We start from the raw sequence: 57671 nt of genomic DNA, 5'->3' as shown, positions 1-57671 counted from the left end.
CCGCGGCATTTTCAATGTTCCAGTCTATCAAGCGGACCTTTCTGTGGAGTTCGATTTTCCCACCGATCAAATCGCGGATATGGCTGTGAACGATGAAGTTATCTTGTGGGATGAAACCGCGATGATTGTGGATCTGTCCAACAACGCGGCCTTGCGTGGCGTTGCAGTTTTGACCCTTGATGGAGCAGAGTTTCCACTTGAACCTATCGCTTCAGCGGCAAACGGTGCAGGTATTACCGCTGCAATTGGTGACCCACGTTCTTTCAACACCTATGATTTGCATCTTGGCTTAAACGGTGCTCAATCCTTGATGATCGCGCCAGTCGGGCGTCAAACGTCTGTTTCTGTGACATCGGATTGGGCGAACCCCAGCTTTGGTGGGGCATTTCTACCTGACGGGTCTGACGTGTCGGAAAGTGGATTTTCGGCCAATTGGACGATCCCGCACTTGGCGCGGACTTTGCCGCAATTGTCGCGGGAAAACTATGCGCAGACACTGCGCCGTGATATGGCATTCGGGGTCGACTTTATCGAGCCGAATGACTTTTATCAAAAATCATATCGCGCGGCCAAATACGCTATCCTGTTTATAGCGCTAACGTTTTTGACCGTTCTGTTGATTGAGAAAGGCACCAAGCGCCCTGCGCATCCTGTTCAATATCTGCTGATTGGCTTGGCGCAATCTATTTTTGTGCTGTTGATGGTGGCCTATTCTGAACAGTTTGGGTTTGCTATTGCCTATGGCATCTCAGCGGGGGCGACGATCATACTGCTTACATTCTTTGGGCATTTTGGATTGAATCTTGGCAAGCGGACTGCAGTCTTGGCGTTGATGCTTTTGGTTCTCTACGGCGTGCTGTACTTGATTTTGCAATCCGAAGACTACGCACTGCTTGCTGGTGCAACGCTGGCCTTTGTCGCGCTTGCTGCAACTATGTATTTCACCCGCAATGAAGACTGGTATGGCCCAGAAGGAACTGGGCTCTTTAGCAAGAAACCCAAAGAGCCAGCGCCCGACAGTATTGAAGCCAAGGCGGCGCGCACTGCAGCGCTCAAGGCCAGTCAAGCCAAGGGATAACATAGCAAGGAACCACCAAGAGCCGCCTCATGTTAGGGCGGCTCTTTTACATTGCGAGCTTAGCAGTACCGTTCTACGCCAACCACTTGGGTATCTGCATAGCGCGCGCCATGGGCCCAGCCGACTGGCATGATTTGTTCGATTAACATTAGGTCGTTCGCAGATAGATCAAGCGAAGCCGCGGCCAACCAATCTTGCATGTGTTCTGCCGTGCGTGTGCCTGGAATGGGGATCACTGTGTCATTTGCTTTCATCGACCATGCCAGCGCGAGCGCCGTCACAGTGATGCCCTTGCCTTGTGCGAAATCTCGCAAGGCATGTACGTGGCTGAGATTGGTCGAGAAATTTGGTTCAACAAACCGCGGATTCACACGACGAAAGTCATGGGGCTCAAAGGTGTTGGGCGTCAAATCATTTGCCGTGATCATACCGCGCGCAAGCGGTGAAAACGGCACAAACGCAATACCCAAAGTAGCACAGGTTTGGATCACACCCAGTTCAGGTTCCCGCGACCATAGTGAATATTCACTTTGCACAGCGCGCAAGGGCGTGACTGCATGGGCACGTTTGATTGTGGTGGGGGCGACTTCGGATAGGCCCCAACCGCCGATCAAGCCCTCTTCGATCAGCTTGCCCATGGTTTCTGCCACATCTTCAATTGGGCGATCTTGTTCGCGGCGATGAATGTAATATAGCTCAACGTGGTCACGGTTTAACCGCGTTAACGACGCTTCGAGTTCGCGGCGAATGTATCCTGCTTCGTTGTTTATTGTACGGGGCGGGCCTGGCACAATACCGACTTTCGTGGCCAAGGTAATCGGCCGTGATGTCCCGATCTCTTTAAAGTATCGGCCGATGACGCTTTCAGATCGGCCCATTCCATAAATATTTGCTGTATCCCAAAAGTCGATGCCTGCGGCTTCGGCTGCGGCCAAAGTTTTTAAGCTTGTCTCATCATCAGCGGGACCAAAAAAACCAGCAAAGCTCATTGCGCCAAAGCCGATTGCACCGACCATCGGCCCGCCTGCGCCAAGTTGACGTGTTGGTAAAGTCAAATGGGGACTCCTTTCGTCATCAAAAAAGGCCGCCCTAAGGCGACCTCGATAGTGTAACTTGTCTCGGTCGATCACCCCAAGGGGCGTTTATGCAAAGGCGGCTTGCAGGGCGATTTCAACCATATCGCCAAACGAGCTTTCACGCTCTGAAGATGGCAGCGCCTCATGGGTGATCAAGTGATCGGAAACCGTCAAGACAGCCAAGGCGCGGCATCCATGGCGTGCAGCTAAATTGTACAATTCAGCCGCTTCCATTTCGACGCCTAAGATCCCATGACGGATCATGATTTCGTTTAAGTCTGGGCGCTCGTCGTAAAAGACATCCGCGGAATAAATATTGCCCACATGAGTTGGCGTTCCTTTCGCGCGTGCGGCAGTCACCGCTTTTTCCAACAAGCCATAGTCGGCGCAGGGCGCAAAGTTGATTTCTTTGAAAATACCTCGGGAGGGCGTCGATAATGTTGTAGCGCTCATGCCGATGATCACATCGCGCACATTGATGCTTTTCTGCATGGCTCCGCATGAGCCGATACGGATAAGTGTTTTAGCACCGTATTCTGTAATCAATTCATTGGCGTAGATCGACAATGAGGGCATGCCCATGCCTGATCCGTGGATGGTGACAGGGTTGCCTTTATAAGTGCCAGTGTAGCCAAGCATACCCCGCACTTCGTTGACCAATCTTGGGTTATCCAAGAATGTCTCAGCAGCCCATTTGGCACGATATGGATCGCCTGGTAGCAAAACGGTTTCGGCGATGTCACCTTGAGCGGCGGAAATATGAGGGGTTGGCATCTTGGCACCTTTCGACTGAAGTTCAGGTCACTATAGCCGTGTTTTTGGATCAAGCCAGAGGTGACGTCACGACTTCAAATTGTGTGGCTTAACCCCTTTTCTAAGGTGCTGCACGGGGGGCAGCATGAGCGGTTATTTCATAATCAGTTGTTCGGTTTGGCCTGTGGCGATTATGCAACTCAAGGTTGCTTGCGGTGATTCTTGTTTTAGCGCCTTGATTATGGGGTAACTCTGACTGAGCTCATCGCATTTTTTCTTTTGTTTTTGATAGTTATAGAAATCATGACGTTAAAAATCATGACCTCACTATTTCTGGGGAGGGTGAATCCGTGAATGTTTCTGCTGAATTTTACAGGCTAAGGTTGAGACAACTTTAAAAACTTGAATGGATGAGGCTTTACATGCGGAACGATTGGATACTTGATGTGTTGACAGACCTTCGGACCTTTGCCGAATTAAACGGAATGCCTGCGACTGCGGATCACTTGTCTGATGCCTGTCTCGTGGTGGCTGTTGAACTTGCGAACAAAGATCCCGAGGCGCAAGTAGATCGGGCATGTCAACATGAAATCGCAAATAGAGAGCTTTCTCGAATCCGTCCAGCAAGTTGAGACTCTTGAGGAATTTCAATCCGCTACAGAAGATCTCTGTGATATTTTGAACCTTGAACATGTGGTTTATCACTGGGTGAATAGTGTCGGGGAGCGCTTTGGTGCGGGCACTTATTCATCGGAATGGGTCGATCGCTACCTTGAAAAAGACTACCTGCGCATGGACCCAGTGATTTTTGGGTGCTTTCAACGCTTCACTCCCGTAAATTGGAAGCAGCTTGATTGGTCCTCAAAAGCCGCCAAAGCCTTTTTTCTGGAAGCCATCGAATATGGTGTTGGCAATCAAGGATACACTATTCCGATCCGAGGGCCTAAAGGGCAGTTTGCTCTGTTTACGGTTAATAATACCTCATCAGATGCCGATTGGGATCAGTTTGTAGATACGTTTGGACGCGATTTGATAATCGTGGCCCATGAATTCAACAAAAAAGCACTCGAATTTGAAGCAAGCGATAAGGTAGCGTCGACGCCTGCTTTATCGCCGCGCGAAGCAATGGCGATTTCGTATCTTGCGAAAGGCCTATCGCGCGCGCAAGCGGCGCAAGAAATGGGCATTTCCGAACATACCCTGCGGGTTTACATCGAAGCCGCTCGTCACAAGTTGGGCGCATTAAATACAACACATGCAGTGGCGCGCGCTTTGTCTACGGGCGTGATTATCGTTTGATCTCAAAAAGCTCTTGCAACTTCACTGCCGCTAAAGTGTTGCATATTTTATCGCCCAGCGTACGGCGGTAAAAGGACCTGAAAATTCGACCGTACGCAGTGCTTAGCCCTTGGTTATCCATGATGTCTAGCTTCCAGAACATCAGACGGATTCAGGAGCAACCACATGTTACGGTATATTTACGGCGATTCTCTTCATAACTTTCCCCTATTGCGCGATACGATGTTTAGAGATCGTGCAGATCAATTTAAAAACCGTTTGGGCTGGGCCGTTCAGGTCGATGATGCGGGCTTTGAGCGTGATGAATATGATGACTGCAATCCCCTTTATGTGGTTTGGGAAAATGCGGATGGCACCCATGGTGGGTCCATGCGTTTCTTGCCAACCGTTGGCCAGACGATGGTGAATGATCATTTCGGGCATCTGACAGATGGCGTGCGAATTGAAAGCCCTCTCATTTGGGAATGCACACGGTTTTGCCTAGCACCAGGCGCAGATCGCAAAGTGACAGCTGCTTTAACTTTAGGGGCAGGTGAAGTGATGGATGAATTCAAACTTGACCATTTTGTCGGCGTTTTTGATCCACGGATGGAACGTATTTATCGTCTCATGGGGTTGTGCCCAGATGTGATTGGTCGTGCAGGTCAAGGACGTGAGGAAATTGGTGTAGGACTTTGGCAGATGTGCAAAGATGCCTTTGCGCCGACCTTGGCCAAAGTTGGCATTGATCGTAGCACGTCGAAAGCATGGCTGCGTGAAGCCTTTTCGCCAGTCGCAAAAATGCCGCTTCAAGCATCTGTTTGAATGCTGCAAAACGCCGAACGGCACTAGCACCTTTTGCGCGGTCCCTATAGGGTCTGCGCATGTCAAAAAACCTTGTTACATATTCCGATGATCAGGCCGAAGCCTTTGATGCTATTAGCGCTGTTCTTAAGCGTGTTGGTGTTGATTTGGAGGACGGTATCATCACCGGAATGCCCGAAGATCAAGCACATGTGCGCGCTGTGATTGGCAAAGCGGGATCAGGTAAAACCTTGTTGCTATCAGAACTTTACACCGCCTTGGATGAAGCAGGTGTTGATATTGTTTCTGGGGATTACGAGGGAAAAAAACGCGTTGACAGGCGCACTCTTGCCATTCTTGCACCGACCAATAAGGCGGCTTCAGTGCTGCGCAATCGCGGCGTGCCCGCGACCACAATTCACCGTATCCTTTACACGCCAGTCTATGACCCCGATTATGAAAAGATTGCGGAATGGCTGGCGGGTGAAGCAGACCGACCCGAAATGGAAGATCTCGCGCCTGAGGCATTAGATCGCGCCTTTGCATTTTACCAGCTTAACAAATCCATTCCCGGAGCATTGGCGGCTGCGGGACTGCGTGGGTCTGATTTTATCACGGGTTGGAAACGCCGCGAAGACCCGTTGGATATCGGCTTTATTGATGAATCATCGATGCTGGACAAAAAGCAGTTTGAAGATCTACAAGACATCTTTCCCACCCTAGTGTTGTTCGGCGATCCCGCACAGCTGGCCCCTGTCAATCAGGCGGGCTCAATGGTCTTTGAGCAATTGCCAGACCCCGCGATTCATGTGCTCAACCGCATTCACCGCCAAGAAGCTGACAGTCCTATCTTGGATCTGGCTCATGCCTTGGCCGATCCCGCTTTGGGATATGATGATTTTGAACGCATGGTTGAAGAGGCATCGAAACAGGATGATCGTGTGGTTTATGCGCAGCGGGTTGAAAGCGACCTTATGGCGCGATCGCCCGCGCTGGTTTGGCGTAACGCGACCCGCATTCGCTTGATCCAAGCCTTTCGCAATGTCTACGGCGCGCCGAAAGATGAGCTTTTGGCGGGGGAGCCTTTGATTTGTGATGGTATCGAACTGCCAGCAAAACATCGTAAAAAGCGGCTGGATCTAGAAGCGCGTGGCCTGATTAAAGGCGCGCAAGTCGTGTATTTGGGGCCAGGGCGCAAGCCTGGTTTCTCACGTTTACACGTCATGGGCGCGCAAGATCCCAATATCTCTGCGGCCTCTATTGTTAAGATCGAATTCCCAGATGAAGAAGAACCTTTTATCCCTTTTGCCGCGCGCATGGGGGCTACATTTTTGCATGGCGCAGCTGTGACTATTCATAAAGCGCAGGGGTCACAGTGGGAAAATGTGCAAGTCTTTGCCCCTGACATCTTTGCTGCTGCAAGGGCAGGGCGTATGGAGGCGGGTATTCCTTTGTGGAAACGCTTGACCTATGTGGCGATCACGCGGGCTGAAAAACGACTGTTTTGGGTCACGCGTGCACGCCTTGCAAAGCCAGAAAACCAGCTGAGCGTTCAGGATTTGAAAGCCATCGAAGCGGCACCCCTATCGTTGCAAATGCAAGATGAAGCCAGCTTACTTTAGCGGCGCAATATTCTAAATATTTCCGATGCGCCCCATCCCGCAATTGCTGCCAAAAACAATGACAACAGGCCGTATAAGATCGCATTGTCATGGGCCAGATTGTAAAGCCAGCGTTCGATGCCGACCTTTTGCACCTCAATTTCTGTACGGTAATCATCAAGCACAGTGCCATTACGCGCCAATAAAATGCGCGTTATATATGTGCCTTCCACCAAGTTTGCAGGCAGGGCAATCGATGTGTTGAACAAGGTATCTTGGTTGAGTGTTACGCCGTCATTCGCACGCCTGTATAGCCCAGAGTCACGGCGAATACGCAAAAGTGCTTCGCGGGCAGGCAATCCACGGCGTTCACTTAAGATTTGTTCTTCTGCTGTGATTTTCCACAGCGCATCCGAAAGTGGGTTGAGTATGTCTTCGACAGGGCGGGTGGCGGCAACGCTGTAAAAACTTGGAGCAAGGCCCAGTTTTTCACTTTCGACGTTGATCCAAATGCCAAGCCTGCGATCCTTGCGCAAAATCGTTTCAATCTTTTCTGGACCCATCACCGTGACAATGACATCCAAGTCGCTGTCATCAGGGGCTGCAATGTCACGTTTAATAGCGCCGAAAATCAGAATTTCGGAGCCGTCAAAATTCGCTGTAATTGAAACGCGGTTTTGAGATAGGTCCGCCACGACTTCTTCGGCGGCAAGTTCAACGGCGAACAGAGCGAATAAAAATGACGTAAGTAAGACGCGCATCATAACACTCCGATTGAAAAGAGTTCACTTGGACGAATAAGCAGATCAAATCCAAGCTTGAGACAAACGGAAAGAACCAAAAGCGCCAACATGATACGCAATTGTTCGGCTTTTAAGCGCAGGCCGATTTGTGTGCCGATCTGTGCGCCGATCACGCCGCCAACCAGCAAAATCATTGCAAGCATCAAATCAACCGTTTGGTTGGTATAGGCGTGCAGCATTGTGTTGAATGACGTTGTAAAGATGATCTGAAACAGTGAGGTGCCGATCACAACTTTTGTCGGCATGCCAAGGATATAGATCATCGCGGGCACCATAATAAAGCCGCCACCGACCCCCATGATAGCCCCTAGCATCCCCACAACCAATCCTACGATAATTGGGGGTATGACCGAAATATACAGCCCCGAGGCGCGGAACTTCATCTTGAACGGAAGGTTGTGAACCCAAGTGTGTTTTGTGCGTTCGCGGGCCTTACCTGGACGGCCTTTTGACCGGCGTAAAGCACGTAAAGATTCGACCAGCATAAGCGCGCCAATGATGCCCAAGAATACCACGTAGCACAGCGTTACAAGTAAATCGACTTGGCCGAGCGCTTTCAGAACGTTGAAGATCTGCATCCCGATAGCGGAGCCAATAAGGCCCCCCGCAAGCAAAACCCAACCCATGCGCAAATCTACGGTTTTGCGTTTAAAATGCGCTAAAACGCCCGACACTGATGAGGCGACGATCTGATTGGCTGATGTTGCGACTGCGACAGCAGGCGGAATGCCGACAAAAAACAACAAGGGTGTGATGAGAAACCCGCCGCCCACACCAAACATGCCCGATAATATTCCCACAATACCGCCCAGTCCCAACAGGACAAATGCGTTTACGGAAACTTCGGCAATAGGTAGGAAAATCTGCATTCTTGGCTCTCATAGCTTGGTAACTATGGATGCAACGGTTTCAACCTTAGGTCAAACCCTGTTTCGTGATACGATGTATAACACGCACCCACGTGAACAGTTTTAACCCATTGTGATCATATGGTTAACGTTCCTTCACATAGGGTGTGCCGCTTGCGCGCGGCGGGATAGCCTTGCCAATGAAGCCCGCTAATATAACGACGGTCAAAATATAAGGCAGCGCTTGCATGAATTGCACCGGCAAAGCGAAGCCAAACAGAGGCAGATCCATCGCACGGATTGCAGTTGTCGCAACCAATACTGCCCCCACGCTCAAGCACGCGATGAAAGGCTTTGCCAAGTCACGCACTGAAATGGTGCTCAGAGCTACACGAATGATTTGCACTGCCAAGACAACGGCCAAAGCTGCAAAGCCTAATAGTGAAAACAGTTCGACGAAATCAAGAAACTGGATGTTTTGATAGCGGTTGCCAACAGCTTCCAACAAGCCAAACAACAAGGTCGCTGAGAGTGCATACCAAGGGCGCCACTTGGCGAAAATCAAAGCAGCAAGGGCGATATAGCCACGCCCTGCTGACATATCTTTGACAAACCCTGCCGCCAACGAGGCCAAATATGTACCCGCAAGGCCACAAAGTGCCCCTGCAATAATCAGGGCAATGTAACGCAAGCGCACCACAGAAATACCTGCCGTATCCACAGCACTTGGGTTTTCACCCACAGCGCGCAGGCGCAGGCCAAACCGCGTGCGGTAGAGCACCCACCAAGAGATCGGCACAGCCAAAAGGGCGATATAGGTCAAGGCTGTATGCCCTGAGATCAATTCGTCATAGGCTGGGCCAAAGGCAGGAATTTTCGACATGGCGTCAGAAAATGGCAGGTTCCATTCGCCGAAACGAGCGTCAGTCGGCAGTGACGGAGTGCGCCCCCCAAGCCGGAACCAACTTTGACCTATCACCACAGTCAGACCCGCGGCTAAAAAGTTTAGGGCAACGCCTGAAATCAATTGGTCGCCTTGAAACGTGATTGAAGCAAGCCCGTGCAGCATGGAAAACAGCATGGATGCCGCGACGCCTGCAAGCAGGCCAAGCCAGATTGAACCCGTTGTATAGGCGACAGCACCAGATAGAAAGGCCGCGGCTAAAAGTTTACCTTCGAGGCCGATGTCAACGATGCCCGCACGTTCTGAAAATAGCCCTGCCAAACAGGTCAGCAATAAAGGCGTTGCAAGACGCAGAGTACTGTCGAGGATTTGTAGGATGGTCAGGAAATCCATGATCAAGCCTCCTTAGCTTTGCGCAGGGCAAGGAATAGTTTTTCAAGCGGGCGGCGGACCATATTGTCTAGCGCACCTGTGAACAAGATAACCAAACCTTGGATCACCATGACCAATTCGCGCGGAATAGATTCCCATAAATTCAGTTCCGCGCCACCTTGCACCAAAAACCCAAACAACAAGGCAGCTAAAACGATACCAATCGGGTGATTGCGACCCATCAAGGCCACTGCGATGCCGATAAAGCCCGCGCCTTCTGGTGCATTGTCAATCAGGCGCTCTGCTTCGCCCATGACATTGTTGATCGCCATCAGGCCACACAGGGCACCTGAAATCAACATCGCAATGATGGTGATACGCACAGGGTTGATGCCAGCGTATTTTGCAGCAGTTTCAGAGGCGCCAAAGGACCGAATTTCAAATCCCAAGCGGGTCTTCCATATCAAAACCCAAAATCCAACTGCAGCCAGCAGGGCGATCAAAAATGCAATATTTGCAGGTGAATTCGCGCTGAATTCAATGCCAAAAGGGGCCAACATATCGTGGAAATTCGGCAGGTGAGCCCCGTCTGGAAACCCCGCGCTTTCGGTCGACATTGAACCTGGAACTTTTAGAAAGTTGATCAGCAGGTAGCCGACGAAAGCCGATGCAATAAAGTTGAACATCATCGTGGTGATCACGATATGTGACCCCCGCTTGGCTTGCAGATAGGCAGGAATAAAGGCCCAAGCTGCGCCAAATACAGCACCACCTATCATGGCGGCAGGCAGGGCAATGGCCCAATGCGGCCAATCAATTGCAAGGCAAACCAAAGCAACGCCCACGCCGCCGAGCATCACTTGCCCTTCGCCGCCGATGTTGAACAACCGCGCTTGATAGGCGACCGCGATGGCAAGGCCGGTAAAGATAAAGTTGGTGGTGTAATACAGCGTGTAGCCCAAGCCATTGGTAGACCCAAAAGCCCCTTGAACCATCGTTTGCACTGCCACGACAGGATCTTTGCCAATGGCCATAATCATCAAGCCAGACAGGATGAAAGCCAACAAAAGTGAGATAAATGGAATTAGAATGGCATCTGCCCATTTCGGCATTGCTTGCATGTTATGCGTCCCCAGACTGTGCGGCGTCTGCGCCGTTATTGATACCCGCCATCAACATGCCAAGCTCACGTTCGTCTGTTTCTGCTGGCAGGCGTTCGCCCATGATCTTGCCGTCAAACATGACCGCAATTCGATCAGAAAGACTTAGGATTTCGTCTAGCTCGACCGAGACCAGCAAAATGGCTTTGCCTTGATCACGTAGAGCGACGATTTGCTGATGAATGAATTCGATAGCGCCAATATCGACGCCACGCGTGGGTTGACCGATCAAAAGCAAATCTGGATTGCGTTCGATTTCACGGGCCAGAACGATCTTTTGCTGATTGCCACCTGAGAAACTTTTCGCGGGCAGTTTTTCATTCAACGGGCGCGTGTCAAATCGTTCCATCTTGTCATAGGCGATTTGCTTGATCTTGGCAGTGTCCATGATCAGCCCGTTTTTCTGGTATTCAGGATCATGATGGTAACCAAACATGATGTTTTCCCAAGCGGAAAACTCAAGAATCAGGCCTTCGTCGTGACGATCTTCGGGCACATGGCCAATGCCTTTTTCGCGCCGCGATTGTCCATCTGACGCGTTGCCTGTTAGATCCAGTTCTTCGCCGTTCATGCGGATCACACCTGTGCCCACTTGATAGCCGCCAAGGACTTCTAAAAGTTCAGTCTGGCCATTGCCGGCGACACCAGCAATTCCCAAGATCTCCCCTGCGCGCACCTGTAAATCAATGCCCTTCACGCGGATCACACCTTGGGCGTCGACGACTGTCAGGTTCTCAACTTCTAAGATTGGTGTGCCTGGCGCTGCGGGTGTTTTTTCAACTTCCAACAAAACCTTACGCCCGACCATCAGTTCGGCCAAAGCTTCGGGAGATGTTTCAGAGGTTTTCACGGTATCCGTCATTTCGCCGCGCCGCATCACAGAAACTGAGTCAGTGACATCCATGATTTCGCGCAGTTTGTGGGTGATCAAAATGATGGTCTTGCCTTGTTCTTTGAGCCCCTGCAAAATGCGAAACAGGTGGTCTGCTTCTGCTGGCGTTAAAACGCCTGTGGGTTCATCAAGGATCAAGATATCGGCTTGGCGATACAACGCCTTGAGAATCTCGACCCGTTGTTGGTGACCAACAGAGAGATTTTCAACCAAAGCATCTGGATCGACAGAAAGTTCGTATTCGTCAGAGAGCTGTTGTAACAGCTTGCGCGCCTTGCCCAAAGACGGTTTCAACAGCGCGCCTTCTTCGGCGCCCAAAATTACATTTTCCAAGACTGTAAAGTTTTCAACCAGCTTGAAGTGTTGGAACACCATGCCGATGCCTGCGTTGATCGCGGCTTGGCTGCTCGTGATTTGCACCTCTTGGCCATTGATCAAAACGGTGCCACTGTCAGCTTTGTAAAAACCGTACAAGATCGACATAAGCGTGGATTTACCCGCGCCATTCTCACCGATTATGCCATGTATTGTCCCTTTGCGCACCGATATCGAAATATCTTTGTTCGCTTGCACGGGACCAAAAGCTTTGGAAATTCCACGCAGCTCAATCGCGAGTGGATCGGACATAGACGCAGTTTGGGGTGAAGATGGGGCGGCAGATGTCTGCCGCCCCTGTGAGGTTGTCACAACCATTTCAAACCAGCCTTAGTAAGAAGGACAAGTTTCATCGGACATGTAATCGTGCACAACGATTTCACCCGAAATAATCTTAGCTTCTGCATCAGCCAAAGCTGCTGTCATTTCGTCAGTCATCAAAGATGCATTGTTGTCATCCATAGCGACACCAACGCCGCCGTTTGAAAGACCCATAACACTAAAGCCAGTTTCAAGCGCATCACCTTGCATGAAGGCATCGTAAACGGCGTTATCAACGCGCTTGACCATTGATGTCAAAACAGTGCCTGGCTGAAGGTAGTTTTGGTTGCTGTCCACGCCGATGGCCAAGATGCCTTCGTCTTTGGCGGTTTGAAGCACGCCAAGACCGGTGCCGCCTGCCGCAGCAAAGACAACTTCAGAGCCTGCAGCTTTTTGTGCACGTGTCAGTTCGCCACCTTTAATAGGGTCGTTCCAAGCCGCTGGCGTTGTGCCTGTCATGTTGACGATCACTGTGCCATCAGGTTTCACAGATTTGAAACCCTGAGCATAGCCACATGCGAATTTGGAAATCAACGGCATGTCCATGCCGCCAATGAATGACACTGTGTCGCCCTCAGCCGCGTAAGCTGCTGCAACACCAACCAAGTAAGACCCTTCATGTTCAGAGAAGACAACGGATTTCACGTTTGGCGCGTCGACAACCATGTCGATGATTGCGAATTTTGTATCAGGGAAATCGGCCGCAACTGTTTCAAGTGCTGTGGCAAAGTTGAAGCCGGCCATAACAACTGGGTTGTAACCACTTTCGGCAAAACGGCGTAGAGCTTGCTCGCGCTGTGCATCGGATGTGAGTTCAACATCGCGATATGTGCCGCCAGTTTCTGCAGCCCAACGTTCAGCGCCATTATATGCAGATTCGTTGAATGATTTGTCGAACTTACCGCCTAGATCAAAGATCAAAGCAGGGTCAGCCAAAGCTGCGCCCGAAGTCAAAGCTAAAGTCGCCGCCGCGCCAAGGAAGGATTTCATCAGGGTCATAGTCGTCTCCCGTAGAGTTTATATTGGGACCTGCATTTCTGCTGTGTCCAGAAATTGGTTAAGATATGCCTTTTCGGTATACCCCCAAAACCACGTTGGATGGTTTCAGTCACCGTTGGATTAGGACGTGTTGCAGCGAGGGGGTCAATAAGAATTTTACCATTTGGTCGCAAGTGACGCTAAGTTTCGAAAAACATGCCTCACTTGCTGCAAACTTATACCTTTACGAGAGGCTTTGACAGCACAAGTGCATCGACTTTAGCGCCGTCTGCATCTGTGTAATAGCCACGGCGTGTGCCAGATTCGCTGTAGCCGTGAGACATATAGAGTTTGATTGCTGTATGGTTATTCGCTGCGACTTCCAAAAATGAAACCTCGGCGCCGCGCGCGGCTGCTGCGTCTTCGTAAGATTGCAAAGCTGTGCGCCCCAATCCTTGTCCTTGAGCGCGAGGATCAACCGCAAGGGTCAACAGTTCGGCTTCACCTACGACAACGCGCCCCATGGCAAAGGATGGCCCTGCGCCGTAGAAACAAAACACATCTGACAATGCCAAAAGCCCCGCGAACTCGGTCTCAGACCAAGGGCGGGGCATTGAAAAGCAGGCTTGATGAAGCGCCGCAAGATCTGCATGTGTCAGGTCATGCGCCATTGGTTAGGCAGCGACAGGACGCACTTCGAGCACTTCTGGAATGTAATGGCGCAGCAAGTTTTCGATGCCCATTTTCAAGGTCAGAGTCGAAGAAGGGCACCCTGCGCATGCACCTTGCATGTGCAAGTAAACAACGCCCTTTTCGAAGCCATGAAATGTGATGTCACCACCGTCTTGTGCAACGGCTGGGCGCACGCGGGTGTCCAGAAGTTCTTTGATTTGGTCAACTATGTCACTGTCAGGGCCATCATGCGCGGCGTGTCCCGCAGGGGAGCCGCTTTCACCTTCCATCACAGGGTCGCCAGATTGGAAATGTTCCATGATCGCGCCGAGCAAAGCGGGCTTGATGTGATCCCAATCCGTTTCGTCATTTTTTGTGACGGTCACAAAATCAGTGCCGAAGAAAACGCCAGCGACATTGCCGACTGCGAAGATGCGCTTTGCCAAAGGAGATGCGGCTGCGGCTTCAACAGTTGTGAAATCAGCGGTGCCTGCGTCCAAAACGTTTTGGCCGGGCAAGAATTTCAGCGTCGCGGGGTTTGGCGTGGATTCGGTTTGAATAAACATGATCGGCTTTCCTTACTGGTCTTGTCGGATATGGGGCCTTAACGGACAAAAGTCAATATTTAGAACGTTTCTAAAGTGTGACTTTAGGTGATCGCCTCAAGCCGTTCTTTAGACATTTCTCCCGGGACCAAGGTCATAGGAATTGGCAAAAACCCCGCCTGTTTTGTCAGGGCTGAAATCAACGGACCTGGCCCTTGTTTTTCAGTACCCGCGCCCAAAACGAGCACACCCACGTCAGTGTCATCCTTTACTTGCGCTAAGATTTCAGACACTGGTTCGCCCTCGCGGATCACCAATTCAGGATCGATTCCTTGTTTGTCACGCATCCATTTGGCAAAGACTTCGAAGTGCACGACAATACGTTCGCGCGCTTCTTCGCGCATAATATCGGCAACCCCGATCCAATGGTTGAATTCATCAGGCGGAATCACAGACAGAATTTGCACCCCGCCGCCCGTGTTTTTTGCGCGCATCGCAGCAAAGCGCATCGCATTGAGGCATTCGCGACTGTCATCCAAGACCACTAGAAACTTCCGCATGCTCACAGGCTTTCACTCCCTTAACCTTCTAAGTCGACCAGCTTTAACGCGATGATGGCGAAGTGCATGAGGTTGCGCAAGTGAATCCGTATAAAAGAACACCCCCAGCCTGTTCAGCTGAGGGTGCAAATAAACAACGCCAGCGACATCGTTGGGGACAATTCGATGAGATAGATGCGCCTGCCGCAATGGGGGCTTGGCATGGCGATGCATCTGCGCCGTGACGTATGCCCCCTATGTTAGCCAAGTTTGGATTCAGTTTTATGACGCCATCTGAATACGGGCAGTGTCGATTTGCGGCCCCCACATGCGAAAGGGCGCCCTGATCGGCGCCCTCTATTGTATTTTCCGTCATCTGGGGTTGGCGCGGTGCTTAACGCACAAAGCCCATGATATCGAAAGTCTTGTCCAAGATCGGGCCAGAAATTGCCTTGGCCTTAGCAGCCCCTTTGGCCATGATGCGGTCAATTTCAGCGGGGTCATCCATGAAGCGCTGCATTTCAGTGGAAATCGGTGCAAGCTTTTCAACCGCCAAATCCGCCAAGGCAGGTTTGAATTTACCCCAGCCTGCGCCCGCATATTCGGCCACAACTTGTTCATTGGTCATATCGCTTAGAGCTGCATAGATGTTCACAAGATTGCGCGCCTCAGGGCGACCCTCCAAGCCTTCCAAAGTTTCAGGAATGCCATCTGGATCTGTTTTGGCCTTTTTGAATTTTTTCGCGATCTTATCGGCGTCATCGGTCATGTTGATGCGCTCCATATCGGACTCGCCAGATTTGGACATCTTTTTCGTGCCATCGCGCAGGTTCATCACCCGCATTGCAGGACCTTCGATCACAGGAGTGGTTTCAGGGAAGAAATCCACTTTGTAGTCGTGATTGAATTTGTTGGCGATATCGCGTGTCAGCTCAACGTGCTGCTTTTGATCCTCGCCCACAGGCACATGTGTCGCGTGATAGGCCAAAATATCAGCCGCCATCAAAGCAGGGTAGGCATACAGACCCAAAGACACGCCCTCGGCATTTTCACCAGCTTTGTCTTTGAACTGAGTCATGCGGTTCATCCAACCAACGCGCGCGACACAGTTGAACAGCCAGCCGAGTTCAGCATGGGCCGACACGCGGGACTGGTTGAACAAGATCGATGTGTCAGGATCAATGCCTGATGCAAGGTAGCCCGCTGCAACTTCACGGGTTGCATGTTGCAGGTCCTTTGGATCTTGCCAAACAGTCACGGCGTGCATGTCGACCACGCAATAAATGGTTTCAAACTCACCGCCTTGCATATCTACGAAACGCTTGATCGCGCCCAAGTAGTTGCCAAGGGTGAGGCCGCCCGAAGGTTTGATTCCCGAAAAAACGCGGGGGGTAAAGGCTGGCTTGTCCATTTGGAACTCCGTCACTGGATTATTGAGTGCTCATGGCTTACCTATGCCAAGCAATAGCGTCAAGGAAGCCAAACAAAATGTCCGATCAGTCCCCGTTTAATCAAACTGAAATGCCCTTTAACGCACTGCCGCCTGCGGTCATTGCCTTGGCGCTTTTAATTGGAGGCATCGAACTTCTATTCCAGATCGGATCTTACGGCATCATTGGCGGCCCTGAGGCGATAGGTTGGCGCGTCGCCGCAATGGAAGATTTTGGTTTTTTCAATTCCGTTTTTGAAGCAATGCGTGATCAAAACACTTGGCCGTTGGAACATGTGATCCGCTTTCTCAGCTACAGCGTGATCCACGTGTCATTTGTGCAGGTTCTCATGGCCATTGTATTCATTCTTGCGCTGGGCAAAATGGTGGGGGACGTGTTTGGCAATCTGGCCTTTATCGCGGTTTTCGCGGTGGCGACGATTGTGGGCGCTTTGGCTTTCGGGCTTTTCCTAAACTCTAGCGTCCCGTTGCTGGGCGCATACCCTGGAGCATATGGATTGATCGGGGCCTATACGTTTATCTTGTGGATCGGCCTTGGAGCGATGCATGAAAACCAGATGCGCGCTTTTTCTTTGATCGGCTTTTTACTGGCGATCCAGCTGATTTGGGCGCTGTTTTTTGGCAGTGATCCAACTTGGGTGGCTGAAATCGCGGGATTTGTTGTGGGGTTTGTCGTGTCACCTCTTTTGGTTCCAGGCGCATTTCCTCGGATTCTAGCAAAGCTGCGCAAACGTTAGAGCCAAGGGGGCGCTTAGCGGCCGCGCTTCATAGACGATTTTATGTCTCGCAAGTTGAGCGCTCCGATCGCTTGCCCGATGCCGAAATACGATACAATGCCCAAGGCAATCAGGATAAGTGTTGCCAGCAGGCGCGAGAAATCAAACACAGGGGCCAATAAAATTTGAGTGCCGTACAAAAGCGCGCCCATAGCCAAAGCCGCAAGTAGGATGCGCGGTGCACGTTTGCGTAATTGTGCATCTGATGTGACATCTTCGCCCATGGATGCTTTTCCGATGAAAAGTAAAATCACCATGCTCCATGCGGCCAAAGATGTGGCGACTGCAGCCGCGAGATAGCCGATCCAAAACGACAAACCGATGGCAAGCGCTGCGTTGACCACCATAGAATATACTGCAAAACGAAACGGCGTTTTGGTGTCTTCTCGGGCAAAATAAAGTGGCTGTAAAACTTTTTGGATCACAAAGGCAGGCAAGCCCAACCCGTAAATCGCCACAGCCAGAGCAGTGGCTTGCGCGTGTTCGGGCGTAAAAGCGCCGCGTTGGAATAAGACTCCAATCAAAGCTTCGGGCATAACGATGAGCGCGACAGCCGCAGGGATGGTGAGCAATAATGCAAATTCAAAAGCGCGGTTATAAGCACTGCGTGCGCCTGCGCGGTCTCCAGCTTGCAAGCGGCGCGATAGATCGGGCAAAAGCACCACACCGATGGCAATCGCGACGACCCCCAAGGGCAGTTGATACAGGCGATCCGCAAGATTGAGATACTGTAATGCGCCCGCTTCAGAAAATGACGCAACCTGTCGCCCGACCAACAAGTTGATTTGCACAACGCCCCCCGCAAGGGCGGCTGGACCAGCCAAGATGAGTAGTTTTTTCAATTCTGGCGTCATGCGCGGCAAGCGTGGTCGGATCGAAAATCCAGCTTTACTGGCGGCCACCCAAACGATCAAAAGCTGAGCTGCCCCTGCGACTGGCACAGCCCACACCAAGGCCGTGCCCACATCAAAGCCTGCAAAATGCGCAACAACCATCGCAAGCGATAAAATGATGTTCAACATAACGGGGGCGGCGGCCGCTGCGGCGAAGCGCCCCGTGGCGTTCAAAATTCCCGAAAACAATGCGCCCAGTGAAATGAACAAGACGTAAGGAAAGGTGATGCGCCCGTAATGCACAGCCAAATCAAAGCGGCTGTCGCCGATAAAACCAGCGGCCATCGCAGATACCAGCAATGGCATAAATATCATTGCCGCTATCGTCAAAACCAACAGCAGCCCTGCTAAAGCTGATAGGGTGTCTTCGGCAAAACCACGTGGGTTGTCTTGGGCTTCGACCTTTTTTGAAAACAATGGGACGAATGCCACATTTAAAGTGCCTTCCGCAAAAAATCGGCGGAACATGTTGGGCAAAGAAAACGCGACGACAAATGCTTCGGCAGCGGGGCCAGCCCCCAGATAGGCAGCGATCAGCGCGTCACGAACAAAGCCCAAAACGCGGCTCATCAAGGTCCAGCCGCCAACGGTTAAAAAACCGCGCATCAATCTGATCGGTTTCATGCGTCACTGGCGCGGCGCGCCCCTTTATCCATCGCTTCGCGCAATTTTTTGGCCAGCGCTTCTTGCTTGGCAATCGCGTGGATTTTCATCCCGAACATATCCTTTACATAAAACACATCGACGACCTGCGCCCCGTAGGTGGCGATTTGCGCACTGGCAATCGAGATATGATTTGACGCCATAGATTTTGTGAGATCGTGCAGCAACCCCGCGCGATCACGCGTGTCGACTTCGATGATCGTGAAAATTTCAGAACCTTCATTGTCAAAGGTGATCGATGTGGGAACGCGGAATTTGCTTTCGCGTTTTTTGATTTTGTCACGCGACACAAGTGCTTCGCTTGCAACAACTTCGCCCATCAGCGTTTTCTTGATCATCTGTTTCAAGCGCGGCAAACGGGATTTTTCATAGGGATGCCCATCAGCATCTTGAACCCAAAACGCAGCCGTCGCGTAGCCATCTTTGGTCGTATAAGTGCGCGCATCTACGACATTCGCCCCCACCAAAGCCAAAGCGCCAGCGAGGCGCGAAAAAATACCAGGATGGTCGACAATGGCAAAACAGGCGCGGGTCGCATCACGATCGTGGTCTGGTTTCAGATCGATCTTGATTTCGTCGTCTTTGATGTCTTTGAGCAAGTTGGCCATCACCAAATGTGCAGCAGTCGGCAGACCTTGCCAATAGGGGCCATAGTGGCGCCCGACCTCGGCACGAATGCTCTTAACGGGCCAGCCCGCAAGCATTTCGCGCAGCGCTTTTTTGGCTTCGCTTTCGCGCGTTTGCCTGTTGATGGCCTCAAGCCCGTGTTCAAGCGCTTCCATCGTCTGGGCATAAAGGTTACGCAACAACACGGCTTTCCAGTTATTCCAAACATCAGGGCCAACACCGCGGATATCGCAGACCGTGAGCACGGTCAAAAGGTCAAGTCGCTCTCGGGATTTTACGGCTTTGGCAAAATCACGAACAGTACGCGGATCAGACAGATCACGCTTTTGCGCGATATCTGACATAAGCAAATGATACCGCACCAGCCATTCAACGGTTTCGCATTCGGCGGGCTTTAGTCCCAGCCTTGGGGCAACTTTGCGCGCGATCTGCGCGCCGATGATCGAATGATCTTCTTTGCGTCCCTTGCCGATGTCATGCAGCAAGGCCGCAACATAAAGAACTTTGCGGTTGATGCCACGCTCTAGGATACTTGAGGCGACAGGCAGTTCTTCGACCAATTCGCCACGCTCGATCTGCGCGAGAACGGAGACCACTTGGATCGTGTGCTCATCCACAGTGTAGCTATGGTACATGTTGAATTGCATCATTGCCACAATGTGCTGGAACTCTGGAATAAATGCCCCGAGCACGCCCATTTCATTCATGCGGCGCAACCCGCGTTCGGGGTTGCCGTGGTTGAGCAAGATGTCCAAAAAGATCTTTTTCGCATCACTGCGCGCGCGAAAATCATCATCGAATAAATCAAGATTGGCGGACAAAAGACGCAACACGTCAGGATGGATGAGGTGCCCAGTTCGCAGCGCTTCGCCGAATATCCGTAGCAGGTTGATCTTGTCATCCAAGAAGGCCTGCGGATCTTCGATATTGAGCCGCCCGCGTTGTACGATATAGCCTGCGGTGGTTTTACGCTTGCGTTTGAAAAGTCGTTGCAACGCGGGCTCTGATTTGACGTGCAGTTCCTCAAGTGAGGTCATGAAAACACGGGTCAATTCGCCCACACGCGTGGCATGGACAAAGTAGAATTGCATAAAGTGTTCAACAGCGCGCCGACCAGAATGGTCAATGAACCCAAGGCGTTCTGCCACATCGACTTGCATGTCAAAGGTCAGTTGCTCCATTGGGCGCTTGGCCAATAGGTGCAGCTGATTGCGGGTGGCGTGTAAAAAGGTTTCTGCCTCGTCGAACTCGCGATACTCGTCTGCGGTGAACACACCCGCCTGCACAAGGTCAGCAGGGTCACGCACGCCGTGCACATATTTGGCAATCCAGAACAAAGACTGCAAATCGCGCAAACCGCCTTTGCCTTCTTTAATATTCGGCTCAACCATATAACGCTGGCCGCCTTGTTTTTTGTGGCGGTCATCGCGTTCAGCGAGCTTGGCTTCGATAAATTCAGGGGCTGTGTTTTTAAACAAATCGTCGCGCAGCTTTATGCGCAATTCTGTTGTCAGTGCCTCGTCGCCAGCCAAGTGACGCAACTCAAGCATGGCTGTGCGAATAGTGAAATCTTCTCTACCCAGCCGCATACATTCGCGCACTGTGCGCGATGCATGTCCCACCTTCAGGTGCATATCCCAAAACATGTACAACATGCTTTCGATGACCCGTTCCAACCAGCCTGTGATTTTATGCGGCGCGAGGAACAACAGATCCACATCGGAATAAGGCGACATTTCTGCGCGCCCATACCCGCCCACAGCCAAAACTGCGATTTGTTCGTGTTCATCTGTGTCGGGGTGCAAGCGGTGCTGCGCCACATATAAAACCGATGTGACCAAGCAATCCGTCAGCCACGCATAGGCATGGGTTGCAGGGCGCGCATTTCGCGGCGCTTGCATCACGGCGCTTTCAATGGCCGCACGCCCCTGTTCGTTGGCTTGCGTCAAAACCTGTACAGTCGCAGCGCGTAGATCGCTTTCACTCGAGGCATGCGCAAAGGCAGCCTCAAGTGCAGCGTCGACCGCAGCTATGTCAAATATCGCCGAAGGGGCGCAGATTATGCTCTCCGGTGCGGGCGGGACAAAAGAAGCGAGTGTTGGTTTAGAAGCCAGCGCCGCCAAAGGTTCTTGGTGCGGGGTCAATCTCGATCACCTGATTATTTTGAATGGTTGCGACCGATAGGCCACGTTCGTTTGTACCGTCGGCTTTGAGGCGGAAGATACCGTTAACACCGACAAATCCAGAGCCACGGGTGAGCGCTTGTTTGGTCAAAGCTTGCGAGTCGCCAGATTTTGCCAAAGCACCAATCGCCGCGATGCCGTCATAAGCCAGACCCGCTAATGAATGTGGCGCTTGTCCGTAAGCTGCTGTGTAGCGGTTGGAAAAGTTTTGAACCAAGCGTTGATCAGGAATTGCGAACCAGCTGTCTTGAAGACCTGGCAAGGAAACTGATGAGGCAGGGAAATTCCAGCGTTGCAAGCCGATGTACTGTGTGCCGGGAGATTTTATGCCGTTTTCAGGTAGCATCTGCGCCAACAGTGGCATTGCGCCGTCATTGCCTGAGGTGAAAAACACTGCATCCGCGCCGGAAGACCGTACAGCACTTGCGATTGGGCTGATGGCTTGCACCACACCTTGTTGGCTCAACTCAAAGCTTTTCTCGCCAGCAAATGTTGCGCCATTACGGGCGATTGCAGTTTTGATTGCTGTCGCACCCGCCATTTCAGCAGGGCTTTGAGCATTCACAACCAAAATACGTTTTTTGCCGTTCTGAGACGCATATTTCACCAGACGGTTTGCTGTATTGTCAAAGGTGGACCCAAGAATAAATACATTGCCGCCGGCGACTGTCGGGTTGTTTGAAAAGGCCAAAACATTCACGCCAGCGTTTGCGGCAGGGATGCCAGCCAATTTTGCCGATCCGCCATAAACTGGCCCCAGAATGATTTTAGCGCCATCTGTCACAGCGCGTGTCGCAGCCGCAGATGCCCGCTCTGCTTGGCCTCCTGTTGCATAGACTCGCAGGTCGATGTTCACGCCATCCAAATCTGCCATCGCCAACCGTGCTGCGTTTTCGATAGATTTCGCCATGCTGTTATCGGCAGATTGCGCGGATTCGTATGGCACCAGAAGTGCGACAGGAATCGGTTTATCTGTGTTGATGCTTGGCCCATTTGACGAGGGCGCTGGAAACATGCTTGGATCACAGGCCGCTAAGGTCAAAAAAGACACAACGGCAGTAACTTTAACGAGCGACTTGCGGGCGGTGCTCAGAACAGCGAACATAGGGGAACCTCACTCCTGTCGGTGACAGCTTAAATGGCAAACATTTCATTGGTTGTAAGACTATGCGACCGTGCCACAAGAGTAAACGCCGCAAAGACTTGGAAATCCCTTGGACTTCGAGATAAAGCACCTTCCCGCTGGTTTGCACTTCGTTGCAACTCCCATTGGCAATGCCCGTGATATTACACTGCGCGCCCTTGATACATTGGCGTCTGCTGATGTTTTGGCCGCAGAAGACACGCGGACCCTGCGCCGCCTCATGGATATGCATGGTGTGCCTTTGGGGACACGCAAGATGATCGCCTATCATGATCAAAATGGTGCGAAAGCGCGTCCCAAACTTTTGGCACTCATGGCAGAAGGCAAATCAGTCGCTTATGCATCTGAGGCTGGCACACCTTTGGTGGCTGATCCGGGATTCGTTTTATCGCGTGAAGCTTTGGCTTTAGGGTATTTTGTCACTTCGGCTCCGGGGCCTTCTGCGATGATCGCTGCTTTGACAATCGCTGGATTGCCCTCAGATCGGTTTTTGTTTGCCGGATTTCCGCCCTCTACAGGTGGCGCGCGCAAGACCTTTTTTAAAGAATTCGGCCCTGTTCAGGCGACTTTGGGATTTTATGAAAGCCCAAACCGTATTTACAAAACGCTAACTGAATTGTGCGAACTTTATGGGGCGCAGCGCAAAGTTGCGATTTGTCGCGAGATTACGAAACGGTTCGAAGAGGTGATCAGCGGCACTTTGGGCGAGCTATGCGAAAGCTTGAAAGACCGCAACTTTAAGGGCGAAATCGTTTTGCTGGTTGCGCGTGCTGAAGCAGTTGAAGCCAGCGAAGAAGATTTAGAAGCCGCTTTGGATGCCGCGCTGGCCGAAATGTCAGTGAAAGATGCCGCAGCAACCGTCGCCCAAGCTTTGGGGATGCCCAAGCGGCAAGTGTATCAAACAGCCTTGGAACGATCGAAGGCACTTAAAGACGAATAGCTATGACTATGACCAGCGACAGGCCTTGGCACCCATCCATCACCGGAGATGACCGCAAGGCGCGGGGGAGTTTGGCCTATCTGTCAGGTCTGGCAGGCGAAAATGCGGTTTGCGCCCAATATGAGGCACGCGGGTACAGGCTTTGTGAAACGCGCTGGCGAGGTCGCGCAGGAGAAATTGATCTGATTTTTGAAAAATCAGACATGTTTATCTTTGTCGAAGTAAAAACATCGCAAAGTTTGGCACGTGCTGCGGACAGTCTATCTGCGCGTCAGTTGGGGCGTATTTGCACCAGCGCACAGGATTACATCGCACAAACACCTCAAGGTACGCTGGCAGACATGCGCATAGATGTCGCCTTGGTTGACGCAAAAGGTGCAATCGAAATTATCGAAAACGCATCAATCTTGTGATTTTAAACCGAAACATAGCCATTGATCGCGGCCAACCATTGAATGAAAGCCCGTGGTGGTCCATCTAAGAACAAAGTTCCTTGGGGAGACAGAGCCTTGTCCTTAAAAGTTGCCATTCAAATGGATCCAATCGGTCCAATCGATATCAAAGCTGACAGCACATTTCGCATCATGGTCGAAGCGCAAGCGCGCGGTCACGAGCTGTTCTATTACACGCCTGATAAGCTTGCCTTTGAAGAAGGTAAGATAACCGCACGCGGTTGGCCCGTGACTGTGCAGATGGTCGAAGGAAACCACTATAGCTTGGGTGAACAAACAACCGTTGACCTTTCGACTTACGATGTTGTTTGGCTGCGCCAAGACCCGCCATTTGACATGGGCTATATCACCTCAACGCATTTGCTTGATATGATTTCCGACACGACACTGGTTGTGAATGACCCATTCTGGGTGCGTAACTATCCAGAAAAATTGCTGGTTTTGAATTTCCCAGATCTCACGCCGCCAACAACAATTGCGCGTGATTTGAATACGATCAAAGCATTTAAGGCCAAGCATGGCGATGTGATCTTGAAACCGCTTTACGGGAATGGTGGTGCGGGTGTTTTCCGTCTTGGACCTGACGACAAAAACCTGTCGTCGCTGCATGAGCTGTTCACGGGCATTAACCGCGAACCGTTGATTGTGCAAAAGTTCTTGCCCGATGTTTCCAACGGCGACAAGCGCGTTATTTTGGTTGATGGTGAACCTGTGGGCGCGATCAACCGCGTGCCGCAAAAAGGTGAAACAAGGTCCAACATGCATGTGGGTGGACGCCCTGAAAAGATCGGGTTGAGCGAACGGGATTTGGAAATCTGTGCCGCTATCGGACCGCTTTTGCGTGAAAAGGGCCAAGTTTTTGTTGGTATTGATGTGATCGGCAATTACCTGACCGAAATCAACGTCACTTCCCCCACAGGCATTCAAGAACTCGAACGGTTCGATGGCACGAATACTGCCGAAAAACTATGGGAAGTGATCGAGGCAAAAAGGTCTGCGTAAATGTTATTTCGGCGCCGCGATGTTTTGAACTTTTGGCTAAGAACCGTGGAAAAGCGCAAGCTTGCTTGGTTGCCGACTGTTCAAGTGCAGCGTCAAAACTTTGAACTGCAAGCTATGGGGTTCCCACGTGAGTGGGGCCTCAAAGACGAAACCATTGAAATCGGTGGGGTAGCTTGCCGCAAACTTACCCCTAAAGGCGCACGGGGCGAACTTTTGTATCTTCACGGTGGCGCATATATTATGGGGTCGCCGTCGACCCATTGCGCTTTGGCTGGAACGATCGCCGCCAGAGCCAAGCTGCAAGTGATCTTGCCTGATTATAGATTGGCGCCAGAGCATCCGTTTCCCGCGGCTTTCAACGACTGCCTATCCGTCGCCAAGGCGCTGAGTTCTGTTTCTGACGGCTTAATCATAGGGGGGGACAGCGCAGGTGGTGGGCTGACCTTGGCGGTTTTGTCGGATCTTTGTCGTCACGACATGTCCCCCTTGGCTGCTTTCGCTTTTTCGCCTTGGACGGATTTGAGTTTTACCGGCAGGTCTTTGACCACGAATGCGCAAACTGATGCAATCTTACCCGTTGAACGCATCTACGAGGTGCGCAAACACTACCTACAATCTGCGGACCCGACCGATCACCGTGCTTCGCCTCTGTTTGCGCCTTTCAAAAATGCTCCGCCTGTCTTTTTGCAATGGAGCGATAGCGAGATTTTAGCCGATGATGGGCGTCGCATGGTGGCCTCGCTTCAGGCGCAGAATGTAGATGTTGAGGCGAAAGAATGGCATGATCTGCCGCATGTCTGGCAGTTGTTTCATGATCGGCTAAACGAAGCAGACGAAGCCCTAGCTGATTTATACGCTTTTCTGGATGCTCAATTCGAAGCCTTGGAAATCACGCGATAGCTTAACGCTTCGGCGATATGGTGTCTGCGCACATCATCGCTGTGATCTAGATCCGCAATCGTGCGCGCGACCTTCATCACACGGTGATAGCTGCGTGCAGATAGCCCCAGTTTTTCCGCTGCCTTCGCCAAGAGCGCTTGGCCTTCGGAATCTGGTGACGCGATATCTTCTAAAAGCTGTCCTTCAACTTGTGAATTGGTGCGCAGGCCTGTTCCCTCTAAGCGTGCCAGCTGCACTTCGCGTGCGGCCGCGACCCGCTGAGCGACAGCTTTTGAAGTATCGCCAGAGGGCGGCAAGGCCAGATCGGTGAACTGAACTGGAGGCACTTCGAAGCGAATATCAAATCGGTCCATAAGTGGCCCTGAAATGCGCCCAAGATAGTCATCGCCGCAGGTAGGAACCTTAGAACAGGCGCGCGCGGGATCAGGCAAGTACCCGCATTTGCAAGGGTTCGCAGCTGCAATCAGCATAAAACGCGCGGGATATTTAACATGGGCATTGGCGCGCGCCACCATGATCTCTCCGCTCTCAATCGGCTGGCGGAGTGTTTCTAGGACACCGCGCGGAAATTCTGGGAACTCATCCATGAACAAAACGCCGTTATGTGCCAATGACACTTCGCCCGGTTGTGCCGTGCGCCCGCCGCCGACAATTGCGGCCATCGACGCCGTATGATGTGGGTCGCGAAAAGGGCGCGCACGATTGATGCCGCCGTCGCCAAGTAATCCAGAAAGCGAATGGATAATCGATGTTTCAAGCGCTTCACTTGGACTCAAGGGGGGCAATATTGTGGGCAAGCGCGTGGCCAGCATGGATTTTCCCGATCCAGGTGTGCCAACCATAAATAGGTGATGCTGGCCTGCCGCTGCGATTTCCAGTGCGCGCTTTGCTTTCTCTTGCCCCTTCACGTCGCGCAAACATTTCTGATGATTGGGGCTGGTAACTTCGCCAGGTTGTGCTTGTGGCAGATAGCTGTCCCCGCGCAAATGTTTGATGAGGTTTGTCAAGTGATCCGCGCCATAGACTTGCGTTGCGCCGACCCATGCGGCTTCTTGGCTGCTGCCTGTTGGACAGATCAAATCGTGGTTTTCGTGTGCTGCCAAAAGCGCTGCAGGCAAGGCCCCTGCGACATTCACAAGCGAGCCGTCTAGAGATAATTCACCTAAGGACACGCAATTCGCAACACGGTCTTCGGGCACGACCCCTGTGGCTGCAAGTATCGCCAAGGCAATGGGCAAGTCAAAATGCGACCCCGCCTTGGGCAAGTCGGCAGGCGACATGTTGATCACGACTTTTTTCGAGGGCAGCGCAATTTGCATTGAGGCAAGTGCAGCGCGCACCCGTTCGCGCGCTTCGGAGACGGCCTTGTCAGGCAGTCCGACGATGACAAAAGCAGGCAAGCCAGGCGACAGGGCGCACTGCACTTCGACAGGGCGGGCTTCTATGCCTTCAAATGCAACTGTGACTGTGCGCGCCACCATGTGAGACCTCCTGTTAACCTGTGTAAACGGCGTAGCGCGTTTATGGTTAGCAAAGGGTTAACAACAGATCATTCTCAGGCAATCAAGCTGTTTAATCTGCCACAGGCCAAGGTTTAGGGGCAGGCCCAAGATCATAGGGAAATGGATCGTAAGAGACGGAAATACCATCGGCGCGCCATGCTTTAAACGCGGGATCCGTAAGATGCGCATGCACATAGGCCGCCAAACGGGTCGAGACGGGTAGGTTATATCCCGCGATCCGTGCTGCGACAGGGGCGTAGAATGCATCGGCAGCGCTGTAATTTCCAAAAAGCCACGGGCCTTGGTTGGCGTCGGAAAAGTGATCAAAAGCGTGACCAAGCATGACCTCCAAGCGGTCGATATCTGCCTGCAAATCAGGCGAGATTTCAAACCCATCGACCTGCTTGAAAAGTTGCATCGGGCAATCACCGCGAAGGGTCGCAAACCCCGCATGAATTTCCGCAACCAGCCAACGCGCAAAAACGCGGGCTTCGGCATCTTGGGGCCATATTCCTGCATCGGGAAACCGTTCGGCCAATGTTTCGGCGATCGTAGTGCTTTCGCCGATAACCCAGCCTTCGGGGGTGCGCACTGTTGGGACGAAGCGTGCGGGGGCCAGCTTTTTCATGTCTTGTTTGAGCGTGCCAGAATACAACCCGAGCATATGAGTTTGGACGTTGATGCCAAACTTTTCAAACAGCAACCAACCGCGCAATGACCAGCTTGAAAACCCTTTGTCACCGATAAAAAGATCGAAACCCATATTCTTGTCTCCTGTTGTTTCAATCAGGATAAGTGCAGAACGCCATCGGAAGAAAGCGAGATTTTCACATGGATCAGTTCACAATATTTGATTGATCGATTGAACAGACCAACGCGGGTTTTCGACTGTATCGCGGGTGATCGCCGTGATCGACAGGTTGTCGATTTTATGACTAAAGGCATCATATGCAGAGCATCCGAGGGCGCGCTGTAAAAGGGCCAAAATCACCCCCATATGTGCAACAACGATCGCATCGCCCTCAATCGCATCTATACCAGAATGCACGCGCGCTGAGAATTGATGCCAACTCTCCCCACCAGGCGGAGCTGTGTCACCAGGCGTTTCGAATACGCGTCTGGTCAAATGTGGGTCACGCGTTTCGATTTCTGCCCAAGTAAGCGTTTCCCATTCGCCAAAATGAGTTTCGCGTAAGTCTGGGTCATGCGGCAGCCGAGTGCGCCTGCCTTGGATCGCATCCGCCGTTTTGACGGCCCGCTGCAAGGTGGATGAAACCACGGGTACATCAGGCAAATACTGATCCATGCGCGCCAGCCGAGCGGTGTCTGACAGATCCGCAGGCAGGTCTGTCCAGCCGACAAACCCCTTTGCATGCGTTGGGCCATGGCGAATTAACCACAAGCGGCTCACGATGTGCTCGTTTCAGTCAGTGCGGCAGGCAGGCTGCCTTTCAATGCAAAAGGCAAACCAGCCATCACGCCAATAACCGTGTCAGCTTGTTTGGCGAGTTTTCGGTTCAGTTGACCTTGCGCGATGCGAAACTTTCGTGCCAGCGCGTTTTCGGGCACGATGCCCATGCCGACTTCGTTGGAAACAAGAATGACTTGGCTTTTGCAGTTAGACAGCGCTTGCAAAAGCTTTTCTGTCTCAAGATTGATATTCGCCTCAGCAAGCAGATGGTTGGTCAACCAAAGCGTCGCACAATCAAGTAAAACGATCTGCCCGCTTGGAATGGTTTTCAATACCTCATCGACAGCGAATGGTTCTTCGAATGTCGTCCATTCGTCGCCGCGATCACTTTTGTGCTGGGCTATTTTGGTAGCCATTTCGGCGTCAAAAGATTGCGCAGTTGCAATGTATGATCTAGGTAAGTCACTGAAAAAACATAGTTGTTCTGCAATGTTGGACTTGCCGCTTGATGCGCCCCCCAAAACCAAAGTTATCTTTGATGTCATAAAAAAATCACTTTAAGTCATCCAAAACCGATTTGCCTGCGTAACCCTTGTAATAGCGCTTCTGACCAGTCTGGCAAGCGCGCTCGATAGAGGGATGAATGATATGCCACTTGATGCAGCACAAGCCGATAGCAAATTCACGCGCCGTTCGATGAAAGCAGAAATGCTGGACGCGGACACAGAATACGCTCTTGCGGTCGCTTGGCGTGACAACAAGGATGAGGCAGCTTTGCACCGCTTGATTTCAGCATACATGCGGCTGGCTATTTCCCAAGCGGCAAAGTTCAAACGCTACGGCGCCCCCATGAACGATTTGGTTCAGGAAGCGTCATTGGGCTTGATGAAGGCAGCGGAAAAATTCGACCCTGATCGCGGTGTACGCTTTTCAACCTATGCCGTTTGGTGGATCAAAGCCTCAGTGCAAGATCACGTGATGCGCAATTGGTCGTTGGTCCGCACAGGGTCTACGTCATCTCAAAAGTCATTGTTTTTTAACATGCGTCGCGTCCAAGCACGTTTTGAGCGCGAGGCCCAAGCAACAGGTACGCCGCTTGAGCAAGGCGATTTGATGCAAAAGATCGCGACAGAATTGTCGGTTCCGTTGCGCGATGTGGAAACCATGAACGGTCGTCTGTCTGGGTCAGACTTTTCGTTGAATGCCACACAATCGAGCGAAGATGAAGGTCGAGAGTGGATCGATACCCTTGCTGATGATGGCGCAACAACGACAGAAATCGTCGAAGAAAACCACGATCAAGCACAGTTAAAAGCTTGGGTGGATGACGCCATGAACAAGTTGACCGACCGCGAACGCTTTATTTTAAAAGCCAGAAAGCTGGCCGATGATCCACGTACTTTGGAAAGCTTGGGTGAAGAATTGAAGCTGTCAAAAGAACGCGTGCGTCAAGTCGAAGTCGCAGCTTTTGTCAAAATGCGTCAATCGCTTGAAAGTCACGGAGAAGCATTAAAAGCGCTGCTTCACTAAAGTGTCATGCTCTGTGGCGACTTGAGTTTGCCACGGAGCGGGCTTACACCTTTGGCAACACCCAAAGGGATAGGCACATGTTGAACGGTAAAACTATTTTGTTGATTGTCGGTGGTGGGATTGCTGCGTTTAAATCGCTCGATCTCATGCGCCGTTTGCGCGACGAAGGTGCGCGGGTGGTTCCCGTTTTAACCAAGGCTGCAGAAGAGTTCGTGACACCGCTTTCGGTCTCAGCTTTAGCAGCAGAAAAAGTGCACCGCGATCTATTTGATCTCACCAGCGAGGCCGAGATGGGGCATATCGAATTGTCCCGCGCTGCTGACTTGGTTGTTGTGTCTCCCGCGACTGCGGATTTACTGGCGAAAATGGCAAATGGGCTTGCAAATGATCTTGCATCAACCCTGCTTTTAGCCACGGACAAGCGCGTTTTGGTCGCGCCCTCGATGAATGTACGCATGTGGCACCACCCCGCCGTCCAGCGAAACGTCGAGATTTTGAAATCGGATGGGGTCATGTTCATTGGCCCTGAAGAGGGCGTAATGGCCTGTGGTGAATTTGGTTTGGGTCGTCTGTCTGAAACCCCAGATATTATCGGCGCAATTCGCAGCGCACTTACCGATGGACCTTTGGTGGGGAAACAGGTTTTGGTGACCTCTGGCCCAACCCACGAGCCGATTGATCCAGTGCGTTATATCGCCAATCGCTCGAGTGGCGCGCAGGGTGCGGCGATTGCATCTGCACTACGCGACCTTGGCGCAGATGTGATTTTTATCACAGGCCCCGCAGAAGTGCCCCCGCCGACAGGCGTGCATGTGGTGCAGGTGCAAACTGCGCGCGATATGAAAGAGGCTGTTGATGCCGCGCTGCCCGTTGACGTGGCGGTGTTCGCAGCCGCCGTTGCAGACTGGCGAATGGCAACGCCGACGACATCGAAGATAAAAAAGAAAAACGGCGCCATGCCAGATTTAAAGTTCACGGAAAATCCAGACATCTTGGCGGCTGTATCGCAATTGAAAAAGAACCGCCCGCAGTTGGTGATTGGTTTTGCCGCAGAGACCGACGATGTCATCGAAAACGCTACATCCAAGCGAGACCGCAAAGGCTGCGATTGGATCGTGGCCAACGATGTACGCCCCGAAACGGGGATCATGGGCGGATCTGAAAATGCGGTGACTTTGATTTCCAAAGATAACGCTGATGTCTGGCCTCGCATGGATAAAACTCAAGTCGCCACAAAATTGGCGCAACGCATTGCAAAGGCTGTGACCTCATGAATACCCAGATTAAAATCAAATGGCTCGAAGGTGCGGATACAAACATCGCGCTGCCGAAACACGAAACTGCTCAAGCCGCAGGGGCTGACGTGCGTGCCAACTTTAGCGCGGATCTGCGTGACACAGGCCTGACACTTAAGGCGGGCGCGCGCGCTTTGGTTCCCACTGGCTTTGCAATGGAAATACCCGCAGGCTTTGAAGTGCAAGTGCGTCCAAGGTCAGGCTTGGCCCTGAAGCATGGGCTGTCTTTGGTCAATACTCCTGGGACCATTGATGCAGATTACCGTGGCCCTGTTGGGATTTTGGTAATCAACCACGGGACTGACGATTTTCACATCGCGCATGGTGAACGGATTGGTCAATTCGTGGTCGCACCTGTGGTGCAAGGGCTTTACAGCCTCGCGTCCGATCTTGACGAAACCGAAAGAGGCACAGGTGGTTTCGGATCGACGGGAACAGCTTAGATCATGGTGATGTTTCTGGTCATCGCAGGCGTTTTATGGGGCATTGGCTGGGCTCTCAAAACGCCCTTTCCCTTGCGCTTGACGATGATCGGAGTCTTGTATCTAGCCGTTTTGCTTGCGGTTTCGATACTGCCTGCTGAGGCGCCTTTGCGCCAGACCCTTGGTGGTGGCTTCAAAGAGTGGGCCGTTTTTGGCGGTGTTGTTGTATTGATCTTTGCCTATCGGTTTGCGCTGAAAGCATTGAAAAAGCGCGCCACCAAGGATGAAAATCAAAACCTGCAATCCAGTCCCGCTTTTCGTGATGCAGAATTGGAACGATACAGCCGTCATATCATTTTGCGCGAAATTGGGGGGCAGGGTCAGCGCAAGCTCAAGGATGCGCGTGTTTTGGTGATCGGCGCGGGCGGGCTCGGGGCGCCTGTGCTGCAATATCTTGCAGCTTCTGGGGTCGGAACAATCGGTGTGATTGATGACGATGTTGTGGATGCTTCAAATCTGCAACGCCAAGTGATTCATACCGATCAGTCCCAAGATATGCCCAAGGTATTTTCTGCCCAAAAAGCGATGCAGACGCAAAACCCGTTTGTCGAGGTAAGACCATATAATCGCCGCTTTGATGAAGGCAGCACATCACTGATAAACGACTATGATCTGGTCATAGATGGGTCAGATAATTTTGAGACGAGGACCTTGGTCAATGCGACCTGTGTCGCGGCTGGCATTCCGTTGCTCTCGGCTGCGATAACTCAGTGGGAAGGTCAAGTCAGCTTGTATCACCCCGCACAAAACACGCCCTGTTACCACTGTGTTTTCCCACATAAACCCAAAGCGGATCTGACGACAACCTGCGCCGAAGCGGGTGTTGCGGCCCCCTTGCCAGGCATTTTGGGAACTCTGTTGGCGATGGAGGCGATCAAGCACATTACAGGCGCGGGGCAAGGCTTGGGGGGGCGCATGATGATCTATGATGCGCTTTACGCCGAAACCAGAATGATCAACATTAAAAAGAATGCCGATTGCCCGATTTGCGGGACTTGAACTCTTTTACTTTCCCTTGCGCATGCATAGCTTGATCTCAAAGGAGATCCCTATGACCAACCCGTTTTTGCGCCCTTGGACCACCGCGTTCGACCTGCCACCTTTTGATGACATCACCGATGATCACTTTCGACCTGCGTTTGATGCTGGCATAGACCAAGGCAGGGCTGCAATCACTGCAATTGCAGAAAACCCTGAGCCCCCGACCTTTGAAAACACCATTGAAGCCATGGAAACAGCAGAAGATTTGTTGTCCAAGGTGCTGGGCGTCTTCTATGGGATAGCGGGGGCTGATAGCAACGATGCGCGCGAAGCTTTGCAACGCGATTTTGGTCCGATTCTGTCGGATTACTCATCCGAAATCACAGCGAATGCCGCATTGTTTGCGCGTATTGAAACGCTTTGGAATAAGCGCGATGAGCTTGGTTTAACCGATGAACAAATGCGGGTTTTGATGCTCACGCGCCGCAGCTTTGTGCGCTCTGGTGCGCTTTTGTCCGATGATGACAAAGCTCGGATGGCCAAAGTCAAATCGCGGCTGTCTAGTTTGGGCACAGAGTTTTCACAGAACTTGTTAAGCGATGAATCTGACTGGTTTTTGGAACTGACCGAGGACGATCTTGAAGGCTTGCCTGATTTTGTCTGTGACGCGATGCGTTCGGCGGGGGCATCGAAAAAACTGAATGGCCCATGCCTGACCACGTCGCGGTCGTTGTTTGTGCCTTTCTTGCAATTTTCACCGCGCCGTGATTTGCGCGAAGCGGTGTTTAAGGCTTGGAAGTCGCGTGGATCACGCGGGGGCAAAACCGACAACCGCGCCAATGCTGCCGAGATTTTGAAGCTGCGCGAAGAGCGCGCGAAGCTTTTGGGCTATGAAAGTTTTGCCACGTACAAACTTGAAACTCAAATGGCGAAAACACCCGATGCGGTGCGCGATTTGTTGATGGAAGTCTGGAGCCCCGCCAAGCAGGCTGCAGAGCGCGACGCAGATATTTTGGAAAAGATGCTGGTAGCAGATGGCTTTGCCGCACCATTGGAACCTTGGGACTGGCGGTATTATTCTGAAAAACGCCGCAAGATCGAACATGACTTGGACGAAGCCGAATTGAAACCTTATCTGCAGTTGGATCGTATGATCGAGGCTGCGTTTTCCTGCGCGACACGTCTGTTCAATTTGCAGTTCGAGCCCCTTAAAGAAACCCTGTATCATGAGGATGTGCGCGGCTGGAATGTCACGCGCGATGGGGAACATTTGGCAGTCTTCATCGGAGATTATTTTGCGCGCTCATCGAAACGCTCTGGCGCATGGTGTACCGCGATGCGGTCGCAAAAGAAACTTGGGGGTGATACCAAACCCATCGTGTTGAATGTTTGTAACTTCGCCAAAGCTTCAGGGGATAAACCCAATCTTTTATCCTATGATGATGCGCGCACATTGTTCCACGAATTTGGGCATGCTTTGCACCAAATGCTGTCCAATGTGACCTTTGAAAGCATCTCTGGCACATCCGTTGCACGTGACTTTGTGGAATTGCCAAGTCAACTCTATGAGCACTGGCTGGAAGTCCCCGAAGTGCTTGAAGAATTCGCGACACATGCAGACACAGGCGCGCCAATGCCTGCCGATATGTTGCAACGTTTGCTGAACGCTCAAACCTATGATCAGGGCTATACAACGGTTGGATATGTGGCTTCTGCTTTGACTGATCTGAATTTTCATGACGGCGATGCGCCCAGCGATCCGATGCAATCACAAGCGCAAACTTTGGATCAATTGGGCATGCCGCATGCGACAACGATGTTCCACGAAGCGCCGCATTTCCAACATGTCTTTGCGGGCGATGGATACTCATGTGGGTACTATTCCTACATGTGGTCCGAAGTGATGGATGCCGATGCTTTCGACGCCTTCAAAGAGGCTGGTGCCTTTGACGCCGAGACAGCCAAACGTCTGGAAACGCATATTCTGTCGACAGGTGGATCTGCTGATGCCGAAGCGCTTTACACCGCCTTTCGTGGGCGGATGCCTGGCCCTGAGGCGATGCTGAAAGGGCGCGGATTGGCGTAAGCCTACTGCGAAACATCTTTGTGTATGATGACATCGGTATTCGGATAAGCCTGTAAAATTTTGGCTTTCAGTGATTTACCGATGTCATGGGCCTGCCTCAGCGGCAAGTCGCCATCTAATTCAATGTGTAGATGGACGAAAACCATTGATCCAGCGGTGCGCGTTTTGAGATCATGAAACCCGTCAATGCCAGGTTCAACCATGGCCAATGCTTCTATGCCTGAAATCATATCTTGCGGGGCGCTGCGATCCATCAAAGCGTCCCATGCTGATCTGCCAATTTTATGCGCGCCATAAGCCAAATAGGCCGCAGCCCCCAGCGCGACGATACTATCGACACTATGCCAATCCCAAAACCTTGCGGCCAGTAGCGCTAGAATCGCACCGATGTTGGGAATCAAGTCGCCTATGTAGTGAAGACTGTCTGCGGCTACGACCTTGGAGCCTGTGCGCCGCGCCACTTTGCCTTGCCACAAAACCAAGCCCAGCGTTAGCACGATCGAAAAGACCATAACTCCTAGGCCGATTGATTCTGACTGAATTCGTGGGGCGGGACTTACAAAAAGTCTGCGCAGCGCAGTGGTGGTAATAAATGCGCTCGACAGTAAGATCAGCACAGATTGGGACAGCGCCACCAAATCTTCGGCGGAGGTATGCCCAAAAGTATGATCATCATCGGGAGGGCGCGCTGCGTAATAAATGGCCCAAAGCCCGCCCAAAGCCATCGCGAGATCAAGGGCGCTATCGACCAAAGATGTTGCAATGGAAAGTGCGCTGGTTTGCTCAAAGGCCCACAGCTTTGCTCCGACCAAAATCAATGCAACAGAAACCGAGGCCAGCCCCGCAGAAATATTTAAGCGCGCATGCGATGTCATGTCGTTATCCTACGCGATATTTGGCGTTAAGGCAGCATCAGTTTGTCTCGAATGCGCTGCCATGCCCGATCAGAAAAATTGTCTTTGGTTGGCTCTAGGCAATGTTTTTCCAAAAACCAGTGAAAGTACCCTTCGAAATCGAAATCGCGCATGGTTTCGGGCCCGAATTCAATCGCGGCTTCTAAATCAGCTACGGACTTTGGGGTCAATGTCGCATGCCAATAATCGGACTTTGCACAGGTAATCACAGGTTTTCGCTGCATCAATGCTTCGAAACCCGTCGTTGAATTCTGCGTAATCACGACGCGCGCAGATTCGATCAAATCATGGATCGATGCATCTGAAGTTTTGACATTGGGGTAGTCTTCACAGACTTCCAAGGTACGCAGTCGGCCCACCTTTGTCTGTTGCGGGTGGGGCTTTACATAAACCACTGCGTCTCTATCGAACTTAGCAGCTGTTTCGATCATTTGCTCGGTGGATAAAAAATTGTGACGCGGTTGAGTGGTTTTATTTGGTTGGCAAAAAATCACTGCGGTTGACGGGCGTAAAGGCGCATCCATTCGCGGTTCTTGGCGCAGCTTCGATACGTTTTCACGCAGCATATAGCCCGTTACACCGTTGAAAAAGAACGCGGCATGTTCAGGATCAATGTCGTCTTTTGTGTAGCGTGCAAAGCGCAGTGAGCTGTTCCAGCCCGTTCCGATTTCATCAAAATACCAAAACCCCCAAAGGTACGAGGGAAAGGCATGCAAAATACCCACACCATACATCGCAGGGCCGCCAACGATGATGTGTAGATGATCTTCGGCCAGCAGGCCTTTTGAAGTGCGACTGTTGCCTTCCACCAAATGGGGTTTGATATCATGGCTTTTTAGCATGGTTGCGAGTTTGGTGAAAAAATCATGCTTGTTTTGCGTCAAAGCACCAAACCAGCTGCCATAGGCGTGGATAACCGCGGATTTATACCCAGAAGGCATGTTGCGTGCTGACAAAGGAGATTTAATAAGTTCCAAACTGCTACCTTTCAGACGTGTTTATTCAAGAATTTCATCTGGACGCACACCCCAAAGCCCAGTCTTTTTCAGCCAGCCTTTGTGGCCACCAGCAGAGGCTTTGCACCACTCGATATTACATTCGAGCAGGCGTAGGACTGCGCCTTTTTCTGCTTGGGCTGTAAGGCGGCTGGACAGATCTGCGCGGGCATGTAGATCAACCGTTTCGTGCTGCACTAAAGCCGTGCGTGCGCCTGAGATCAGGGAATAGTGAACCCAACCTGTAGCATCCTCAAAATCACGAACGCGCCGCCAATGGCCATATTCTGCGATCACTTCCAAAGGATAGCCGCGCAATTTGAACACCCAATCAATGCGGTGACTTAAGGAAGGTCCACGGCGCGCATTGGCTTCAGTAGCTTTGAGTGACACAAACCGCGGCAAAGGCAGATTGGTGACCGTACCTCTGATTTCTTTGGCACTTGTTTCTGGGGCGGTAGAAGCTTCTGGCGTTGTGTCTTGCGCAACAACACGGGGCGCGAATGAGGTAGCTACAAGCGTACACAGGACGGCACAGCGCAGGGCTTGGCGCAGCCCGTTAAAAGAAATGCGCGATGGGGCTGAAACAGCGTCCCGATTATAACAATCAATTGGTTTCACGACGTACTGACCTGTATTTCCCCTTTTTTGCTAGGGGTTCGACACATTATCGCAGGAAAACTGCGTTGCTCTTGATGCCCGATTTAGAGCATTTGAGGCAGTTTGCCAGTAGATTGTTCAAAAGGGAAGGTGACTAAATCTTGCAAGACGTCATTTTGGGGCGTCGCGCGGCAAATTGCGAATGGTTCTCGGTGGCTTGCCGCGCGGTCTGTTGAATGAGGCTGATGTGTTAGTGTCGTTGATCTTGGATGAAAGTCCCGTTTCGCAGGTCTTTCATAGCTTGGTTCAGCTCGGCTTGCGTATTCATCACAATCGGACCGTGCCAGGCAACGGGTTCTTGAATAGGTTGGCCTGATATGAGCAAAAAACGCAGCCCATCAGGACCAGATTGCACTGTGATTTCACTGCCTGTGTCAAAGTTCACCAAAGTGCGGTTGCCTGTCATGTCGCGAATGTTGATTTCTTCACCCGCCACTTCTTTTTCCACCCGTACACCATAGGGGTTTGACGCATCGCGAAAGCTGCCTTGGCCCGCAAAAATATAGGCAAAGGTATTGGCGTAGGTATCTACGGGCAATGTTTTGCGTGTATTCGGCGGGATGGAAATGTCGAGGTATAGCGGGTCTGCTGCGATGCCATCGACAGGGCCGCGTTTGCCCCAAAATGACCCCGTAACGATCTTAACCGCGGTGCCGTCATCATCAATAATAACAGGGATATCAGAGCCTTGGATGTCTTGATAGCGCGGCGCAGTCATTTTTAGACGAGAGGGCAGGTTGGCCCAAAGTTGAAACCCGTGCATTTGGCCAGTCGCATTCGCGAGCGGCATTTCTTGGTGCATAATCCCAGAACCTGCGGTCATCCATTGCACTGAGCCCGCGCCCAAAATGCCGCGGTTGCCAAGGCTGTCGCCATGCTCGATTTTACCGTCGAGAACATAGGTGATCGTTTCGATGCCGCGATGCGGATGCCATGGAAACCCCTGTTCAAACTTCTCTGGGTCATCGTTGCGAAAGTCGTCAAACAGCAAAAAGGGATCGAATTCGCGTGGCTTATGAAACCCGAAGGCGCGGTACAGGTGCACACCTGCGCCTTCCATGGTGGGTTTTGCTTGGGTGATCGATTTTACAGGTCGAAAGGTCATGTTGCATCTCCTATGCGAGATAAGATAGCGCTGAACACTGCGCTGTGACACTGCTGACTTTCGCGTTCATCTGTGCACAAACAAACAAAGGCGGGTCACTGGACCCGCCTTTTTATCAGTCTTCAATTTGCTCCAAGAGATTTTCTGAAAACGTTTTGATGAGTTTCAGATAATTCTTTTCAGAACTGCCTATGGCTGCGCTTACCAATGCCCCCGTGCGGGTTTTTGCAGCTTGGCCTGCGTTCACCTGAATAGGGTAGGTTGCCAGAACCGCGCCAGTTGCATCGGTTAAACGCGCTTGTCCGATCAACTTTGATTGATCCCAACCAAAAGCCGTGCGGCCGCTGTCGGCCACATTGAGGCGCGCCACATCGACCGTCAAAATTGCGCCGCTTGGCTTTAGACGGTCGGCAAAGTCGCGTTGTAAGGTCGCGGTTAAATCGGGGTCTAAACGGGTGCTGAAATCTGCCGCACGCTGGTTTTCGAAAGCGGCGCCTGTCGTTGTGACCTCAATCGCTGAGAGTGTCAGGGCATCAGCTTGAGCACGCGACAGGGGATTTGCACGCGGCATTGGGGCGCAAGCCGCTAAAGACAGAGCCAGAATTGGCAAAATAATATGTTTCATGGTCACTCCTTTTGTGACGGCTTTGGAAGCAAAGCTTGTTACAATTGGAGAAGACTTGCGCTGCGTGCAAGGGGGAATTTTTGCCGGCACCCACCCCTCACACTGTCATTATATCGCGCGGTTGGGCGTTATTTCTTGGGCTGATACATATTTTCGGCGCTTGGAAAACTGCGGTTTTTCACCTCAGAGGCATAGTCACTGACCGCTTGTTCAATCATAAGGCCAAGATTGCCATATTTTTTGACAAACTTGGGCACCCAAGGGTTAAGCCCCAGCATGTCTTCCAGCACTAGGATTTGCCCATCGCACTTTGCGGATGCGCCGATGCCAATGGTCGGAATATCAACCGCAGCGGTGATTTGATCGGCAAGCGGTTCTACCACGCCTTCAACCACAACCGCGAAGGCGCCAGCCTCTGACACGGCTTTGGCATCTGCGATATGGGCAGGCCATGTGTCTTCGTCACGGCCTTGGGTTTTGAAGCCGCCCATCACGTGACTGGACTGTGGTGTCAGGCCGATATGTGCCATCACAGGTATGCCGCGTTCGACCAAAAATTTGATCGTTTCAGCCATGCGCGCGCCGCCTTCAAGTTTGACCGCTTGGCACTGCGTTTCCTTCATGATTTTCGCGGCATTGCGAAAGGCCATGTTGGGGCTTTCTTCGTAGGTGCCAAACGGCATATCAACGACGATCAACGCTTTTTGCGTGCCACGCACCACAGCTTTGCCATGCATGATCATCAAATCAAGCGGCACGCCGACAGTGCTTTCCATTCCGTGCATGACCATCCCCAAGCTGTCGCCAACCAAAATGAAATCGGCAAACTTATCTACAATCGCGGCCGTGTGCGCGTGATAAGAGGTTAAAGACACAATCGGCTCTGCGCCTTTGCGACTGGCGATTTGTGGTACAGTATTGCGACGGATAACTTCGGTTTGGGTGGACATAACATGTCTCCTTTCGGGGCCTGTGCCCGTCTTTAGCTTGGGTCACAGACCCGTTGATCAATCAATAATACATCACCGAAACGCACAGCGAGCAAGATCACCACAGCCCTATCAATTTGGCCTTGCGGCACCTCAAGGCTGGTGGCATCACGCACATCAATGGTTTCAATTTTTGCACGCGGTTCACGCGAAATGAAGCTGTGTAGTTCGGCTTCTAAATCCTCAGCTGTGCGCCCGTCTGATGCTTCGTAGTCACCGTAGGCGAGAGCTTTGTTCAAGATTAAAGCGGCTTTGCGATCTTCTGGACTCAGGCGCACATTACGCGATGACATCGCCAACCCATCGACTTCGCGCACCGTTGGGACGCCCACGATATCGATAGGAATATCAAGGTCGCGCACCATCGTTTTTATCACCAAAAGTTGTTGATAGTCTTTTTCCCCAAAAAAGGCTTTATCAGCCTGCGCGATGTTGAACAGTTTACTGACCACCGTACAGACACCTTTGTAGTGATCAGGGCGTAGAGCACCCATCAACATATTGGCGAGCTGTTCGGTTTCCACCGAGGTCTGTCTGTTCGGGTGATACATTTCATCGACAGAGGGCGCGAAAACCACATCGACACCTTGGGCTTCAAGCAGAGCAAAATCGCGCGCTTCATCTCGCGGATATGCATCCAGATCTGCCTCATCGCCAAATTGGGTAGGGTTGACAAAAATCGTCGCAATCACGCGATCGGTTTGAGATTGCGCTGTGCTGACCAAAGTCATGTGACCTTGGTGCAAATATCCCATTGTTGGCACCAAGCCCACGGTATCACCCTGTGCGCGAAACTCTTTTACGACTTCACGTAAAGCGGATTTCGTTCGGCAAATTTTCATCGCATGTCCTTTGCGCGTCTTCAACTTTCGCGGACAGTAGCCTTGCAATTTGCGCACGGCAAGGGATCCTCTATGCGTGAATTTTTACGAATTACGCTGATAAAACATGGTAAATTTCATATTATACCCAAAAGCTGGTCATGATCTCGCCACTTTTGAAGGCGATTCTTGGATCAAACACATAATTTATTCGGAGAGCATTTTCGTGTTTCAGTCAAAGGTCAGTATCATTGCAAGCGTGTGTTCTTTGCTTGTTGTCGTCGTGCTTGTGGCGATGCAATTGAGCATCTCAACGTCGATTTCCTCGTCGGTGTCGAGCAACTTGGACGCTTATTCATCTGATTCAGGGTATTTTGGCGGCAAGTCCAATAAAAATGGGCCCGTGCTGGATCCAACGCGCATTGAGGCTCCAAAAGGTGGCACAGGCGAATTGGGTGAATTTATCATCACGGATGAAGTATTTCCGCCGACTGAAATTATTATTGATGACGGGACCAAAGATATAGATTTCGCCCCGAAGGTCACAGAAGAGGTCGCGCCAGTATTGGCTGAAGATGCAGGTTTTATCGAAAAGATTACGTTCTACCTTGGCGTGATTTGGGCGTGGATTCTTGGAGATCGCAACAAAGACAATGGTTATGAAATGAGCTGCAAACCCAAAAAGGGCGGGGGCAAAGTCTGCATCATTGACCGTGGCTAAACAGGCTATCCACCTGTAGATATACTGTAAATGCGCACTTTTGAGGTGCGCATTTTTATGTGTGCTTTCAGTTCTGAGTGCTAGGAAATCGCCCCAGCAAAGCACCGTGCGAGCTTGATCTTGCGCAAGGTGCGCTTTTGGCTTTCACAAGCCCTCAGCCTTCATGTAGCTTATGCGCATGAGCACACAGACATTTATCCACCTTCGCACCCACACCGAGTATTCCTTGCTGGAAGGCGCCCTGCGCTTGAAAAAACTCAGTGGTATGGTGAAGGATATGAATATGCCCGCTGTGGCAGTGACCGACACCAACAACTTGTTTTGCGCCTTGGAATTTTCCGAATATGCCTCGGGCGCGGGCGTGCAACCTATCGTGGGCTGTCAGGTCGATTTGACCTTTGATATTCCTGCTCCGGGTGAACAGATGCGCGCCCCTGCACCCGTTGTTTTGCTCGCGAAAACGGAAACGGGTTATGAGCATCTGATGAAGCTCAATTCCTGTTTGTATGTCGACAATGGTGGACAAGTGCCGCAGGTCAGCTTGGACGAGCTTGAAAAATATTCGGGCGATTTGATTTGTTTGACAGGCGGCGCAGAAGGGCCTCTTGGTCTTTTGATACAAGCTGGTCAAACGCCAAAAGCCCAAAGCTTGATCACGCGCCTGCTGTCCATTTTTGGCGATCGTTTGTATATGGAATTGCAACGCCACCCCAGTGAAAACGGTCAATATACGCAAGGCGAGATGGCCACAGAACAGTGGTTCGTTGAAACCGCTTATGCGATGGACATTCCGCTTGTGGCCACAAATGATGTCTATTTTCCCAAGACAGAAATGTATGAGGCGCATGATGCGCTGATTTGTATTTCTAGCGGGGCCTATGTGGATCAATCCGAACCACGCAGGCGTCTGACGCCACAGCATTATTTCAAGTCTCCCGCAGAAATGACTGCTTTGTTTGCAGACTTACCTGAGGCAATTGAGAACACAGTTGAAATCGCCAAACGCTGTGCGTTCAAAACCTACAAACGTGACCCGATTTTGCCGAAATTCGCCGATGACGAGGTCGTTGAGTTGCGCCGACAAGCCAATGAGGGGCTGCAAGCGCGTTTGGCCGTCATCCCCCATGCTGTCTCGGTGGAAGAATATCAAGCGCGCCTTGATTTTGAACTCGATATTATCGAAGGGATGGGATTTCCAGGCTATTTCTTGATCGTTGCCGACTTTATCAAATGGGGTAAAGATCAGGGCATTCCTGTGGGACCAGGCCGTGGTTCTGGTGCGGGGTCTTTGGTGGCCTATGCGCTCACCGTGACCGACCTTGACCCTCTGCGATATTCTTTGCTGTTCGAGCGCTTCTTGAACCCCGAACGTGTGTCCATGCCCGATTTCGATATCGACTTTTGCATGGATCGCCGCGAAGAGGTGATCCGCTATGTGCAAGAAAAATACGGGCGCGACAAAGTTGGGCAGATCATCACATTCGGTGCTTTGCTATCGAAAGCGGCTGTGCGCGACATCGGGCGCGTTTTGCAGATGCCTTACGGGCAGGTGGATCGTTTATCGAAATTGATCCCTGTCGAAGGCGTCAAACCTGTGTCGATTGAACAGGCTTTGAAGGATGAGCCGCGTTTGCGCGAAGAGGCGAAAAACGAAGAAGTCGTCGACCGTTTGCTCACCTATGGCCAACAGGTCGAAGGCTTGCTGCGCAACGCATCAACCCACGCGGCGGGTGTTGTGATCGGGGATCGGCCCATCGATATGTTGGTGCCTTTGTACCAAGATCCGCGCTCTGACATGCCTGCCACGCAGTTTAATATGAAATGGGTCGAGCAAGCGGGCTTGGTGAAATTCGACTTTTTGGGTTTGAAAACACTGACGGTCATTCAATCGGCGATGAACCTGATTTTCAAAAGCGGGCGGCCGCTGCATGTCGATGCCGCAGGCAACACGTTGTACGAGCCTGCTGAGGGTGGCGAAAATCAAATCAACCTTATCCCGCTGGATGATGAAGCGACCTATAAACTCTATGCATCGGCCAAAACTGTTGCCGTGTTTCAGGTGGAAAGCTCTGGCATGATGTCGGCGCTGCGCCAAATGAAGCCGACCTGTATCGAAGACATCGTTGCCCTTGTGGCGCTCTATCGCCCTGGTCCAATGGAAAACATTCCAACTTACTGCGAAGTGAAAAACGGCACCAAGGAATTGGAATCGGTTCACCCTTCGATTGATCACATTCTGGCCGAAACCCAAGGCATTATCGTTTACCAAGAACAGGTGATGCAGATCGCGCAGGTCATGGCGGGCTACTCGCTAGGTGGTGCTGATCTCTTGCGCCGTGCCATGGGTAAAAAGATCAAAGAAGCGATGGATGCAGAGCGTCCTAAATTCGAAGAGGGTGCCGCCAAAAACGGCGTGCCTGCCAAGAAAGCCTCTGAAGTTTTCGATCTCTTGGAAAAATTCGCCAACTACGGTTTCAACAAATCCCACGCGGCGGCCTATGCGGTGGTGTCTTACCAAACTGGCTGGCTGAAAGCGAACCATCCCGTCGAATTCATGGCTGGCGTGATGAACTGCGATATTCATCTCACAGATAAGCTGTCGATCTTTGCTGAAGAAGTAAAACGCGGCTTGGATATCGAAATCATTCCGCCTTGTATCAACCGCTCTTTGGCGACTTTTGATGTGGTCGATCAAAAACTGGTCTACGCGCTGGGCGCTTTGAAAAACGTCGGCGGGGATGCGATGCAGATGATCGTGGACGCGCGCGTCGAGGGCGGCAAAGATTTCGTGACGTTGTTTGATTTCGCGCGCCGCGTTGACATCAAGCGCGTGGGGAAACGCCCCCTTGAAATGTTGGCACGTGCAGGCGCCTTTGACATGCTCGACAGCAATCGTCGTCGTGTGTTCGATAGCCTAGACAGTTTGGTGCAATACTCTGCCGCCATCCATGAACAAAAGGCGTCAAATCAGGTGTCTTTGTTTGGCGAAGCAGGCGACGACCTGCCCGAGCCGCGCCTGTCACCTGTCAACGATTGGGTGTCATCCGAGCGTTTGATGGAAGAACAAAAAGCCATTGGTTTCTTTTTGTCTGGCCATCCGCTTGATGACTACGCCGCGGCACTCAAGCGTAAAAAAGTTAAAACAATTGCCGAGGCCGAAGCCCAAGCGCGACGCGATGGTGCCGCCGTTGTGCAAGTTGGCGTCATGGTGTCAGGCTTTCGCGAGATGAAGTCGTCCAAGGGCAACCGCTATTTCCGCATGAATATTTCTGATAGCACTGGGCAAATATCGGGCATCGCCATGTTTGCACGCAAGGTCGAAGATCTGATGGCCGCGCGCGCCGTGTTCGAGCAAACTGACAAAGTCGTCGCGACATTGGAAGCCAAGTTTAATGACGGTCAGTTTGATCCAACCATTCGCTCTGTGGCTGTGATGGAAACGGTTGTGGCTGATGCGGGTGCCGCTGGTCTTAAGATTTTTTGCGACGAAGTGACTGCGGTGACGACAGTGAATGACCTGCTAACGCGTGTCACCGAAGAGGCAAAAACACGCCCCAAAGGCATGATTAGTTTTTGCCTCATGGCACCAGATTTGCCGGGTGAAGTGGATATAGAAGTGAATAAACCTTTCCATATTACGCCTGAAATCAAAGGGGCAATTAAATCACTTGATGGCGTTGTCATGGTTGAGGACTTTTGATGCGGACTGCCTTGCTTTTTACAACACTTTTGATGCTGCCTGCCTGCCAAATTGGCTTGCCAGAAATTGACAGTCGCCCAGCTGATGATATGCGCCCTGTGAATATCGAAGCTGACCCGAATTCCGTCAAAGACGATGACAGTGCGCCTAGCGAACAGGCAGCAACACCAACGCCTGAGGCCAGCCTCTCTGCGGCATTTGAACAAGCTGCAAGTGCTGCGAATGCTCCGATTGAGCCAAAGAAAACAGGCCTATTTGCGCGGTTGCGCAAATCCGAACCACCGCAAGTTTCCGTTTTGGCTGGCACGGGGATTGAGGTCATCGCGGGGTCAGACGCTGCGCCTGCTCGGGCGGCTTTAAAAGCGCCCGATCCAGCGGATAGCGATGCGGCTGACATTGATGTCGCGCCCCAGAGCGAAACGGATATCGCACAGCCTACTGCGCCTGTTTCGGCCGCGCCTTCGAAAGCAAAAAAGCCATTGTTCGGGTTTTTGAAATCGGGATCTGGCGAGGCGCGTGTGGCATCTAAATCAACCGTTGCTCTCGGGCAGGTATTGCCCTTTGGCGAGGTTGGGATCGCCTGCGAAGTCGGTCAAAAAGACTTGGGCACACAGGTGGACCAGTCGCCCTCTAAAGGCGCTGCACGGTGGCAATTGTTTGATACGGATCCAAGCAGCATTGCTCCACGGACCCAATTTATAACTGGCTTTAAAGATGGCTGCGCGCGTCAGGTGACGGCGTCTTTAATCATGTTCGGATCGCCAGATTTGCATGAAGTCCATCGGTATTCAAAGTCGCAATCCAAGGTGTCTTGGTCCAGCGCAGACGATGCGTATGAAAAGATCAAATCATCGGCTTGCGGGGTGCCGCGCAAAACACCTTGCCCTGTGAGCAAGGTGGATAATTTGGCGCGCGATCTTGCTTTTGTGTCTGTTTATCGCAACTTCGGGGACACCACAGGCTGGCTTGAATTGTTGCTTTACAACGGCAGCCTCACAACCAAAGAAATGCGTTAACCCCAGTGCGCGTCAATCAATCAACCTACCAATGAGGCGGGCGTTGATCCGCCAAAGGAACCGTGCCGCTTGCATCCGCTTCACGCCCAGCTTCACGTTGCATAAGCATGGTCAAGCGTCGTGTGGAGACTTCGATCACTTTCTCTTGGCGCGCCACGATATCTGACAGTTCTTCGACGGTTTTCGTCAAATGTGCGACTTGTTCTTCGAGGTCCATCAGGCGCGTTTCAGAGTGGGGCGCTTGGTTTGCATCTTCGGTCATCTGATGTCCTTTATGGGGCTGAGGGGCGATCAATGTGTAAGTTAAGTGAAATTGGCGCTGTTTCCACCCTGAAAATGCGCCAATAGCTTGCTCTGATCCCCCCCTTGGGCTATGCCGCGCGCAAGTGCAACCACAAGTGCGGCGGACCACGCCACCACGTGAGACCTCAGGAGCTGCCCCATGGCAAAGCCTAAAAAGACCCCACGCCCAAAAGCGATCACGCCAAAGGGCTTTAAAGACTACTTCGGCATTGAAGTCACTGAGCGCAAAGAGATGCTCGATAAGATTGCCGAGGTCTATCATCTTTACGGGTTCGAGGCGTTGGAAACATCGGCTGTGGAAACTGTCGAGGCCTTGGGGAAATTCCTGCCCGATGTTGATCGCCCCAATGAGGGCGTGTTTGCATGGCAAGAGGACGCAGATCTCGAAAAACCAGGCGACTGGATGGCCCTGCGCTATGACATGACTGCCCCTTTGGCGCGTGTTGCAGCACAATACCGTAATGATTTGCCTAGCCCGTATCGCCGTTTCGCGATGGGCCCTGTTTGGCGCAATGAAAAGCCTGGGCCAGGTCGTTTCCGCCAGTTCTATCAATGCGATGCAGATACAGTTGGCGCGCCAAGCGTGGCCGCCGATGCGGAAATCTGCATGATGCTGTCTGACACATTGGAAGCCGTTGGTATCCCACGCGGGGATTACATTATCCGCGTTAACAACCGTAAAGTGCTAAACGGTGTAATGGAAGTTGCAGGCGTTTTAGATCCGAACGATCCAACAAAATTCGAGGCAGAGCGCGGCATCGTTTTGCGCGCTATCGATAAGCTTGATAAATTTGGCGATGCTGGCGTGCGCTTGCTGCTGGGCAAAGGCCGTTTGGACGACAGTGGTGATTTCACCGATGGGGCAGGGCTGACGGATGCGCAGGCTGATATCGTGATGGGCTTTATGGATGCCAAGCGTGATACAGGCGCTGAAACTGTTGCGCGTTTGATGGAGCTTGTGGGCACGTCTAACGTCGGCACAGAAGGTGTGCGTGAACTGGAAACCATTGCAGATTTGATGGCTAAGGGCGGCTATGGACCCGACCGCATCGTGATTGATCCCTCTGTTGTGCGCGGATTAGGGTACTACACTGGTCCTGTGTATGAAGCTGAATTGACCTTCGAAGTTAAAGACGAAAAAGGGCGCCCGCGCCAATTTGGGTCTGTCGCTGGTGGCGGGCGATATGACGATCTGGTCAAGCGGTTCACAGGCCAAGAAGTGCCCGCGACTGGCGTGTCTATCGGCGTGGATCGTTTGCTCGCGGCCTTGCGCGCCAAGGGGCGCATGGGCGATCAACCCGCAGGCCCTGTTGTGGTCACTGTGATGGATAAAGCGCGGATCGGCGACTACATGGAAATGGTCACTGAATTGCGGCAAGCAGGCATTCGCGCTGAGATGTATCTGGGCAACCCAAAGAACTTTGGCAATCAGTTGAAATATGCCGATAAACGGGCAAGCCCTGTGGCGATCATCCAAGGTGGTGATGAACAAGAGCGCGGCGTTATTCAAATCAAAGACCTGATCTTAGGCGCGAAACTGGCAGAAAACGCCACGCTTGAAGAATGGAAAGAACGCCCTTCGCAATATGAAGTCCCGCGTGGCGATCTTATTGCCAAGGTGCGTGAAATTATCGAGATGTATTCCTGATGCGTGTTATTCCCGTCGAAAAGTCCCGCGTGCGTGCCGAAGCTGCGCGTTTGCAAGCTTACTTTGCCGATCAAGGGGCTGCGACTGTCGAAACCGATATCCTGCTGCCCGCCGAAGTTTTGCTTGATCTGTATGGCGAAGAAATTCGCCACCGCGCTTATGTCACCAATGATCCTATGCGCGGTGAAATGATGCTGCGCCCCGATTTCACTGTTCCTGTTGTGCAGTGGCATATGGAAAGCGGTGCCGATCCCGCACGCTACACCTACGCAGGCGAAGTTTTTCGCAAACAAGATGAAATGCAGGAGCGCCCTTTGGAATATTTCCAAGTGGGGTATGAAATCTTTGACGGCAGCAACCCCCCCGCAGCCGATGCCGAAGTATTTGCCTTATTCTCTGACGCACTTGCCCCGCTGAATTTGCGCGCGGCGACAGGCGATATTGGTGTTTTGATGGCGGCTGTGCGCGGCTTGAAAACCACCGAGATGCGTCGCAATGCTTTGCTGCGTCACATTTGGCGGCCCCGCAGATTTCGCGCTTTGATGACCCGCTACTCTGATAAGGGCACTGAAATTCGCGAAGAAAACTTTGCCCGCGTGCGCGCCAATATAACCGCTCAAGATGCGCCTGCGATTGGCTTGCGCTCTGATGCAGAAATTCATGCGCGCGTGTTGGCTTTGTCTACGGATGCAGCCGAGGAGCCGATTTCATCGAGCGAAATTGAATTGCTAAATGATATTCTATCGCTCAAAGAGACCATGCCCAATGTGCTGTCCGCTTTGCGCGATATTGCGGTCGACATGAAAGCTATTCTGCCTGCGGTCAATCAATTGCGGGCACGCGCTGATGCTTTGGATGCGCGCGGTGTTGATGTGCAAAACCTAGAATTCGAAACCTCATATGGACGCACATCTATGGAATACTATGACGGGTTCGTTTTTGGATTCTACGCCGAAGGGCGCCCTGATTTGCCGCCCGTTGCGACAGGGGGGCGTTACGATGCTTTGTCATCTGTTTTGGGCCAAGGGCGTTCGATCCCTGCCGTGGGGGGCGTGATGCGCCCTGAAATGATGCTGTCCCTGCAGGAGAATGCAAAATGACCCTTAAACTTGGCATTCCCTCTAAAGGTCGGTTGATGGATAAAACCTTTGACTGGTTCGCGGCACGCGGCGTTGCGATGAAACAAACGGGCGCAGAGCGTGAATATACAGGTGCTGTCGAAGGGATTGAGGGCATCGAATTGGTGCTTTTGTCTGCATCAGAAATCCCAAGAGAATTGGCGGCAGGGCGCATCCATCTTGGGGTCACTGGGTCTGATTTGGTGCGCGATAAACTTGTTGGGTGGGATCGCCAATTGGGTGAAATCGCTTTGATGGGATTTGGGCACGCAGATCTGATTATCGCAGTCCCAAAGGCTTGGGTCGATGTGGACACGCTTGATGATCTTGATGCGGCGGCCTCTGCCTTTCGGGCGCGTCACGGGTTTAGATTGCGCATCGCCACCAAATACCATCACCTTGTGCATGATTTTTTGAAAATGCATGGCGTGGCTGATTATCAGTTGGTCGATTCTCAAGGTGCGACAGAAGGAACCGTGCGCAACCTCACCGCAGAAGCTGTTGCCGACATTACGTCAACGGGCGAAACGCTGCGCGCGAACCACTTGAAAATCTTGTCCTGTGAACCCGTTCATAAATCTCAAGCGACGCTGTTTAAAAGCCGCACTGCGCCGTGGTTGGAAGAAGATCGCATGATCTTGTCCAACTTGATGGCAAAGCTAGACCTTGATGACTGATCGCTTTGGGGGTGGTTTAGACCAGCCCCAGATCAGCTAGGCTTTGCGCCAGTTCTGCGGGCAATTCGTCATCGTTTTCACGACCTTTGGGCATGTCTGTTGGCGCATCTTCAGGTTTTAAATACCGCCAGCCCTGAAAGGGGCGGCGCGGCGCATTTTGTGTGCGTATCAATGGCCGCTTTAAAACGATACGGCAGCGTTTTATTCCATCGGCGCCGATCACTTCTTCTAGTGCTGCGATTTCTTGGCGGGCTTGCACCGCCCCCTTGATCACCCAATACAATGACCCACCGTTGAGCAGCGCCTCTTCTTGTTTTGGCCGCATGCGGGTCACGTGACCCAAAGTGTCGCCGCCCCGTAAACTCAAACGGTGTTCCAAATCCTCAACGGACTCGATGCCGACACATAGTTTCACGATATGTATGTGTTTTGTCATGCTGTCCCCTAGGTAGGCTTGCGGATGAAATAACAGTAGCGCGTCATATCCCTACAACAAGGCTTTGGGGTTGAAAACATACGGGCGTCTATATTGTTATAAAGACTGTGCTAAGCTATTTTCGATGCCCATGAATTCAAACGCGACTCGCTCAAGATTGGACCAATTATAATGACGCGCTTTACTGCCCCTATCGCTGAACAAATCTGGGACATGAAATATCGTCTGAAAGATGCTGATGGCACCGTTATAGATCAAACGGTAGAAGACAGTTGGCGCCGCGTTGCGCGATCTTTGGCGGCAGTCGAAAAAGACCCTAAAGCATGGGAAAGTAAGTTTTACGATGCCTTGGAAGGATTCAAGTATCTTCCTGCAGGCCGCATTCTTGCAGGTGCTGGCACGGGCCGTTCTGTGACTTTGTTCAACTGCTTCGTCATGGGCACTGTGCCTGATTCTATGGGCGGTATTTTCGACATGCTCAAAGAAGCCGCTTTGACCATGCAGCAAGGAGGCGGCATCGGTTACGATTTTTCCACGATCCGCCCCAAAGGCGCTGGGGTGTCTGGAGTCGCGGCTGATGCCTCAGGCCCTTTGTCATTTATGGATGTATGGGATTCGATGTGTCGTACAATCATGTCGGCAGGGTCGCGGCGTGGCGCAATGATGGCGACCATGCGCTGTGATCACCCTGATGTCATGGACTTCATTGCAGCCAAACAAGAATCCGCACGGTTGCGTATGTTCAACCTGTCTGTGCTGATTACTGATGACTTTATGCAAGCTGTCAAAGCAGGCGGGTCATGGGATTTGAAGTTTGGTGGTAAAATCTACCACACAGTTGATGCCGTTGATCTTTGGAACAAGATCATGAAAGGCACTTATGAGTACGCGGAACCCGGCGTGATTTTCATTGATCGTATCAACAAGCTCAACAACCTGAACTATGTTGAAACGATTGCCGCGACCAACCCTTGCGGCGAACAACCTTTGCCGCCTTATGGCGCCTGTTTGCTTGGGTCAATCAACTTGGCCACCTTGGTCAAAGATCCGTTTGAAGCAGACGCCGCGATGGACGAAGAGGCTTTGTACGATCTTGTTGGCACAGCCGTGCGGATGATGGACAATGTGGTCGATGCGTCGCGTTTCCCACTTGAAGCCCAACGTCAAGAAGCCCAAGCCAAGCGGCGTATCGGGCTTGGGGTGACAGGTCTTGCGGATGCGCTTTTGATGATCGGTCAGCGGTACGGATCGGAAGAGGCCGCTGAGACCTGTGAAAAATGGCTCAAAATGATTGCGCGTGCCGCTTACATGGGCTCTGCTTTGTTGGCCAAAGAAAAGGGCGCTTTCCCACTCTTTGACAAAGACAAATACCTTGCGTCTGGCTCGCTGAAAGACATGGATCAAGACGTCAAAGACGCCATCGCAGAGCACGGCATTCGCAATGCTTTGCTGACATCCATCGCGCCGACTGGCACCATTTCATTATATGCAGGCAACGTATCCTCTGGCATTGAGCCTGTGTTCGCCTATGCCTACACACGCAAAGTTTTGCAAAAAGATGGATCACGCACCGAAGAAGAAGTCGTTGATTACGCCGTAAAATTATACCGCGATAAGTTTGGCGCAGATGCTGAATTGCCCGCGTATTTCGTCAATGCGCAAACACTTGCCCCGCTCGATCACGTACGTATGCAAGCGGCAGCCCAAAAATGGGTCGACAGCTCGATTTCCAAAACCATTAACTGCCCCGAAGACATTTCATTCGATGACTTCAAAGAAGTCTACATGGAAGCTTGGGACACAGGCTGTAAAGGCTGTACGACATACCGCCCCAATGATGTGACAGGCTCTGTTTTGTCTGTGTCAGAGACGTCAGAAAAAGCACCAGAAGCCGAAACTGGTGCTGAAGTTGTTTACTTGTCTGAACCGCTTGAGCGCCCCCAACAGCTTGAAGGCAATACCTACAAGTTGAAGTGGCCAGATTCTGAGCATGCGATATACGTGACGATCAACGACACACTGCATGGCGGGCAGCGTCGCCCGTTTGAGATTTTCATCAACTCCAAAAACATGGAACACTTTGCATGGACCGTGGCGCTTACGCGTATGATATCTGCTGTATTCCGTCGTGGGGGCGATGTCTCCTTTGTTGTCGAAGAACTCAAAGCGGTATTTGACCCACGCGGTGGTGCATGGATCAAAGGCAAATACATTCCTTCCATTTTGGCGGCAATTGGCGGCGTGATTGAAACCCACTTGATCGAAACAGGCTTCATCGCTGGTGAAGGTATGGGGCTGAAAGCAGACCCTCATGCTGAGGTCGTCGCGATGGATGCCAGCCAAGGCAAACCAAAAGGCACATCATGTCCATCTTGTGGTCAATACGCATTGCGTATGGTCGAAGGCTGCATGACCTGTTCGTCCTGCGGTCATTCAAAATGCGGGTAGTGCGGGTCTGAAATTCTGTTGATGTGATCTGGTGCAAATCGATGGCCATCTACTCAGACTACAGAGCCACATTGTATAGCCACGCGTTCACGCAGCCGCGATACGCCCGTGCTAACGTCACAACGACCCCGCCACACCTCGTGCAGATGATATGCGAGTGATCAGGTCGCAAATCGCAGGTCACGAATGCTGTCATTGTTGACAGCCTTGCAGCGACATTTGATGAGGATCGCAAGTTTGATGTGCTGCGTTCGCGCGCGCTCAGGCATGCGCTGGATCTCTTAGACGAAGGCCGGTATCGCATTCACAAGAGTTCTCTGGCACCTGAGGTCACTGACTTCATTTACGACAAACCGCCGAGTGGGCAGCCTATGTTCCACTTCAAGCTCTGAGACGGTATCCAGATGCCGTCTGCTGCATGTATGGTAATATTCGCCCACCCGCAGCGAGGGGGCGTCAAATCTCTTCCAGATATAGCGGTTTGGCGTTCTTGGAATGGCGCGCGAACAGTTTTCGTTGCGCGCGGCCCGGCGCAATCATACGCGCCGCCCCAGACAAGGCATCCTGTTCCGCAAGCTCGGGAAAGATCGTCAGGATCTCGTCCCGTGCAGCGGGTCCCATGATCTTCAACGCCTGCGGTCCGAGAAGCAGGCTTTCACTGGGCGCGCCATTGGCAAACAGAACCTCGTGCGCGTCCAGCAGCAGGTGCAGATAGGTGACCTCTCGGTCAAACCGATCAATGCAGATGCCCGGCAGATCCACGAGACTTTTGGCCGGAACAAGTGTTTCATCCACGTCAAGCATCCGCCGGACGATCCGTGACCGCAGAAGCATCCGGTGCTGCTGAGACACCAGCAGATCCGTGTGGGGCAAGCCATTACCCAGTGCCCCGACCTTGATGCGGACCGGGGCAAGCTTATTGCAAACCTGAACCTTGCGCCGACCGATCCATCTGATCGGCCGCGGGCCATGGTCCATCGTCATAACTTGGTCACCAACTCCGAGCTTCTCGATTGGAACCTCGCCCAACGGGGTCAGAATTGCGGTGCCCAGCACAAAACAGACGAAATCCTGCGATGCATTGTGAGTAAGGCCTGTGTATCCGCTGCCGGTGATCGTCGTTACATTGATGGATTGAATCGGCAGATTGTTGGTGCCATTCAGGTCGGTTCCCGCGAAGTTCGAATTGATCAGGAAAAGATTGCCGGTGGTATCTTGATACATGACGGCGTTGGAAAACGCATGGGTTGTCCCGTTGCTATAGGTGACCGTGACGTCGACGACGACCAGAGAGTCAACCTGCGCTGTGACCGGCCCGCTGCCTGCGTCATAGGAAAGCGTATCGGCGGTCGAGATGTTGTCGGTAGACATTGAGTTGTCGTTGTTCGAATCGTTGTAATCGACATCAATGATCTGGTCCGACAACGGCGCCCCAGCAGATCCGAAGGTTCCCAGATAGGTGCCAGGGTTCTCGATCCCGATAGACCCAGACCCATCATTCGAGTCCGCATCAGTAAAATTGCCGAGAAAAATCGCGTGATGAGTCGAGATTGCCATTGTTGTTCACCTGTGAAACCTTCGCCGACGCGAGCATGGCATACAAACTTCTAACGTTAGGCTAACGTCTTGCGCCCGACGCTAGTCCAGGGAAATAGTGTTCAATGTCAGACGCGCCTTTCGGCCCTGTTCTCGTTCTCATGTCGCATCCGCTCAGGGAGTACGATGAGCCGAAACCCCTCGCTTTTCACGCGTTTTGAGCACGTTCGTTTTCCCGCGCATTGCCGTCATTTGACCAAGGTGCAGCATTTGTGAAAATGGGATCTATGGACCTGTCGTGGTTTGATGCCGCTCCTTTGATAGCATTTACTGCAACAAAAGAGACTGACTATACACGGCACGGCAGATCGTTTTCAGAACCTGTCTCACTGCGCCAGAACGCAATACTTGAGCATGAAGTTTGGGCTGAGCACAGCCTAAACCTTCGCACAGTGTCGAGAAATTTGGATCGGGCGGAGGCATTGCTTTCAAGGCCAACCCTTCAATGCGTGCGGAATCCGACCTTCGCTGCGATTGGCACAGAGGTCTGCTGACCGGGGCACAGCCATCGTGTGCAACGATGCCAGAGGTCGTGGTTAAAGAAGAAAAACAACCGCTGTTGAGCTGAGCTGCTTTTCACCCCAAATAAATCTGCCCTGCGGGATATTTCACCTTTGGAACGCTGCGGGTGGCAAGGAAAAAACCGATTGCCAAAGGACCAACGCGCCCAACGAACATGATCGTCATGATGATGCAGCGCCCAGTGCCATCAAGCTCACCCGTGATACCACGCGATAGGCCCACCGTTCCAAAGGCGGATGTCACTTCGAATGCGAGGTCGATAAATTGACCATCGTGGTTGATTGTCATGACGAAGATCCCCGTCAGGACGAGCAGCATCGATATTGTCGTCAGTGCGAGAGCCTTCATGACTTCCTCCGCCCCCAAGGATCGACCAAAAACATGCAGCGTGGTTTGACGCCGAAAGAAGGCGACCGTGGCAAGAAGTAGGACGAATAATGTGGTGACCTTGATCCCTCCTGCAGTCGAGGTGCTGCCGCCGCCGACCAGCATGAGTGTCATTGTCAGCAGGGACGTGCTGTCATGCATTCCGCCGGTGTTGATCGTGTTAAAGCCTGCGGTGCGCGGGGTAACGCCCTGAAACCAACTCGCCCACAGCTTGTCTATGCGGCTTAGCTGTCCCAGTGTCTCGGGATTTCGCCATTCCAAAAGTCCGAACATGACACTCCCCCAGACGATCAGGAAAGCGGTGCCGACAAGCATCAGCTTGGAATGTAGGGTGAGTTTGCGCCAGTTTCGTGTTTTGTAGACATCCCCCACAACGATGAAACCAAGCCCACCCAAGATGAAAAGAGCGGGGATCACCAGATTGACAATCGGGTTTCCGACCCATTGCGAAAGACTGTCGGGGTGGAGGGCAAATCCAGCATTGTTAAAGGCAGAGACCGAATGAAAGACCGCCTGCCAAAGGCCAGTCCAGCCAAATTCAGGGACAAATGTTAAAGCCAAAAGGGCGGCGCCAACCGTCTCGCAGGCGAGGGCGATGACAAGGATCATGCGAGCAATATATGTGAGGTTCGACAACGATGTCTGGTTTAGGTCTTCGCGCAAGATCAGCCGTTGTGGCATGCCGACAGGGATCCCCAGAGCTCCGAGCAAGAGCACAGCAAAGGTCATAAGCCCGAGCCCACCAAGTTGAATGAGTATCGCAATGATCGCTTGACCAAATCCAGTAAAGGCGGATCCCGTATCTGCAAGAGCAAGCCCAGTGACTGTCACCGCTGAGGTCGCGGTGAACAGAGCTTCGCTCAGACCGATGTCACCGTAATGCGAGATGGGCAACCAGAGAAATAATGCGCCTAGAAGGATTAGTGCCATGTAGAAAAGCGACAACAGCGCAGGCGGCGGCATTCGCAGTCTTTTCTTCCGTCTGAGAAAATTCCGGAATGGTGCTGGCATGATTAGAGGCTGGCCGCAAAGCTGTGAAGGTCCTTGCGCTGGCCCAGCAGTAGAAGTAGGTCATCGCGCTGCAATTGGTAGTCTGAGCCGTCCTGACCGATGAATTCACTTCCCCTCATAATCCCAATGCAGCGAAGATTGTAGGTCTTGCCATGCGGCAACTCGTTCAGGCTTCGGCCTTCGAGGCTCTCGGGGATACGGAAGTTCACCACATGGAAACCGTTTCCAAGGCTAACATAGTCACGCAAAAGCGGATTGTGCAGAATTTGCGCGATATGTTGGCCAACCTCAACTTCTGGGTGAACGATCCTGTCCACACCGATTTTCTTCAGAATTCGGTGATGGGTTTTTGTCGTAGCCTTGGCCCAAACGACCTGAACGCCAACAAGCTTGAGGTTCATCGCCGACAGGATGCTGGCCTCTAAATCATCCCCCATAGCAACGACAGCTGTATCGCAGTCGCTGAAACCAGCATCACGCAGCGCTGCGTCATCCCGAGCATCTACGATCATGGCTTGTGATAAGGTGCCTGCAAGGTTGGCGACACGCGCTTCGGAGATGTCGATGCCGATTACGTGGTTGCCGAACCGTTGCAATTCCTTTGCAACAGAACTTCCGAAGTTGCCTAGACCAACGACACCAAATGTTCGTTTTTTGATATTC

Annotated in this window: 52 protein-coding genes (2 of these 52 only partly in view); 21 read left to right on the top strand and 31 right to left on the bottom strand. The window is 52.0% G+C overall.

Annotated elements, in window-relative coordinates:
• A protein-coding gene (creD, locus tag EDD53_RS08250; protein WP_123792755.1) for a cell envelope integrity protein CreD crosses the window boundary here: on the top strand, positions 1–1078 show its 3' portion. The gene continues 377 nt to the left of window position 1, outside the view; the window shows 1078 of its 1455 coding nt (coding positions 378–1455); its start codon lies beyond the left edge, outside the window; its stop codon occupies positions 1076–1078.
• A 59-nt stretch (positions 1079–1137) separates the two neighbouring features.
• Here creD and EDD53_RS08245 read toward each other — a convergent pair whose 3' ends face one another.
• Entirely contained in the window at positions 1138–2133 is a 996-nt protein-coding gene (locus EDD53_RS08245) for an aldo/keto reductase (protein WP_246002304.1), read from the bottom strand.
• An 87-nt stretch (positions 2134–2220) separates the two neighbouring features.
• Positions 2221–2928 carry a purine-nucleoside phosphorylase gene (gene deoD, locus EDD53_RS08240; protein WP_123792754.1) on the bottom strand — a complete coding sequence of 236 codons (708 nt, stop codon included), beginning with the start codon at positions 2926–2928 and terminating at the stop codon, positions 2221–2223.
• Positions 2929–3492: 564 nt separating this feature from the next.
• On the opposite strand from deoD, the gene EDD53_RS08235 reads away from it, so the two are divergent.
• The 3 genes from EDD53_RS08235 (at position 3493) to EDD53_RS08225 (ending at position 6611) form a co-directional block, all read left to right on the top strand.
• The gene (locus tag EDD53_RS08235; protein WP_123792753.1) at positions 3493–4206 is read left to right on the top strand and encodes a helix-turn-helix transcriptional regulator; all 714 of its coding nucleotides are present in this window, start codon (positions 3493–3495) and stop codon (positions 4204–4206) included.
• A 165-nt stretch (positions 4207–4371) separates the two neighbouring features.
• A complete protein-coding gene (locus EDD53_RS08230; protein ID WP_123792752.1) occupies positions 4372–5010 on the top strand; it encodes an acyl-homoserine-lactone synthase in 639 nt (212 codons plus the stop codon).
• Between the two features lie 59 nt (positions 5011–5069).
• Positions 5070–6611: an ATP-dependent DNA helicase gene (locus EDD53_RS08225; RefSeq protein WP_123792751.1), complete on the top strand. Its 1542-nt coding sequence runs from the start codon at positions 5070–5072 to the stop codon at positions 6609–6611.
• Here EDD53_RS08225 and EDD53_RS08220 read toward each other — a convergent pair.
• From EDD53_RS08220 to trpS, 10 genes are all read right to left on the bottom strand, one after another.
• A complete protein-coding gene (locus tag EDD53_RS08220) occupies positions 6608–7351 on the bottom strand; it encodes a TIGR02186 family protein (protein ID WP_246002301.1) in 744 nt (247 codons plus the stop codon). The genes EDD53_RS08225 and EDD53_RS08220 overlap by 4 nt on opposite strands.
• Entirely contained in the window at positions 7351–8262 is a 912-nt protein-coding gene (locus EDD53_RS08215) for a sulfite exporter TauE/SafE family protein (protein ID WP_123792749.1), read from the bottom strand. Before EDD53_RS08215 ends, EDD53_RS08220 begins: the two co-directional genes overlap by 1 nt.
• A 124-nt stretch (positions 8263–8386) precedes the next feature.
• A complete protein-coding gene (locus EDD53_RS08210; RefSeq protein ID WP_123792748.1) occupies positions 8387–9538 on the bottom strand; it encodes an ABC transporter permease in 1152 nt (383 codons plus the stop codon).
• Between the two features lie 2 nt (positions 9539–9540).
• Complete coding sequence (locus EDD53_RS08205) at positions 9541–10638, bottom strand: ABC transporter permease (RefSeq protein ID WP_123792747.1); 1098 nt, start codon at positions 10636–10638, stop codon at positions 9541–9543.
• A 1-nt stretch (position 10639) separates the two neighbouring features.
• Positions 10640–12262: an ABC transporter ATP-binding protein gene (locus tag EDD53_RS08200; protein ID WP_425464051.1), complete on the bottom strand. Its 1623-nt coding sequence runs from the start codon at positions 12260–12262 to the stop codon at positions 10640–10642.
• A gap of 12 nt (positions 12263–12274) precedes the next feature.
• Positions 12275–13264 (bottom strand): BMP family lipoprotein, encoded by a 990-nt coding sequence (locus tag EDD53_RS08195; RefSeq protein WP_123792746.1) that lies wholly within the window; start codon positions 13262–13264, stop codon positions 12275–12277.
• A 215-nt stretch (positions 13265–13479) separates the two neighbouring features.
• The gene (locus EDD53_RS08190; RefSeq protein WP_246002300.1) at positions 13480–13857 is read right to left on the bottom strand and encodes a GNAT family N-acetyltransferase; all 378 of its coding nucleotides are present in this window, start codon (positions 13855–13857) and stop codon (positions 13480–13482) included.
• A 60-nt stretch (positions 13858–13917) separates the two neighbouring features.
• Complete coding sequence (locus tag EDD53_RS08185; RefSeq protein WP_123792744.1) at positions 13918–14481, bottom strand: NifU family protein; 564 nt, start codon at positions 14479–14481, stop codon at positions 13918–13920.
• Between the two features lie 83 nt (positions 14482–14564).
• Positions 14565–15020: a universal stress protein gene (locus tag EDD53_RS08180; RefSeq protein ID WP_123792743.1), complete on the bottom strand. Its 456-nt coding sequence runs from the start codon at positions 15018–15020 to the stop codon at positions 14565–14567.
• Between the two features lie 373 nt (positions 15021–15393).
• Positions 15394–16410, bottom strand: coding sequence for a tryptophan--tRNA ligase (trpS, locus tag EDD53_RS08175; RefSeq protein WP_123792742.1), 1017 nt, complete (start codon positions 16408–16410; stop codon positions 15394–15396).
• Between the two features lie 77 nt (positions 16411–16487).
• On the opposite strand from trpS, the gene EDD53_RS08170 reads away from it, so the two are divergent.
• Positions 16488–17186: a rhomboid family intramembrane serine protease gene (locus EDD53_RS08170; RefSeq protein ID WP_123792741.1), complete on the top strand. Its 699-nt coding sequence runs from the start codon at positions 16488–16490 to the stop codon at positions 17184–17186.
• 14 nt (positions 17187–17200) lie between these two features.
• Here EDD53_RS08170 and murJ read toward each other — a convergent pair whose 3' ends face one another.
• From murJ to EDD53_RS08155, 3 genes are read right to left on the bottom strand one after another with little or no spacing between them, the layout of a single operon-like run.
• Positions 17201–18742, bottom strand: coding sequence for a murein biosynthesis integral membrane protein MurJ (gene murJ / locus EDD53_RS08165; protein WP_123792740.1), 1542 nt, complete (start codon positions 18740–18742; stop codon positions 17201–17203).
• Positions 18739–21552: a [protein-PII] uridylyltransferase gene (locus tag EDD53_RS08160; protein ID WP_123792739.1), complete on the bottom strand. Its 2814-nt coding sequence runs from the start codon at positions 21550–21552 to the stop codon at positions 18739–18741. The genes murJ and EDD53_RS08160 overlap by 4 nt, the downstream gene beginning before the upstream one ends.
• Positions 21512–22696 carry a penicillin-binding protein activator gene (locus tag EDD53_RS08155; RefSeq protein WP_123792738.1) on the bottom strand — a complete coding sequence of 395 codons (1185 nt, stop codon included), beginning with the start codon at positions 22694–22696 and terminating at the stop codon, positions 21512–21514. Before EDD53_RS08155 ends, EDD53_RS08160 begins: the two co-directional genes overlap by 41 nt.
• Before the next feature lie 109 nt (positions 22697–22805).
• Here EDD53_RS08155 and rsmI point away from each other — a divergent pair, with 109 nt between their 5' ends.
• From rsmI to EDD53_RS08135, 4 genes are all read left to right on the top strand, one after another.
• Entirely contained in the window at positions 22806–23675 is an 870-nt protein-coding gene (rsmI, locus tag EDD53_RS08150; protein ID WP_123792737.1) for a 16S rRNA (cytidine(1402)-2'-O)-methyltransferase, read from the top strand.
• Positions 23676–23677: 2 nt separating this feature from the next.
• On the top strand, positions 23678–24088 hold the full coding sequence (locus tag EDD53_RS08145; protein WP_342772302.1) for a YraN family protein: 411 nt from the start codon (positions 23678–23680) through the stop codon (positions 24086–24088).
• A 96-nt stretch (positions 24089–24184) separates the two neighbouring features.
• A complete protein-coding gene (gshB, locus tag EDD53_RS08140; RefSeq protein ID WP_123792736.1) occupies positions 24185–25129 on the top strand; it encodes a glutathione synthase in 945 nt (314 codons plus the stop codon).
• Positions 25130–26029: an alpha/beta hydrolase gene (locus tag EDD53_RS08135; protein ID WP_123792735.1), complete on the top strand. Its 900-nt coding sequence runs from the start codon at positions 25130–25132 to the stop codon at positions 26027–26029.
• Here the strand turns inward: EDD53_RS08135 and EDD53_RS08130 are convergent.
• The 4 genes from EDD53_RS08130 to cobU all read right to left on the bottom strand — a co-directional run bounded on the left by EDD53_RS08130 (position 25999) and on the right by cobU (position 29487).
• Positions 25999–27510, bottom strand: a complete 1512-nt coding sequence (locus EDD53_RS08130) for a YifB family Mg chelatase-like AAA ATPase (RefSeq protein ID WP_123792734.1) — start codon at positions 27508–27510, stop codon at positions 25999–26001. The two genes, EDD53_RS08135 and EDD53_RS08130, sit on opposite strands and share 31 nt — an antisense overlap.
• Positions 27511–27601: 91 nt before the next feature.
• On the bottom strand, positions 27602–28294 hold the full coding sequence (locus tag EDD53_RS08125; RefSeq protein ID WP_123792733.1) for a glutathione S-transferase: 693 nt from the start codon (positions 28292–28294) through the stop codon (positions 27602–27604).
• Between the two features lie 78 nt (positions 28295–28372).
• Positions 28373–28942, bottom strand: a complete 570-nt coding sequence (locus EDD53_RS08120; protein WP_123792732.1) for a histidine phosphatase family protein — start codon at positions 28940–28942, stop codon at positions 28373–28375.
• Positions 28939–29487 carry a bifunctional adenosylcobinamide kinase/adenosylcobinamide-phosphate guanylyltransferase gene (cobU, locus tag EDD53_RS08115; RefSeq protein ID WP_123792731.1) on the bottom strand — a complete coding sequence of 183 codons (549 nt, stop codon included), beginning with the start codon at positions 29485–29487 and terminating at the stop codon, positions 28939–28941. The genes EDD53_RS08120 and cobU overlap by 4 nt, the downstream gene beginning before the upstream one ends.
• A gap of 103 nt (positions 29488–29590) precedes the next feature.
• On the opposite strand from cobU, the gene EDD53_RS08110 reads away from it, so the two are divergent.
• From EDD53_RS08110 to EDD53_RS08090, 5 genes are all read left to right on the top strand, one after another.
• Entirely contained in the window at positions 29591–30472 is an 882-nt protein-coding gene (locus EDD53_RS08110; RefSeq protein ID WP_123792730.1) for an RNA polymerase factor sigma-32, read from the top strand.
• A 77-nt stretch (positions 30473–30549) separates the two neighbouring features.
• Positions 30550–31746, top strand: coding sequence for a bifunctional phosphopantothenoylcysteine decarboxylase/phosphopantothenate--cysteine ligase CoaBC (gene coaBC / locus EDD53_RS08105; RefSeq protein WP_123792729.1), 1197 nt, complete (start codon positions 30550–30552; stop codon positions 31744–31746).
• Positions 31743–32210, top strand: coding sequence for a dUTP diphosphatase (dut, locus tag EDD53_RS08100; RefSeq protein ID WP_123792728.1), 468 nt, complete (start codon positions 31743–31745; stop codon positions 32208–32210). Before coaBC ends, dut begins: the two co-directional genes overlap by 4 nt.
• A 3-nt stretch (positions 32211–32213) precedes the next feature.
• A complete protein-coding gene (locus EDD53_RS08095; protein ID WP_123792727.1) occupies positions 32214–33248 on the top strand; it encodes a HesA/MoeB/ThiF family protein in 1035 nt (344 codons plus the stop codon).
• Between the two features lie 52 nt (positions 33249–33300).
• Entirely contained in the window at positions 33301–35316 is a 2016-nt protein-coding gene (locus EDD53_RS08090; protein ID WP_123792726.1) for a M3 family metallopeptidase, read from the top strand.
• A 2-nt stretch (positions 35317–35318) separates the two neighbouring features.
• Here EDD53_RS08090 and EDD53_RS08085 read toward each other — a convergent pair whose 3' ends face one another.
• The 7 genes from EDD53_RS08085 to panC form a co-directional block, all read right to left on the bottom strand.
• Positions 35319–36191 (bottom strand): cation diffusion facilitator family transporter, encoded by an 873-nt coding sequence (locus EDD53_RS08085; protein ID WP_123792725.1) that lies wholly within the window; start codon positions 36189–36191, stop codon positions 35319–35321.
• Between the two features lie 26 nt (positions 36192–36217).
• Positions 36218–37207 (bottom strand): capsular polysaccharide export protein, LipB/KpsS family, encoded by a 990-nt coding sequence (locus tag EDD53_RS08080; RefSeq protein WP_123792724.1) that lies wholly within the window; start codon positions 37205–37207, stop codon positions 36218–36220.
• A 21-nt stretch (positions 37208–37228) separates the two neighbouring features.
• Positions 37229–37837 carry an SH3 domain-containing protein gene (locus EDD53_RS08075; RefSeq protein WP_425464058.1) on the bottom strand — a complete coding sequence of 203 codons (609 nt, stop codon included), beginning with the start codon at positions 37835–37837 and terminating at the stop codon, positions 37229–37231.
• A gap of 238 nt (positions 37838–38075) precedes the next feature.
• Positions 38076–38990: a pirin family protein gene (locus EDD53_RS08070; protein ID WP_123792723.1), complete on the bottom strand. Its 915-nt coding sequence runs from the start codon at positions 38988–38990 to the stop codon at positions 38076–38078.
• Positions 38991–39105: 115 nt separating this feature from the next.
• On the bottom strand, positions 39106–39615 hold the full coding sequence (locus tag EDD53_RS08065) for a hypothetical protein (RefSeq protein WP_123792722.1): 510 nt from the start codon (positions 39613–39615) through the stop codon (positions 39106–39108).
• A 128-nt stretch (positions 39616–39743) separates the two neighbouring features.
• On the bottom strand, positions 39744–40565 hold the full coding sequence (gene panB, locus EDD53_RS08060; protein WP_123792721.1) for a 3-methyl-2-oxobutanoate hydroxymethyltransferase: 822 nt from the start codon (positions 40563–40565) through the stop codon (positions 39744–39746).
• 32 nt (positions 40566–40597) lie between these two features.
• On the bottom strand, positions 40598–41446 hold the full coding sequence (panC, locus tag EDD53_RS08055; RefSeq protein ID WP_123792720.1) for a pantoate--beta-alanine ligase: 849 nt from the start codon (positions 41444–41446) through the stop codon (positions 40598–40600).
• Between the two features lie 106 nt (positions 41447–41552).
• Between panC and EDD53_RS08050 the strand changes: the two genes are divergently transcribed.
• From EDD53_RS08050 to EDD53_RS08040, 3 genes are all read left to right on the top strand, one after another.
• Positions 41553–42146 carry a hypothetical protein gene (locus EDD53_RS08050; protein ID WP_148087101.1) on the top strand — a complete coding sequence of 198 codons (594 nt, stop codon included), beginning with the start codon at positions 41553–41555 and terminating at the stop codon, positions 42144–42146.
• A gap of 178 nt (positions 42147–42324) precedes the next feature.
• Positions 42325–45846, top strand: coding sequence for a DNA polymerase III subunit alpha (gene dnaE, locus EDD53_RS08045; RefSeq protein ID WP_123792718.1), 3522 nt, complete (start codon positions 42325–42327; stop codon positions 45844–45846).
• Positions 45846–46862, top strand: a complete 1017-nt coding sequence (locus EDD53_RS08040) for a hypothetical protein (protein WP_123792717.1) — start codon at positions 45846–45848, stop codon at positions 46860–46862. The genes dnaE and EDD53_RS08040 overlap by 1 nt, the downstream gene beginning before the upstream one ends.
• A gap of 25 nt (positions 46863–46887) precedes the next feature.
• Here EDD53_RS08040 and EDD53_RS08035 read toward each other — a convergent pair whose 3' ends face one another.
• Entirely contained in the window at positions 46888–47124 is a 237-nt protein-coding gene (locus EDD53_RS08035; protein ID WP_211331601.1) for a SlyX family protein, read from the bottom strand.
• A 180-nt stretch (positions 47125–47304) separates the two neighbouring features.
• On the opposite strand from EDD53_RS08035, the gene hisS reads away from it, so the two are divergent.
• From hisS to hisG, 3 genes are read left to right on the top strand one after another with little or no spacing between them, the layout of a single operon-like run.
• Positions 47305–48813 (top strand): histidine--tRNA ligase, encoded by a 1509-nt coding sequence (gene hisS / locus EDD53_RS08030; protein WP_123792716.1) that lies wholly within the window; start codon positions 47305–47307, stop codon positions 48811–48813.
• The gene (locus EDD53_RS08025) at positions 48813–49913 is read left to right on the top strand and encodes an ATP phosphoribosyltransferase regulatory subunit (RefSeq protein WP_123792715.1); all 1101 of its coding nucleotides are present in this window, start codon (positions 48813–48815) and stop codon (positions 49911–49913) included. Before hisS ends, EDD53_RS08025 begins: the two co-directional genes overlap by 1 nt.
• Positions 49910–50608 carry an ATP phosphoribosyltransferase gene (gene hisG / locus EDD53_RS08020; RefSeq protein ID WP_123792714.1) on the top strand — a complete coding sequence of 233 codons (699 nt, stop codon included), beginning with the start codon at positions 49910–49912 and terminating at the stop codon, positions 50606–50608. Before EDD53_RS08025 ends, hisG begins: the two co-directional genes overlap by 4 nt.
• Before the next feature lie 16 nt (positions 50609–50624).
• Here the strand turns inward: hisG and EDD53_RS08015 are convergent, their stop codons facing one another.
• Positions 50625–51044, bottom strand: a complete 420-nt coding sequence (locus EDD53_RS08015; protein WP_123792713.1) for a DUF1489 family protein — start codon at positions 51042–51044, stop codon at positions 50625–50627.
• Between the two features lie 171 nt (positions 51045–51215).
• Between EDD53_RS08015 and EDD53_RS08010 the strand changes: the two genes are divergently transcribed.
• Entirely contained in the window at positions 51216–53492 is a 2277-nt protein-coding gene (locus EDD53_RS08010) for an adenosylcobalamin-dependent ribonucleoside-diphosphate reductase (protein WP_123792712.1), read from the top strand.
• Between the two features lie 456 nt (positions 53493–53948).
• On the opposite strand, the gene EDD53_RS08005 is transcribed toward EDD53_RS08010, so the two are convergent.
• The 3 genes from EDD53_RS08005 to EDD53_RS07995 all read right to left on the bottom strand — a co-directional run.
• On the bottom strand, positions 53949–55049 hold the full coding sequence (locus tag EDD53_RS08005) for a Hint domain-containing protein (protein ID WP_246002296.1): 1101 nt from the start codon (positions 55047–55049) through the stop codon (positions 53949–53951).
• Positions 55050–55664: 615 nt separating this feature from the next.
• Positions 55665–56927, bottom strand: coding sequence for a TrkH family potassium uptake protein (locus EDD53_RS08000; protein ID WP_246002295.1), 1263 nt, complete (start codon positions 56925–56927; stop codon positions 55665–55667).
• An 83-nt stretch (positions 56928–57010) separates the two neighbouring features.
• Positions 57011–57671, bottom strand: the 3' portion of a protein-coding gene (locus EDD53_RS07995) for a potassium channel family protein (protein WP_123792711.1). 2 nt of this gene lie beyond the right edge of the window; the window shows 661 of its 663 coding nt (coding positions 3–663); the start codon is cut by the window's right edge — 1 of its three bases falls inside, at position 57671; it ends in the stop codon at positions 57011–57013.

The organism is Pacificibacter maritimus, from assembly GCF_003814915.1.
In the GTDB taxonomy this organism is placed as follows: Bacteria; Pseudomonadota; Alphaproteobacteria; order Rhodobacterales; family Rhodobacteraceae; genus Celeribacter; species Celeribacter maritimus.
Note: the sequence above shows the minus strand (reverse complement) of the source record. Positions and strands in the feature narration are given on the sequence as shown.

Bases quoted from the DNA above. Each gene is read 5' to 3' on its own strand.
- EDD53_RS08235 (WP_123792753.1), top strand. From the start codon at position 3,493: ATGAAATCGCAAATAGAGAGCTTTCTCGAATCCGTCCAGCAAGTTGAG.
- EDD53_RS08145 (WP_342772302.1), top strand. From the start codon at position 23,678: ATGACTATGACCAGCGACAGGCCTTGGCACCCATCCATCACCGGAGAT.
- EDD53_RS08110 (WP_123792730.1), top strand. From the start codon at position 29,591: ATGCCACTTGATGCAGCACAAGCCGATAGCAAATTCACGCGCCGTTCG.
- EDD53_RS08125 (WP_123792733.1), bottom strand. From the start codon at position 28,294: ATGGGTTTCGATCTTTTTATCGGTGACAAAGGGTTTTCAAGCTGGTCA.
- EDD53_RS08215 (WP_123792749.1), bottom strand. From the start codon at position 8,262: ATGCAGATTTTCCTACCTATTGCCGAAGTTTCCGTAAACGCATTTGTC.
- EDD53_RS08090 (WP_123792726.1), top strand. From the start codon at position 33,301: ATGACCAACCCGTTTTTGCGCCCTTGGACCACCGCGTTCGACCTGCCA.
- EDD53_RS08170 (WP_123792741.1), top strand. From the start codon at position 16,488: ATGTCCGATCAGTCCCCGTTTAATCAAACTGAAATGCCCTTTAACGCA.
- EDD53_RS08195 (WP_123792746.1), bottom strand. From the start codon at position 13,264: ATGACCCTGATGAAATCCTTCCTTGGCGCGGCGGCGACTTTAGCTTTG.
- EDD53_RS08050 (WP_148087101.1), top strand. From the start codon at position 41,553: ATGGTAAATTTCATATTATACCCAAAAGCTGGTCATGATCTCGCCACT.
- EDD53_RS08005 (WP_246002296.1), bottom strand. From the start codon at position 55,049: ATGGCAATCTCGACTCATCACGCGATTTTTCTCGGCAATTTTACTGAT.
- EDD53_RS08155 (WP_123792738.1), bottom strand. From the start codon at position 22,696: ATGTTCGCTGTTCTGAGCACCGCCCGCAAGTCGCTCGTTAAAGTTACT.
- EDD53_RS08210 (WP_123792748.1), bottom strand. From the start codon at position 9,538: ATGGATTTCCTGACCATCCTACAAATCCTCGACAGTACTCTGCGTCTT.
- EDD53_RS08095 (WP_123792727.1), top strand. From the start codon at position 32,214: ATGGTGATGTTTCTGGTCATCGCAGGCGTTTTATGGGGCATTGGCTGG.
- hisS (WP_123792716.1), top strand. From the start codon at position 47,305: ATGGCAAAGCCTAAAAAGACCCCACGCCCAAAAGCGATCACGCCAAAG.
- EDD53_RS08205 (WP_123792747.1), bottom strand. From the start codon at position 10,638: ATGCAAGCAATGCCGAAATGGGCAGATGCCATTCTAATTCCATTTATC.
- EDD53_RS08040 (WP_123792717.1), top strand. From the start codon at position 45,846: ATGCGGACTGCCTTGCTTTTTACAACACTTTTGATGCTGCCTGCCTGC.
- EDD53_RS08225 (WP_123792751.1), top strand. From the start codon at position 5,070: ATGTCAAAAAACCTTGTTACATATTCCGATGATCAGGCCGAAGCCTTT.
- EDD53_RS08135 (WP_123792735.1), top strand. From the start codon at position 25,130: ATGTTATTTCGGCGCCGCGATGTTTTGAACTTTTGGCTAAGAACCGTG.
- coaBC (WP_123792729.1), top strand. From the start codon at position 30,550: ATGTTGAACGGTAAAACTATTTTGTTGATTGTCGGTGGTGGGATTGCT.
- panC (WP_123792720.1), bottom strand. From the start codon at position 41,446: ATGAAAATTTGCCGAACGAAATCCGCTTTACGTGAAGTCGTAAAAGAG.
- EDD53_RS08185 (WP_123792744.1), bottom strand. From the start codon at position 14,481: ATGTTTATTCAAACCGAATCCACGCCAAACCCCGCGACGCTGAAATTC.
- EDD53_RS08230 (WP_123792752.1), top strand. From the start codon at position 4,372: ATGTTACGGTATATTTACGGCGATTCTCTTCATAACTTTCCCCTATTG.
- EDD53_RS08220 (WP_246002301.1), bottom strand. From the start codon at position 7,351: ATGCGCGTCTTACTTACGTCATTTTTATTCGCTCTGTTCGCCGTTGAA.
- EDD53_RS08015 (WP_123792713.1), bottom strand. From the start codon at position 51,044: ATGACAAAACACATACATATCGTGAAACTATGTGTCGGCATCGAGTCC.
- trpS (WP_123792742.1), bottom strand. From the start codon at position 16,410: ATGGACAAGCCAGCCTTTACCCCCCGCGTTTTTTCGGGAATCAAACCT.
- EDD53_RS08130 (WP_123792734.1), bottom strand. From the start codon at position 27,510: ATGGTGGCGCGCACAGTCACAGTTGCATTTGAAGGCATAGAAGCCCGC.
- panB (WP_123792721.1), bottom strand. From the start codon at position 40,565: ATGTCCACCCAAACCGAAGTTATCCGTCGCAATACTGTACCACAAATC.
- EDD53_RS08180 (WP_123792743.1), bottom strand. From the start codon at position 15,020: ATGCGGAAGTTTCTAGTGGTCTTGGATGACAGTCGCGAATGCCTCAAT.
- dnaE (WP_123792718.1), top strand. From the start codon at position 42,325: ATGAGCACACAGACATTTATCCACCTTCGCACCCACACCGAGTATTCC.
- murJ (WP_123792740.1), bottom strand. From the start codon at position 18,742: ATGAAACCGATCAGATTGATGCGCGGTTTTTTAACCGTTGGCGGCTGG.
- EDD53_RS08190 (WP_246002300.1), bottom strand. From the start codon at position 13,857: ATGCCCCGCCCTTGGTCTGAGACCGAGTTCGCGGGGCTTTTGGCATTG.
- cobU (WP_123792731.1), bottom strand. From the start codon at position 29,487: ATGACATCAAAGATAACTTTGGTTTTGGGGGGCGCATCAAGCGGCAAG.
- EDD53_RS08065 (WP_123792722.1), bottom strand. From the start codon at position 39,615: ATGAAACATATTATTTTGCCAATTCTGGCTCTGTCTTTAGCGGCTTGC.
- EDD53_RS08010 (WP_123792712.1), top strand. From the start codon at position 51,216: ATGACGCGCTTTACTGCCCCTATCGCTGAACAAATCTGGGACATGAAA.
- EDD53_RS08025 (WP_123792715.1), top strand. From the start codon at position 48,813: ATGCGTGTTATTCCCGTCGAAAAGTCCCGCGTGCGTGCCGAAGCTGCG.
- EDD53_RS08035 (WP_211331601.1), bottom strand. From the start codon at position 47,124: ATGACCGAAGATGCAAACCAAGCGCCCCACTCTGAAACGCGCCTGATG.
- EDD53_RS08000 (WP_246002295.1), bottom strand. From the start codon at position 56,927: ATGGCACTAATCCTTCTAGGCGCATTATTTCTCTGGTTGCCCATCTCG.
- hisG (WP_123792714.1), top strand. From the start codon at position 49,910: ATGACCCTTAAACTTGGCATTCCCTCTAAAGGTCGGTTGATGGATAAA.
- deoD (WP_123792754.1), bottom strand. From the start codon at position 2,928: ATGCCAACCCCTCATATTTCCGCCGCTCAAGGTGACATCGCCGAAACC.
- dut (WP_123792728.1), top strand. From the start codon at position 31,743: ATGAATACCCAGATTAAAATCAAATGGCTCGAAGGTGCGGATACAAAC.
- EDD53_RS08200 (WP_425464051.1), bottom strand. From the start codon at position 12,262: ATGGTTGTGACAACCTCACAGGGGCGGCAGACATCTGCCGCCCCATCT.
- EDD53_RS08070 (WP_123792723.1), bottom strand. From the start codon at position 38,990: ATGACCTTTCGACCTGTAAAATCGATCACCCAAGCAAAACCCACCATG.
- EDD53_RS08085 (WP_123792725.1), bottom strand. From the start codon at position 36,191: ATGACATCGCATGCGCGCTTAAATATTTCTGCGGGGCTGGCCTCGGTT.